Origin of the sequence: Staphylococcus sp. HMSC62A08 (genome assembly GCF_001839105.1) — a bacterium.
GTDB classification, from domain to species: Bacteria; Bacillota; Bacilli; order Staphylococcales; family Staphylococcaceae; genus Staphylococcus; species Staphylococcus caprae.
The window spans coordinates 433,730-491,400 of the sequence record NZ_KV840039.1; the positions used below are offsets into that span (position 1 = coordinate 433,730).

At 33.1% G+C, this 57,671-nt stretch carries 59 protein-coding genes and 2 pseudogenes (1 of these 61 cut by a window edge); 19 read left to right on the forward strand and 42 right to left on the reverse strand.

The genetic code is table 11. The annotated features are described in order from the left end of the window. The 4 genes from HMPREF3264_RS07970 to HMPREF3264_RS07980 all read left to right on the forward strand — a co-directional run. Positions 1–224: LPXTG cell wall anchor domain-containing protein (locus tag HMPREF3264_RS07970; RefSeq protein WP_141764481.1), on the forward strand; the 224-nt coding region annotated here is incomplete at its 5' end. A gap of 178 nt (positions 225–402) precedes the next feature. Continuing rightward, positions 403–1,710, forward strand: coding sequence for an NEAT domain-containing protein (locus HMPREF3264_RS07975; RefSeq protein ID WP_256323970.1), 1,308 nt, complete (start codon positions 403–405; stop codon positions 1,708–1,710). A gap of 92 nt (positions 1,711–1,802) precedes the next feature. Then, on the forward strand, positions 1,803–1,871 hold the full coding sequence (locus HMPREF3264_RS12965; RefSeq protein WP_256323984.1) for a hypothetical protein: 69 nt from the start codon (positions 1,803–1,805) through the stop codon (positions 1,869–1,871). A gap of 182 nt (positions 1,872–2,053) precedes the next feature. After that, positions 2,054–5,341: an NEAT domain-containing protein gene (locus HMPREF3264_RS07980; protein WP_070872886.1), complete on the forward strand. Its 3,288-nt coding sequence runs from the start codon at positions 2,054–2,056 to the stop codon at positions 5,339–5,341. Positions 5,342–5,485: 144 nt separating this feature from the next. On the opposite strand, the gene rpmF is transcribed toward HMPREF3264_RS07980, so the two are convergent. Further along, entirely contained in the window at positions 5,486–5,659 is a 174-nt protein-coding gene (gene rpmF / locus HMPREF3264_RS07985; RefSeq protein ID WP_002442221.1) for a 50S ribosomal protein L32, read from the reverse strand. Positions 5,660–5,735: 76 nt separating this feature from the next. After that, the gene (locus HMPREF3264_RS07990; protein ID WP_070872888.1) at positions 5,736–6,293 is read right to left on the reverse strand and encodes a YceD family protein; all 558 of its coding nucleotides are present in this window, start codon (positions 6,291–6,293) and stop codon (positions 5,736–5,738) included. 126 nt (positions 6,294–6,419) lie between these two features. On the opposite strand from HMPREF3264_RS07990, the gene HMPREF3264_RS07995 reads away from it, so the two are divergent. Then, entirely contained in the window at positions 6,420–7,553 is a 1,134-nt protein-coding gene (locus tag HMPREF3264_RS07995) for a nucleotidyltransferase (RefSeq protein ID WP_070872891.1), read from the forward strand. A gap of 77 nt (positions 7,554–7,630) precedes the next feature. On the opposite strand, the gene coaD is transcribed toward HMPREF3264_RS07995, so the two are convergent. Next, complete coding sequence (gene coaD, locus HMPREF3264_RS08000; protein WP_037541352.1) at positions 7,631–8,116, reverse strand: pantetheine-phosphate adenylyltransferase; 486 nt, start codon at positions 8,114–8,116, stop codon at positions 7,631–7,633. 1 nt (position 8,117) lies between these two features. After that, positions 8,118–8,660, reverse strand: a complete 543-nt coding sequence (gene rsmD / locus HMPREF3264_RS08005) for a 16S rRNA (guanine(966)-N(2))-methyltransferase RsmD (RefSeq protein WP_070872893.1) — start codon at positions 8,658–8,660, stop codon at positions 8,118–8,120. Positions 8,661–8,728: 68 nt separating this feature from the next. On the opposite strand from rsmD, the gene HMPREF3264_RS08010 reads away from it, so the two are divergent. Continuing rightward, entirely contained in the window at positions 8,729–9,118 is a 390-nt protein-coding gene (locus tag HMPREF3264_RS08010) for a DUF7147 family protein (RefSeq protein WP_002442215.1), read from the forward strand. Positions 9,119–9,129: 11 nt separating this feature from the next. Here HMPREF3264_RS08010 and HMPREF3264_RS08015 read toward each other — a convergent pair whose 3' ends face one another. Next, a complete protein-coding gene (locus HMPREF3264_RS08015) occupies positions 9,130–9,381 on the reverse strand; it encodes a DUF2129 domain-containing protein (protein ID WP_002442214.1) in 252 nt (83 codons plus the stop codon). A gap of 219 nt (positions 9,382–9,600) precedes the next feature. On the opposite strand from HMPREF3264_RS08015, the gene HMPREF3264_RS08020 reads away from it, so the two are divergent. Then, complete coding sequence (locus tag HMPREF3264_RS08020; protein WP_002442213.1) at positions 9,601–10,527, forward strand: glycerophosphodiester phosphodiesterase family protein; 927 nt, start codon at positions 9,601–9,603, stop codon at positions 10,525–10,527. Positions 10,528–10,841: 314 nt separating this feature from the next. Here the strand turns inward: HMPREF3264_RS08020 and HMPREF3264_RS08025 are convergent, their stop codons facing one another. The 6 genes and pseudogenes from HMPREF3264_RS08025 to HMPREF3264_RS08050 form a co-directional block, all read right to left on the reverse strand. Beyond that, positions 10,842–11,270, reverse strand: coding sequence for a DUF1433 domain-containing protein (locus HMPREF3264_RS08025; protein ID WP_037541351.1), 429 nt, complete (start codon positions 11,268–11,270; stop codon positions 10,842–10,844). Positions 11,271–11,335: 65 nt separating this feature from the next. After that, on the reverse strand, positions 11,336–11,773 hold the full coding sequence (locus HMPREF3264_RS08030; protein WP_002442210.1) for a DUF1433 domain-containing protein: 438 nt from the start codon (positions 11,771–11,773) through the stop codon (positions 11,336–11,338). A 65-nt stretch (positions 11,774–11,838) separates the two neighbouring features. After that, positions 11,839–12,275, reverse strand: a pseudogene (locus HMPREF3264_RS08035) (DUF1433 domain-containing protein). Positions 12,276–12,571: 296 nt separating this feature from the next. Next, on the reverse strand, positions 12,572–13,009 hold the full coding sequence (locus tag HMPREF3264_RS08040) for a DUF1433 domain-containing protein (RefSeq protein ID WP_070872894.1): 438 nt from the start codon (positions 13,007–13,009) through the stop codon (positions 12,572–12,574). Positions 13,010–13,076: 67 nt separating this feature from the next. Next, positions 13,077–13,505: a DUF1433 domain-containing protein gene (locus tag HMPREF3264_RS08045; protein WP_037541350.1), complete on the reverse strand. Its 429-nt coding sequence runs from the start codon at positions 13,503–13,505 to the stop codon at positions 13,077–13,079. A gap of 69 nt (positions 13,506–13,574) precedes the next feature. Beyond that, positions 13,575–14,015, reverse strand: a complete 441-nt coding sequence (locus HMPREF3264_RS08050) for a DUF1433 domain-containing protein (RefSeq protein WP_083327799.1) — start codon at positions 14,013–14,015, stop codon at positions 13,575–13,577. Positions 14,016–14,055: 40 nt separating this feature from the next. On the opposite strand from HMPREF3264_RS08050, the gene HMPREF3264_RS08055 reads away from it, so the two are divergent. Both HMPREF3264_RS08055 and HMPREF3264_RS08060 read left to right on the forward strand, forming a co-directional pair. Next, positions 14,056–15,591: a hypothetical protein gene (locus tag HMPREF3264_RS08055; protein ID WP_070872898.1), complete on the forward strand. Its 1,536-nt coding sequence runs from the start codon at positions 14,056–14,058 to the stop codon at positions 15,589–15,591. Between the two features lie 13 nt (positions 15,592–15,604). After that, positions 15,605–15,904: a hypothetical protein gene (locus HMPREF3264_RS08060; RefSeq protein ID WP_070872900.1), complete on the forward strand. Its 300-nt coding sequence runs from the start codon at positions 15,605–15,607 to the stop codon at positions 15,902–15,904. Between the two features lie 171 nt (positions 15,905–16,075). On the opposite strand, the gene HMPREF3264_RS08065 is transcribed toward HMPREF3264_RS08060, so the two are convergent. From HMPREF3264_RS08065 to cyoE, 4 genes are all read right to left on the reverse strand, one after another. After that, entirely contained in the window at positions 16,076–16,510 is a 435-nt protein-coding gene (locus HMPREF3264_RS08065) for a YlbF/YmcA family competence regulator (RefSeq protein WP_070872902.1), read from the reverse strand. An 18-nt stretch (positions 16,511–16,528) separates the two neighbouring features. Next, a complete protein-coding gene (locus tag HMPREF3264_RS08070) occupies positions 16,529–17,572 on the reverse strand; it encodes a CAP-associated domain-containing protein (RefSeq protein ID WP_002442198.1) in 1,044 nt (347 codons plus the stop codon). Between the two features lie 190 nt (positions 17,573–17,762). After that, positions 17,763–18,224: a DUF420 domain-containing protein gene (locus tag HMPREF3264_RS08075; protein WP_070831816.1), complete on the reverse strand. Its 462-nt coding sequence runs from the start codon at positions 18,222–18,224 to the stop codon at positions 17,763–17,765. A 25-nt stretch (positions 18,225–18,249) separates the two neighbouring features. After that, positions 18,250–19,161, reverse strand: coding sequence for a heme o synthase (cyoE, locus tag HMPREF3264_RS08080; RefSeq protein WP_037541341.1), 912 nt, complete (start codon positions 19,159–19,161; stop codon positions 18,250–18,252). Between the two features lie 333 nt (positions 19,162–19,494). Between cyoE and HMPREF3264_RS08085 the strand changes: the two genes are divergently transcribed. Beyond that, complete coding sequence (locus HMPREF3264_RS08085) at positions 19,495–20,403, forward strand: COX15/CtaA family protein (protein ID WP_070872905.1); 909 nt, start codon at positions 19,495–19,497, stop codon at positions 20,401–20,403. Between the two features lie 207 nt (positions 20,404–20,610). Here HMPREF3264_RS08085 and HMPREF3264_RS08090 read toward each other — a convergent pair whose 3' ends face one another. The 3 genes from HMPREF3264_RS08090 to HMPREF3264_RS08100 form a co-directional block, all read right to left on the reverse strand. Further along, positions 20,611–24,060: a pyruvate carboxylase gene (locus HMPREF3264_RS08090; protein ID WP_070872908.1), complete on the reverse strand. Its 3,450-nt coding sequence runs from the start codon at positions 24,058–24,060 to the stop codon at positions 20,611–20,613. Between the two features lie 388 nt (positions 24,061–24,448). Beyond that, positions 24,449–25,672, reverse strand: coding sequence for a cell division peptidoglycan polymerase FtsW (ftsW, locus tag HMPREF3264_RS08095; protein WP_002442184.1), 1,224 nt, complete (start codon positions 25,670–25,672; stop codon positions 24,449–24,451). A 329-nt stretch (positions 25,673–26,001) separates the two neighbouring features. After that, positions 26,002–26,277: an Fpa/YlaN family protein gene (locus tag HMPREF3264_RS08100; RefSeq protein WP_002435383.1), complete on the reverse strand. Its 276-nt coding sequence runs from the start codon at positions 26,275–26,277 to the stop codon at positions 26,002–26,004. Between the two features lie 144 nt (positions 26,278–26,421). Here HMPREF3264_RS08100 and HMPREF3264_RS08105 point away from each other — a divergent pair, with 144 nt between their 5' ends. Beyond that, positions 26,422–26,904 (forward strand): hypothetical protein, encoded by a 483-nt coding sequence (locus HMPREF3264_RS08105; RefSeq protein ID WP_070872910.1) that lies wholly within the window; start codon positions 26,422–26,424, stop codon positions 26,902–26,904. A gap of 1 nt (position 26,905) precedes the next feature. Then, entirely contained in the window at positions 26,906–27,118 is a 213-nt protein-coding gene (locus tag HMPREF3264_RS08110) for a YlaI family protein (protein ID WP_002442179.1), read from the forward strand. A 58-nt stretch (positions 27,119–27,176) separates the two neighbouring features. On the opposite strand, the gene typA is transcribed toward HMPREF3264_RS08110, so the two are convergent. Continuing rightward, entirely contained in the window at positions 27,177–29,024 is a 1,848-nt protein-coding gene (gene typA, locus HMPREF3264_RS08115) for a translational GTPase TypA (protein WP_037541334.1), read from the reverse strand. Between the two features lie 99 nt (positions 29,025–29,123). Here typA and HMPREF3264_RS08120 point away from each other — a divergent pair, with 99 nt between their 5' ends. Continuing rightward, positions 29,124–29,315 (forward strand): DUF5325 family protein, encoded by a 192-nt coding sequence (locus HMPREF3264_RS08120; RefSeq protein ID WP_002442175.1) that lies wholly within the window; start codon positions 29,124–29,126, stop codon positions 29,313–29,315. A 174-nt stretch (positions 29,316–29,489) separates the two neighbouring features. Here HMPREF3264_RS08120 and HMPREF3264_RS08125 read toward each other — a convergent pair whose 3' ends face one another. Beyond that, complete coding sequence (locus HMPREF3264_RS08125) at positions 29,490–30,311, reverse strand: inositol monophosphatase family protein (protein WP_002442173.1); 822 nt, start codon at positions 30,309–30,311, stop codon at positions 29,490–29,492. A 176-nt stretch (positions 30,312–30,487) separates the two neighbouring features. Between HMPREF3264_RS08125 and HMPREF3264_RS08130 the strand changes: the two genes are divergently transcribed. Further along, the gene (locus HMPREF3264_RS08130; protein ID WP_070872913.1) at positions 30,488–31,099 is read left to right on the forward strand and encodes a YktB family protein; all 612 of its coding nucleotides are present in this window, start codon (positions 30,488–30,490) and stop codon (positions 31,097–31,099) included. A 139-nt stretch (positions 31,100–31,238) separates the two neighbouring features. After that, entirely contained in the window at positions 31,239–32,585 is a 1,347-nt protein-coding gene (locus HMPREF3264_RS08135) for an Nramp family divalent metal transporter (protein WP_070872915.1), read from the forward strand. A gap of 40 nt (positions 32,586–32,625) precedes the next feature. On the opposite strand, the gene HMPREF3264_RS08140 is transcribed toward HMPREF3264_RS08135, so the two are convergent. The 13 genes and pseudogenes from HMPREF3264_RS08140 to HMPREF3264_RS08200 all read right to left on the reverse strand — a co-directional run bounded on the left by HMPREF3264_RS08140 (position 32,626) and on the right by HMPREF3264_RS08200 (position 45,319). Continuing rightward, positions 32,626–33,171, reverse strand: a complete 546-nt coding sequence (locus HMPREF3264_RS08140; RefSeq protein ID WP_070831841.1) for a DUF4064 domain-containing protein — start codon at positions 33,169–33,171, stop codon at positions 32,626–32,628. A gap of 127 nt (positions 33,172–33,298) precedes the next feature. After that, positions 33,299–34,531: a lipoteichoic acid stability factor AuxB gene (auxB, locus tag HMPREF3264_RS08145; protein WP_070872917.1), complete on the reverse strand. Its 1,233-nt coding sequence runs from the start codon at positions 34,529–34,531 to the stop codon at positions 33,299–33,301. Between the two features lie 75 nt (positions 34,532–34,606). Beyond that, positions 34,607–35,680, reverse strand: a pseudogene (locus HMPREF3264_RS08150) (PotD/PotF family extracellular solute-binding protein). Further along, positions 35,677–36,489 (reverse strand): ABC transporter permease, encoded by an 813-nt coding sequence (locus HMPREF3264_RS08155; protein WP_070872919.1) that lies wholly within the window; start codon positions 36,487–36,489, stop codon positions 35,677–35,679. Before HMPREF3264_RS08155 ends, HMPREF3264_RS08150 begins: the two are co-directional and overlap by 4 nt. Positions 36,490–36,494: 5 nt before the next feature. Beyond that, positions 36,495–37,298, reverse strand: coding sequence for an ABC transporter permease (locus HMPREF3264_RS08160; protein ID WP_070831850.1), 804 nt, complete (start codon positions 37,296–37,298; stop codon positions 36,495–36,497). Continuing rightward, complete coding sequence (locus HMPREF3264_RS08165) at positions 37,291–38,385, reverse strand: ABC transporter ATP-binding protein (RefSeq protein WP_002442155.1); 1,095 nt, start codon at positions 38,383–38,385, stop codon at positions 37,291–37,293. The genes HMPREF3264_RS08160 and HMPREF3264_RS08165 overlap by 8 nt, the downstream gene beginning before the upstream one ends. Positions 38,386–38,397: 12 nt before the next feature. Continuing rightward, entirely contained in the window at positions 38,398–38,937 is a 540-nt protein-coding gene (locus HMPREF3264_RS08170) for a helix-turn-helix domain-containing protein (RefSeq protein WP_002442153.1), read from the reverse strand. A 167-nt stretch (positions 38,938–39,104) separates the two neighbouring features. Continuing rightward, the gene (locus HMPREF3264_RS08175) at positions 39,105–39,380 is read right to left on the reverse strand and encodes a UPF0223 family protein (protein WP_070831853.1); all 276 of its coding nucleotides are present in this window, start codon (positions 39,378–39,380) and stop codon (positions 39,105–39,107) included. Between the two features lie 151 nt (positions 39,381–39,531). Next, positions 39,532–40,938 (reverse strand): dihydrolipoyl dehydrogenase, encoded by a 1,407-nt coding sequence (gene lpdA, locus HMPREF3264_RS08180; protein WP_002442150.1) that lies wholly within the window; start codon positions 40,936–40,938, stop codon positions 39,532–39,534. 4 nt (positions 40,939–40,942) lie between these two features. Continuing rightward, positions 40,943–42,274 (reverse strand): dihydrolipoamide acetyltransferase family protein, encoded by a 1,332-nt coding sequence (locus HMPREF3264_RS08185; protein WP_002442149.1) that lies wholly within the window; start codon positions 42,272–42,274, stop codon positions 40,943–40,945. Positions 42,275–42,427: 153 nt separating this feature from the next. Further along, entirely contained in the window at positions 42,428–43,405 is a 978-nt protein-coding gene (locus HMPREF3264_RS08190; RefSeq protein WP_070872922.1) for an alpha-ketoacid dehydrogenase subunit beta, read from the reverse strand. Positions 43,406–43,408: 3 nt separating this feature from the next. Then, complete coding sequence (pdhA, locus tag HMPREF3264_RS08195; protein ID WP_002442145.1) at positions 43,409–44,521, reverse strand: pyruvate dehydrogenase (acetyl-transferring) E1 component subunit alpha; 1,113 nt, start codon at positions 44,519–44,521, stop codon at positions 43,409–43,411. Between the two features lie 171 nt (positions 44,522–44,692). Next, a complete protein-coding gene (locus tag HMPREF3264_RS08200) occupies positions 44,693–45,319 on the reverse strand; it encodes a YkyA family protein (RefSeq protein ID WP_002442144.1) in 627 nt (208 codons plus the stop codon). Positions 45,320–45,540: 221 nt separating this feature from the next. Here HMPREF3264_RS08200 and def point away from each other — a divergent pair, with 221 nt between their 5' ends. From def to rnjA, 3 genes are all read left to right on the forward strand, one after another. Next, a complete protein-coding gene (gene def / locus HMPREF3264_RS08205; protein WP_002442143.1) occupies positions 45,541–46,092 on the forward strand; it encodes a peptide deformylase in 552 nt (183 codons plus the stop codon). Between the two features lie 505 nt (positions 46,093–46,597). Continuing rightward, positions 46,598–46,816: a DNA-dependent RNA polymerase subunit epsilon gene (locus tag HMPREF3264_RS08210; RefSeq protein ID WP_002442142.1), complete on the forward strand. Its 219-nt coding sequence runs from the start codon at positions 46,598–46,600 to the stop codon at positions 46,814–46,816. Next, positions 46,816–48,549: a ribonuclease J1 gene (rnjA, locus tag HMPREF3264_RS08215; protein WP_002442141.1), complete on the forward strand. Its 1,734-nt coding sequence runs from the start codon at positions 46,816–46,818 to the stop codon at positions 48,547–48,549. The genes HMPREF3264_RS08210 and rnjA overlap by 1 nt, the downstream gene beginning before the upstream one ends. A 141-nt stretch (positions 48,550–48,690) precedes the next feature. On the opposite strand, the gene HMPREF3264_RS08220 is transcribed toward rnjA, so the two are convergent. From HMPREF3264_RS08220 to HMPREF3264_RS08235, 4 genes are all read right to left on the reverse strand, one after another. Next, on the reverse strand, positions 48,691–49,302 hold the full coding sequence (locus HMPREF3264_RS08220; protein WP_070872924.1) for a thioredoxin domain-containing protein: 612 nt from the start codon (positions 49,300–49,302) through the stop codon (positions 48,691–48,693). Positions 49,303–49,603: 301 nt separating this feature from the next. Next, positions 49,604–50,263, reverse strand: coding sequence for a potassium channel family protein (locus tag HMPREF3264_RS08225; protein WP_002442139.1), 660 nt, complete (start codon positions 50,261–50,263; stop codon positions 49,604–49,606). A gap of 85 nt (positions 50,264–50,348) precedes the next feature. After that, positions 50,349–51,365, reverse strand: a complete 1,017-nt coding sequence (locus tag HMPREF3264_RS08230) for a cytochrome d ubiquinol oxidase subunit II (protein WP_002442138.1) — start codon at positions 51,363–51,365, stop codon at positions 50,349–50,351. After that, positions 51,362–52,717, reverse strand: a complete 1,356-nt coding sequence (locus tag HMPREF3264_RS08235; RefSeq protein ID WP_070872926.1) for a cytochrome ubiquinol oxidase subunit I — start codon at positions 52,715–52,717, stop codon at positions 51,362–51,364. Before HMPREF3264_RS08235 ends, HMPREF3264_RS08230 begins: the two co-directional genes overlap by 4 nt. A gap of 201 nt (positions 52,718–52,918) precedes the next feature. On the opposite strand from HMPREF3264_RS08235, the gene HMPREF3264_RS08240 reads away from it, so the two are divergent. After that, complete coding sequence (locus HMPREF3264_RS08240) at positions 52,919–53,155, forward strand: glutaredoxin family protein (RefSeq protein WP_070831865.1); 237 nt, start codon at positions 52,919–52,921, stop codon at positions 53,153–53,155. Between the two features lie 227 nt (positions 53,156–53,382). Here the strand turns inward: HMPREF3264_RS08240 and ptsP are convergent, their stop codons facing one another. The 5 genes from ptsP to auxA all read right to left on the reverse strand — a co-directional run. Then, positions 53,383–55,101 (reverse strand): phosphoenolpyruvate--protein phosphotransferase, encoded by a 1,719-nt coding sequence (gene ptsP, locus HMPREF3264_RS08245; RefSeq protein ID WP_002442135.1) that lies wholly within the window; start codon positions 55,099–55,101, stop codon positions 53,383–53,385. A gap of 2 nt (positions 55,102–55,103) precedes the next feature. Further along, positions 55,104–55,370 (reverse strand): phosphocarrier protein HPr, encoded by a 267-nt coding sequence (locus HMPREF3264_RS08250; protein ID WP_002435387.1) that lies wholly within the window; start codon positions 55,368–55,370, stop codon positions 55,104–55,106. Positions 55,371–55,527: 157 nt separating this feature from the next. Next, complete coding sequence (locus tag HMPREF3264_RS08255) at positions 55,528–56,067, reverse strand: hypothetical protein (protein ID WP_037541314.1); 540 nt, start codon at positions 56,065–56,067, stop codon at positions 55,528–55,530. Between the two features lie 58 nt (positions 56,068–56,125). Beyond that, positions 56,126–57,298, reverse strand: a complete 1,173-nt coding sequence (locus HMPREF3264_RS08260; protein ID WP_070873273.1) for a class I SAM-dependent rRNA methyltransferase — start codon at positions 57,296–57,298, stop codon at positions 56,126–56,128. A 166-nt stretch (positions 57,299–57,464) separates the two neighbouring features. Continuing rightward, a protein-coding gene (auxA, locus tag HMPREF3264_RS08265) for a lipoteichoic acid stability factor AuxA (RefSeq protein WP_070831868.1) crosses the window boundary here: on the reverse strand, positions 57,465–57,671 show its 3' portion. It continues 1,089 nt past the right edge of the window; the window shows 207 of its 1,296 coding nt (coding positions 1,090–1,296); the start codon falls outside the window, past its right edge — the gene reads right to left on this strand; it ends in the stop codon at positions 57,465–57,467.

Below are 57,671 nucleotides of genomic sequence, written 5' to 3' on the forward strand. Positions count from 1 at the left end.
CTAACAACGGTCAAAACGGCCCTAACAACGACCAAGATGGTAAACATCACGTAACAACTGAGGGAGATCACAAAACAACTACTACAAATATTAAAAAAGAAAAAACTGAATTACCTGATACTGGTGTAAGTAGTGAAGCTGCTTATACTACAACTGTATTCGGTACAATCTCTTTAGCATCTGCACTACTTCTATTCAGAAGACAAAGAAAATCATCTAAATAGTTAGATAATCATAGAGACGAGTTAATCATTTGAAAGATTAGCTCGTCTTTTTATTTGGCGTAATATAATAATAAAATAATATAAAAACTATTCACTTAATTTTCAGTTAGTGTATAATATCTATGTATTAATTGATAAATGCTATCAATTGAAAAATTACATAGGAGTTGTTAACAACATGAAAAAACAGCATAGGAAAAATACTTTTATTTTTAAGAATAACTTTTCAATTAGAAAACTTAAATTTGGTGTAGCTTCAATCACTTTAGGTTCAGCACTTATTATCGGTGCTCATCAAGAAGCTAAAGCCGATGAAAATTCAGGAAACCAAAATGATAATGTATCTACAAATCAAAATGTTCAAAATAAAGATCAATCAACTCAACAAGTACAAAACCAACCTAAAAATACATCAGCTACACAAAATTCAAATACTCAAAATACTCAACCTACTACTGTTCAAGACCAAAACGCTCAAGCTAACAATAAAAAAAGCGATTCTTCACAATCAGCTGAGCTTTCAGAATTATTAAATTTCCAAGTTCAGAAAGATAAAACGAATGAAGTTTCTCACATGGATCAATACGTTCAACATCCTGGTAAAGTAATTAAGAAAAATGATAAATACTATTTCCAAATTACGCTAGAGAATGCTTCTTGGTGGAAGAGTTTTCAATTTTTTGATGAAAGTGAGACAGAATTACCTACTACAGTGGTAGATGATAATACTGAAAAAGACACTAAAACAGTTAACATAGAAGTAACTCCTGGTATGAATAATATTATTAGTAAAGTACATATTGTAATACCTGCATTAAAATATGATCACGAATATACAACACATATTGAATTAGAAAGTGTTATTCCTACAATTGAGGATCCAGAACCAACAACTCCTCAAGAGCAGCCTAAACAAAATGACACTACCCAAGATCAACAACCTGCTACTGATAAAACTGAAAGCTCTACTCCTGAAAAACCATCAACTTCAGTGAGCAATACTGAGACTCAAAAACAAGATACTAAAGTTGACGCACAGTCTAAGCAAGATGAAACATCTAAAAATCAACAACCTGCTACTGATAAGACTCAAAGCTCTACTTCTGAGAAACCATCAACTTCAGTGAACCAAAGGCACAAAAACAAGATGATAAAGCTGAAACACCGTCTGAAACAGGTAAAAAAGAAGACAATAAAGTTGAAAAACCTACAACAACTCAAACTGACATTACTTCTAAACAAAACAAAACGACTACTAACCCTTCTGAAAAGGATAGAAAGGGCAAAAAAGATAAGAAAGATAAAAAAGAAAAACAACCTAATAAAGATGGTAAAAAACCTGATAAAGATGAGACAAAAGATAAAGACTCTGGTAAAGGAAGTAAGAATGGTAAAGGTGACGACAAAGACCGTAAAGGTGTTAAGAAAGAGAAAGGTAATGATAAAGACTATAAAAATAATCAAGTTTCAAAAACAGACACTGTAAAAGATTCTAAAGTTAATAAAAATGATAGTGATTCAAAATCTACAAATGAATTACCTCAAACTGGTTCTCATAAAGAATCTAATAACGGCGTAATATTTAGTCTAATTGCACTATTCTCATCATTATTCTTTATTAAAAGAAAAAGTAATAAAAATATTTAATATTATTTAGACCACTATAACAAGTACATCATTAAGCGATGTACTTGTTTTTTAATTGTACAAATAAAAATATAAAATATTTTAAAAATACTATTCAATTTAAAAATAAATAGTGTATAATAATCCTAAGCTAATTGATAAGGTTTATCATTTAGAAATCTATCTTAGGAGTTGTTAACAACATGAACAAACATCAGAAGAATCATACACTAAGGTATGCCAATTACTTTTCCATTCGTAAATTAACAGTTGGCGTAGCTTCAATCACATTAGGAACTGCCCTCTTCCTAAGTTCAAGTCACGATGCACAAGCAGCAGAAAATTCATCTACTCAATCAGATACTAAGACAACAACTACTACTGGTCAAAACAGCGATGGTACATCCCCTACTGGAACAGCTACAACGACTGGTACGTCTAATCATAAAAACCAAGCAGATTCATCGCAAAACCAAAACAACATTCAACCATCGACTCGTTCTAAAAATGATACTCATAACCAAACAAGTAGCACCTCTAATACAAACCAAAATTCTAAAAGTACTTTCCATCCGGCTGATAATTTAAAAGAAGCAATTAAAAATCCAGATGTAGCAAATCAACCCCATGACGAAGGACCTAGACGCCCTGTAGAATTTCAAACATTAGATGATAAAGGCCAAAGCGTCTTCTATCTGGAAGCAAGCATAAAAAACCCTGCTGATGCCATCTTTACTAAAGATGGTGCGAAAGTAGAACTTGAAGTACAAACTGCAGATTCGTTTGAGAAATTTGAAGTTTTTAACGGTAATACAAAATTACCAGTTGATCTTGTTTCTTTTGATCCAGAAAAAGACTACGCTTACGTCAGATTTCCTGTCCCTAATGGCACTAAAGAGCTTCGCGTAGCAGCAAGCGTTTTATGGGGAGGAACTAACCATGATAATTACGATGCAAGAATGATTTTTAAACAACCTATTGAAAATGATACAAGCCAGTTTCAAACACAACAGCAATACGATACTGAAAAACTATTAGAACCTTATCGAAAAGCTAAAACGCTAGAAAGACAAGTGTATGAATTAGAAAAAATTCAAGACAAACTTCCTGATAATTTAAAACAAGAGTACAAAGATAAACTGACTAAAGCCAAAAGTGATTTAGCGCAAGAGGTTGCTTCTGCTAAACCAGAATTTGAAAATGTTGAACCTACTCCTAAGACTTTAACCGAAGAAAAAAATGCAGATTTCGTTGTACTTGAAAGCACTGAAGATAGTCCATCAGTTATGGATGGTTTCGTTCAACATCCATTTAAAACAGCGGTTATTGATGGTAAAAAATATGTAGTAATGCAAACTAAAAATGATTCGTATTGGAAAGATTTAAAAGTTGAAGGCAAACGAGTACAAACAATTTCTCGTGATAAGGCTAAAGATACACGTACAATGGTTTTCCCATATGTAGATGGTAAAGATATCTATAACGCAATTGTAAAAGTTGTAGTTCAGAATATTGGTTATGATGGACAATACCACGTAAGAATTCAAAATAATGAATTTGCTAAAAAACGTATTGAAAGCGATTCAACAGACAATACATCTACTTCTAAAAAAGCTGATTCAAGCTCTACACCAACAAACAATTCAAGTTCACAAACAACAACGAAACCTAACAGCCAATCAGACAAAAAGATTACCGCAAAGGACTATCAAGCTACAACTTACAAAAATCTTTACGACGATGTAGTCTACGATAAAAATAATTTACATAAAGAACTTCCACTCTTTGTAAGTGGTCACTTTAGAAATGCGATGAATAATGAAGAAACTTCTCTTTATGAGGGTGCGCTGAATCCTAACGTTAAAATTGAAAAAGTAAATGATTTATATAAATACACTGTACGCTTACACCCTGGAATAGCAGATGTGGGTGGCGAATTTTATGACTTTGACCTTTTCAAAATGGAATACAAAGACCAACCATTAGAATTAAGAACAATCAATGACAAGAATAGAATTAAAGAATTCTCTGTAACTTCAAAAGATTTATTAGAAAAAATCCAACTTACTGGTACGACTAAATATCCGGAAAATGTTAATAATCCAAGCAAAGGTCGAGACCAAGCACATGACGTAACACTTCAATTGTATTATGACAGTGCTCGAAAATTTAATGATGCGCTATGGAACGACCCTAAAGAAGTACCATCAAAGCCAGCTAAACCGGCTAAAGCTACATCTTCTACAACACAAACAAAACCAGCAAATCAAACAACAGCATCGACTCAATCATCTGTAGCAGATCATGAAGTCGAAGCAAACAAAGTTCCTAATGCATATCCAGTTACAATTCAAGGTGAATTAAAATATCAAAAAGATAATTCTCAAACTTCTACTTATGCTAATTTGTTTGAAAAAGACGTCAAAGTTGAAAAAGATGGAGACAAGTTCAAATATACTTTTAAAGTAAAAGAAGCAAACGGTAACACACTTATCACAAAGAGAACGAAGTATCAATTCTCTAAAATTACTCACAACGGTGAAAATGTACTATTAACTGAACAAGCTGATAAAGTGAAAGAAGCAGTTTTAACTACGGATAAATTATTAGATAAAATTCAACTTAAAACAACTGTAGTTTCTAGATATGACAAAGCTGGTAATGAAGTAGATACTACCCTTGATCTCGACTTCCCTATTGTGGAAAAACCGCAGACCGATACTACTAACAATGCAACTACAAATACAACTGAAGTCACTCCAGTCAAAACAGAGTTTGAAAATGCAACACCAACGCCTACAGTATTAAAAGATGAAAAAGCCGTTGATTTCTCTGTTCTAAAGAGCTTAAAAGATCAACCGTCAGTAATGGAGAATTATATTCAAAAACCTTTCAAAGTAGCCGTTGATGAAAAAGGTAATCAACTTGTTGTTCTTACATTAAACAATGATTCTTATTGGAAAGAATTTAAAGTTGAAGGTACACGTGTAACAACAATTGCTAAAGATAAAGAACATGATACACGTACTATCACGTTCCCTTACGTAGAAGGTAAGAAAGTCTATCAGGCGTTTGTAAGCGTTGAAGTACCTAAAATCGGTTATAAAGGAAATTACAAAATTAGAATTGTAAATAATGATCCGAAGAAAGAGCCTGAGAAAGTACCTGAAAGAATCCCGAATAAAGAACCTGAGACACCACACATGAAGGATCCGAATAAGACACCAACTACACCAACTCACAAAAAGGAAACAATCAAAATCACTAAAAAAGACAAGACAAAAGTAAAAGGTAAAAATACTAATAATGATGACACGTCTATCACTAAAAATAAAAAGCATGAAACTAAACATCAATCTGATAAATCTAAAACGTTACCTAATACTGGTGCTGATACAACTACACCAACAATTTGGGCAAGTGTATTATCATTCTTCGCAGGTGTATTACTGTTAAAACGTCAAACACGTAAAAGTAATAAAAAACACTAATTTCATAAAGCATTCATCATAACTTGATGATGCACAATGACCTACAGTTACCTCTATCTAAAGCTGTAGGTCATTCTTATAAATGGACATAAAAAATCCAACAACCTCATACAGATTGTTGGATAAAAATAAATAAATTCTATATTATTTAGAAACGATTTCTTCACCATTGTAAGAACCACAGTTTTTACATACACGGTGAGATAATTTGTATTCGCCACAGCTTGGGCATTCAGTCATACCAGGTACTGAAATTTTGAAATGCGTACGGCGTTTATTTTTTCTAGTTTTAGACGTTCTTCTTTTTGGTACTGCCATGATTAATCCTCCTTAGAATAGACACTTAATTCAAAATGTCAGTTCAATTAATACTATTATATCATTAATTAAACTGCTATTGCTCTTTATCGTATAATTGTTGTAATTTCTGAAGCCTTGGATCAACTTGCTTACTTTCAGAATCATCATTATCTTGTTCTTGTTGAACTTCAATCAATTGATCTTCATCAATGACTTCCCAACCATTACCTTCTGTTAGCATTTGATTGCTATTTTCAGAGAAGGCGCGCATAGGCTTTTCAATAATTACAAGTTCTTCAGCAATGTCTTTAATATTAATCATACCGTCAGAAACAAGATGATAATGTTCATCTTCTTGATCTTCACTATCGATATAATCATTATAGCCCTCTAAGTCAAAAACTTCTGAAGTTGTTACATCTAACGGCACTTCAACTGGTACGAGTGTACGTGCACAAGGCATCGTATATGTTCCAGTCACATGCATATCAGCAATGACTTCATTGGATTTCACTGTTAATTGGCCTTCAACATTTATTTCTGATAGATCAATTAAATCTAATGATTCTTTCAAATGATCAAAATGAGCCGTTTGGTTAAACTCAAATGGCTTACCTTGATACTTTCTTAACTGTGTTATTGACCATTTCATATGGCTTCACCTCTAACAAGCACAAAATTTATTTTAACTTTCCCAACAAAAGTTGTCAAGATTTTTTCTTAACATATATAGTTCTGTTACAATACTAATGATGAATACTGAAAGGACGAATTGCAAATGAAAAGTGTTGGCCTCATTACTGAATATAATCCTTTTCATAATGGGCATTTATATCATGCTCAACAATCTAAACAACGTTCTAATTCAAATGTAACAATTGCGTTGATGAGTGGCAACTTTGTTATGCGTGGTGAACCTGCCATCTACAATAAATTCACTAGAACTGAAATGGCGCTCACAGGCGTTGATTTAGTGGTTGAACTTCCGCTTCTCGCTAGCCTATCTTCGAGTGATACTTTTGCGGAAATGGCTGTGAAAGTGGCGCAATACCTTGATATCGATACCATTTCTTTTGGAAGTGAAAGTGCAGATTTGAATGACCTTCAACAACTTGCAAATCAAATTTCTACTTTAGAAAGTCATCCTGATTTTAAAAGTAAACTTAAAGAAGGCAAGAGTTATCCTCGTATATTAAGTGAACTCACGGATAGCCATGAACTCTTACAATCCCCTAACAACTTGCTAGGAATGAGTTACCTTAAAGCAATCAATCAATTCGCGCCTCAAATAGAAGCGATGACAATTAAACGAGAAGGTTCACATCATCACCATTCAGAAATAACGCATCATCAATTTGCGAGTGGTACATCGATACGTCAGTCTCTGCTACAGGGAAATCATCATTGGCGAAACGTTGTTCCACAAGTAGCTCATAATTTATATAAAGCACCACATGTCTCAGCAGAAGATACATTTCCATTCATTAAATATCAATTAACCGTTCAACATCAAGAAGATTTGAAATCCATATATAATATAAATGAAGGATTTGAAAATCGATTGAAATCAATGATTCAACAGAGTCATTCATTTAAAGCGTTTATGCAGAATCTTAAAACTAAACGTTACACTTATACACATATTCAGCGCATTCTTATGACCATATTATTGAATATAAAGTCTCAAGATGTACATAAAGATATACATGCTGTAAGAATATTAGGAATGAACGACATAGGTAGAAATTATTTAAAACATTTAAAAAATAAATTTCCTGAACATCAATATATTACCAATATTAACCAAAAAAATGCCCACTATTTCCAAAATGAAATTAAAGCAACACACGTGTATAATTTAATGAGTCATCAAACACAAACCGATTTCAATACACCCATCATACGTAAATAAAACCATTTCAACCCGAACCATACAGCAATTTCAATAGTTATTGATTGCAAATCTGGTACACGTTGAAATGGTTATTTTTAAACATCAAACTTATCTTTTAACGCCTTCTCTACATGTGGTGGCACGAAAGCTGAAATATCCGCTTTATACGCTGCTACTTCTTTAACAATGCTTGAACTAATAAACGAATATTTAGTACTCGTCATCATATACATCGTTTCAATGTCACTATTCAGTTTTTTATTCATCGACGTCAATCGTAACTCGTATTCAAAATCACTGACCGCTCTAAGACCTCTAATAATTGTCTTAGCTCCAACTTGATCACAGAAATCGACGAGTAATCCATTGAAATGATGAACTTCAACATTCGATAAATGTTGGACTGAATCTTTGATTAAATCTATTCGTTCTTCTGAATCAAATGTTCCACCTTTGCTGCTATTCTTTAACACACAAACATGAATCTCATCAAAGCGATCGGCACTTCGTTCTATAATGTCTAAATGACCGTATGTAATCGGATCGAAACTACCGGGAATAACTGCTCTTGTCTTACTCATATTATTCTCCTTTTTCAAGTAACAAAGTATCTGTTAAACCATAATGATAACGCTTAATCACTTGGAATGGCTCATATTGAATATCCTCATGATTACTAAACTCACAAACGATAATACCATTTTCTTTTAATAAATTAAACTCCGAAATTCTCTCAATCGCCTCATCTATAAGTCCCTTTTTGTAAGGTGGATCTAAGAAGATGATATCAAATTGTATCTCACGTTTAGCGAGTGCTTTAAGCGCTCTATCAGCATTGTTCTTATAAACTTCAGCTTGTGACATGAGATCTAATTGGTTTAAATTCGCCTTTATCACTTTGACTGCTTTAAAGTTTTGATCTACGAAAATGACTTTCTCCATACCACGCGACAATGCTTCTATACCAAGGGCACCGCTTCCTGCAAACAAGTCTAACCCCAAACCTGAAACCTCATGCAAACTATTAAAGATGCCCTCTTTTACTTTATCCATAGTTGGACGGGTATTACGCCCTTCAAGACTTTCTAAAGCTTTACTTTTATGTTTTCCTGCTATTACACGCATTTGCTCACACTTCCATTTCAATAGGTTATTTAATATAATTTGTTGTAACAAAGGAGAATGATAATCTTATGAAACAATCTTTTATCAAAATCGGAGAAGGTTTAACAGACTTGTTCGAATTCACTACGCTTATCGAGTATAATCATCCCCGAATTAATCGCATCATTTACTTTCATTCACCACAATCTGAGAAACAATTATCCTCAGTAGCAATGGTTATGAATCCAACATCTGGCAATCATTTTCAAGCGATGTACATCATGGTTAATGCCCTTAACTATCCTTATCCAGATGGTAACAAGAAATTCGACATCATCAATACAGAAGCTGAAAAGTACGATATCCCAGTCGTCGGCATTGATGTACAACCGCCCGAGACCTATCCTGATTTAGATTTATACTTTAACTATCTTATCAGTGTCTTACGTCTCCAACGCTGGATTCCACCTCTACAATAAACGATATTTTCTTAAAGCATTTCATGTTTTTCTTTCTCATACGTTTTCTTTAGAAATTTATAAGGTGATCCGTCGATAGCGCGAACGTATTTAAGTTGCATTAATTTATGAACAATACTATCAGCATCTGCTTCATCAACATACATGACGACATATTTTCTTTGTTTATTTGAATGAACTATATGTCCATATTTTCTAATTTGACGTTCATGCTTAATATGTTTTAAATAAATAATTAAACTTACTCTAGGAATTAAATTCATATCTCGCTCACTCCATTATTTATACATTTGTAATCATATCACGTCTGTGTGCGTATTGAAATCACTATGACACTTCTCTGAGTGCTGTTTATTTATACTCTTTATAATTTTATTTTTGGAAAATGAATATCCTCATCAACGATGACACGATATCGATATGATTTAATATTAAGATAATATTTGTTAAGCTAATTCTATTAAAAACGAGGAGGCTCACATATGAGTAACACTAAAAAATGGTTGATTAATGGTACCATAGCTACAGCTGGGATACTTGGCAGCTTATTCTACTTCAATAAGAATAAATCACCAAAAGAAGTTAAAACAATCCCTGAATTCTTCTCTGGTCAAGCACCCTACTTATTTGCGCATAGAGGTGGCATGGCTGTTCGACCTGAACAAACACAATTAGCATTTGACAATGCTGTGGAACACGGATTAGATGGATTTGAAACGGATGTACGTTTAACTCAAGACGGTAAATTAATCGTCTTTCATGACGCACTTGTCGACCGTACGACCAATGGTTCAGGTAAAGTGAGCGAACACACATTAGAAGAATTGAAACAATTAGATGCAGGGTATCATTTTACAGATATTAATGGGGATACACCATATCGTAACCACCCTCATGCTAAAATTCTTTCATTTGAAGAACTACTTCAAATGTATCCAAATATGTATATCAATGTAGATTTAAAAGACGCTCCAAATACGTACGAAGGACGTCTCGCTCCTGAAATCATGTACAACAATATTGTTAAACACCAAGCTCAAGACCGTGTGCTAGTCACAAGTTTCCATAAAACTCAAATCCAACGTTTTGTCGAATACAGTAAAGGAGAAATAGCAGTCGGTGCAAGCCAAGCTGAAGTTGCTGAAGGCTTCATTAAATTTAATTGCATGCTTGGAAACACATTTACTCCACAAGCGGATACGTTTCAAATGCCAACAGAATTTAAAGGCATTCCATTGACCTCTAAACGCTTTATCGATTGGCTAAATCTTAATAATATCGTACCAGGTTTCTATGGTATTAATAGTATTGATTTAATGACAGACTTGTATCATAAAGGCGTTCATACCATAGTCACTGACCGCCCTGACCTAGCAAAGCAATTTAAAGAAACCTTACTTAATAATTAAAACTGTATGAGGCAGGAACGGAAATATAATTTTGCAAAATTATATTTATTGTCTCACACCCAACTTGCATTGTTTACGGAACTTCTTAAAAAAGAAATTCTCTATGTTGGAGCCCAAGATGGCTACGATTGAAAGAACATTATATATGCGCACTTTCAATTCAACCATCTACAGCCAATTTGTTAAAAAGTACTGAGATAATCAATGATGCCTCAAATTTTGATCGATATAATTGGGATATGAAATAAAATGATGTGCACTCCTAAATCTCTTTAGAAGTGCACATCATTTTTGTTTTATATTTTAATGTACGGTTAAAACCAGAAAAATGCCGGAGGGTCTGCTTCATATTTCGATTTATCTAGATGTTCTTTTTTGATTATTTCATCAGGTGTCCAACTATCTTTAGGGTCTTCCTGATTAAAAATTTTCCCTAAAGTTTTAGGATTGTAGCTTATATTTCCAGTATATTGATTATTATCATCTATATATATGGGAGCCTTAAAATTATAATCTTTCTTACCATTGACATAACCATCTATAAAGTAGTCTCCCATTGGATTTTTCTCAACTTTAGTTATTTTCATAGCAGTATATTTTTTTAGGTTATATTTAAAATATAAATCAATTCTACTTTTTTGAGTTTCGATATAATGATTCTTTTTACTTACATGGGAAATATATCCTACAGCTATTAATATTGTCATAATTAAGATTATGAACAACAGTGTTTTCTTTCGCATTAATAATCTCTCTTTTCTATTTTAAGTTGACTAATATAGAAATCAAAGCTATAAAATTATATTAATTAAAACCAGAAAAATGCCGGAGGATCTGCTTCGTATTTTGATTTATCTAGATGTTCTTTCTTGATAATCTCATCAATATTTATCGAATCGCCTGTCTCTTCATTTTTTAATAACTTCCCAAAAGTCTTAGGATTATAGATTAAATCACCTATAAATTGAAGATTATCTACAGTAGATATTTGAGCTTTGAAATGATATTTTTTATTTTTATTAATATAACCACTTACAAAGTAAGCTCCCGTCGGATTCTTTCTAAATGAAGTTACATGCATAGAGTTATAATTTTTTAGATTATATTTGAAATATAAATTTAGGCGTTCCTCTTGAGTTTCTATGTAATTTTCTTTCTTATTTTTATGTAGAGTATATCCTATAGTTAAACAAATGATTGCAGCTATAACGATGAGAAGGATTATTTTATTTTTACTATTTTTCATTGATAACCTCTCTTTTTAATATATTTTCAGGATATTATATCTCAGGAAAATAACAAAAATGATAATCAAAAAATAAAAAACAATGGTGGATATGCTTCATATTTTGATTTATCTAAATGCTCTTTTTGATTATCTCATCAGGTTTCCACTGATTTTTAGATTCATTTTCTTTAAATAGCTTTTTTAAAGTTTTACCATTATAACTAATTCTTCCATTAAATTGAAAATTACTATCATAAGAAACAGTTGCGCTAAAATTGTAATCTTTATCATGATTAACATAACCATAGAAAAAGTATCCTCCCATTGGATTTTTTTCAACTTTAACAATCTTCATAGAGTCATACTTTTTTAGGTTATATTTAAAATATAGGTCTATTCTTTTTTCTTGGGTTTCTATAAAATTATCTTTCTTATTTTTATGCAAAATATATCCTATAGTTAAACAAATGAGTACAGTTAAAACTGAGCAAAGGAGTATTTTCTTTTTTTTATTTTTCATAAATAACTTCCTTTTGTAGATTTTCTAATTAGAATATAAAGATTTTGAAAGTAGAAAAATACATTACCGATAATCAGTAAACAATTATAGATATACTTCAAATTACAATCTAACTAAATCAATCAAACTCCCTATATGTTTATAAAAGTTACTCCAAACCTCAAATCTATTAAATTTTAAAATATTAAACAAATTAAAAATGTTTCCATATTATTAATTTATAATAAATTAATATGCACCACTAAAGTTGGATTTTTATATAACTTTGTGTGTGCACATCAGTTCTTATAATATTTCTAAAACCATATAAATAATGGTGGATTAGCTTCGTACTTTGTTTTATCTAAATGTTCTTTTTTGATTATTTCGTCAGGTTTCCACTTATTCTTTGGTTCTTCCTCTTTAAATAACTTTCCCAAAGTTTTGGGATTATAGTTTATCATTCCATTATATTGATTATTATCTTCAATAGACAAGAAAGCTTTAAAATCATAATCTTTCTTACCATTGACATAACCATCTATAAAGTAGTCTCCCATTGGATTTTTCTCAACTTTAGTTATTTTCATAGCAGTATATTTTTTTAGGTTATATTTAAAATATAAATCAATTCTACTTTTTTGAGTTTCGATATAATGATTCTTTTTATTCACATGTGAAATATATCCTATACCTGTAATTAATAATACAATCACAAATATAATTATAGGAATAAGTATTTTCTTATTTTTCATCAATAATCTATCCTTTTGTCATTTTTAACGATAGCATAGCTATTAGAAATCATCATAAAATGTATGTCTAAAACCAGACCAACATTGGTGGATTAGCTTCGTACTTTGTTTTATCTAAATGTTCTTTTTTGATTATTTCGCCAGGTTTCCACTTATTCTTTGGTTCATCCTCTTTAAATAACTTCCCCAAAGTAGCTTGAGGATACCTTATGATTCCATTAAACTGAAAGTTATGCTCATAAAAGCAATATGCAGTAAAATAATAATCTTTATCATTATTAATGTAACCTTTTATTAAATAATCTCCCATTGGATTTTTTTGAACTTTAGTTATTTTCATAGAACCATATTTTCTTAAGTTATATTTAAAATATAAATCGAGTCTACTTTTCTGAACTTCTATAAAGTGATTCTTTTTACTTACATGGGCAATATATCCTACAGCCATTAATATTGTTATAATTAAGATTATGCACATCAGTACTTTCTTTCTCATTAATAATCTCTCTTTTCTATTTTAAGTTGAATAATATAGAAATTAAGCAAAGCTACAAAATTATATTAATTAAAACCAGAAAAATGCCGGAGGATCTGCTTCGTATTTTGTCTTATCTAAATCATGTTTTTTTATAATGTCACTTGGATTTAACATGTTTTTAGGATTATCCTTCTTAAATAATTTTCCTAGTGTTTTAGGATTGTACCCAACATCCCCATTAAATTGATAATTATTCGTACCTGTTATTAAAGCATGAAAATAAAACTTCTTATTATTATTTATATAACCCTTAACAAAATACCCTCCCATTGGATCTTTTTTAAAACTAGTAGTTTTCATGGACTTATAATTATTAATATTGTATTTGAAATATAAATCTATTCTTCTTTCTTGAGTTTCCATATAGTTAATCTTATTTTTATGAGATAAGTATCCACATATCAAAATAAATGTTAGTATAGTAATTAATATAATTAAAATTATTTTTAGTTTCTTTGTTTTTTTCATAGTGTACCTCATTTCACTTTTAATTAAGGAGTTATTAATTATGAGACTTTTAGATGACGATTCTAAATCTATTTCACATTTATCGTATCAATCACTAAATTTAAATAGTTATTACAATATTAATGGAAAAAAAATGAAAGTAATTGAAAAACGTGATGACACTCAAAATGGATTACGTGCTTATGCTTTTGCTCCAGTAAAAAATGGTAAACCTGATAAAAAGCATATTATTATGGGATATGCTGGCACAGATCCTTTCAGTATTCATGATATATTTACAGATGCTCAACTTCGATTTTATAATAACACAAAAAAACCTAAAATTAATAATTATTATAAAAATTTAAATCATACTACAATCAATAAAAGCTATAATGACTTTTCTGATGATAATGATATTGTTAATAGTACCTATAATGTGACTAAAGAAGCTTTTAAAAATAGTTTTAGTTTGCAAAATACTTTAAATTCACCGAATTTATTAAAACGTAAGTTTCCAATTACAAATGCTTATGATTCTTCAAAAATGGTACCTACTCAAATGGCAGAGAGCGTTGCTTTTACTAAAGCGATAAAAGAGAAATATCCTAATAGTCACATTTACGGTGCTGCACATAGTTTAGGATCAGTACATGCTCAAATGAATACAGTATTTGGCAATATAGAAGGAGCCACTACGTTTGGTGCTCCAAATGTAAATGAAACGTTTTCTAAGAATTATCAAAATAAAATTGATTCCCGTCAATTTGAACAAACCGTGAGAAATATAGGACATCCAGATGACATGATTAATAATTTGACATTTGGAAAGGACCGAATTGGTTCAAATATTGTCGCCTTTCCTCATATTAATAAAGGATTATTTATACCATTTTTAGATCAACATTCTATTGCTAATTATGATGATTTTGTTAAAGGTGGTAACATTCATGAAATGTCAAAATCTGAGTTAGCTCAATACAGAAAAGCACAAAAATTAAGTTTATCGTATAAAACGTTTGGCATACCCATGAGTTACAATGATTATATCCAAATTATGAATAAGAAAGTTAAAGATGACAAAGACTCTACTACTAAGAGTAAAAATAAATCGAAAAGTTCCTTTTCTAAAAGCGTCAATCCCTTTTCTGATAGTATGGTTAGGATTGGACTCGGCGGTATCGGTGGTAATGGTAAAAAAATAAAAATCCACTCTGATAAGGTTAAGAATATTGCTAATCAACTTAGAGAAAAAATCAATATATATGATAAGTTACTAAGTAAATTAGAAGAATATCAAAGAGATACAGCACGTGAAGCACGGCAAATTTTAAATAGGTATGAAAGGGAATTATTAGCAGGTTCTCATGAATTTATTAGTCCTAGTGAGTTAGAAGATTATATGGAGATGCTCGCTAAAGGCGGTTCTGCTGCGAACTTAAGATTTTATGATAATGGATTAATGGAAGATGTGATGCAAGACATCAAACAAAATCAAAAAAGCTTAATGCAATTCGCTGAAAAACTCGATGAAGCTGCAGATCAATTTGAAGATAAAGATAAAGAAGAGAGTGATATATTCGGTTTATTTAGTTAAAGGAGATGAAAAAATGAGTTCTGATAAATCTAAAAAAATGTTCAAAGAAAAAGAAAGACTTAGAGAATTAAAGGAAAGAATGCGTGCCGAAACACAAGATATGGTACTTGATGCTAAGTCACGCATCAAAAGAGAAGAAAGGCTTATTGATGAAATGCTTCATGAGATTAATCAAGCAGGTCAAGGTATTGAAGAAGCTTTTGAGGGTGAAGCTAGCGAAGCTGCAATTAAAAGTATTGATAAAATCAAACAAAATAATAAGACGTTGGACACAAACTTTCACTCGCTTTTGAACACATTTGAAATCGATTAATCGCTCTTACTAAATAAATATGCATCTCCTGTTCTATTGTCTGTCATTCATATCATTTACCTCTAACTCCAATAATAAAAATCACTTTCGATGGGGGCTTCATTTGTCTACCATCGGAAGTGTTTTTATAGTTAAATTAAGTTTTTATATCATCTCATCTGTTTTCAACCATTATAATGAACAGTTACATGAACCACCTGTTGCGCATCCGTTATGTCCTGTTTGGAAGAATGGGTTGCCTGCTTCAATTTTCACATTCTCAGAAACTGCAAATGCTATTTTTGTCACTACTTCATCGATTAGGTTTTGGAGTGCGACTTCCTTTGTTTTGTACTCCATGACAACTGGAAGCATTTCATATGCACGTTTGCGTTGACGTGTTTCCATCATAATTCGTTTATAGTCAGGGTGATATTTGCCAAATCTCATAACATCATCGTATTGATCTTTCGACTTTAAGAATGCTTGATATAGTAAATGTGCTTCGTCATCATTTTCCAAATGATCTTTAGCATGTTGATACGATTGATACACCTCTGATTGAACAATCATATCAGAGAGATTTTCTATTTCATCTAAAATTGATAACGTTTCTTCAGTAATCATGTTTTCACCCTTTCGATTTTATTTTTCCAAGAATATTAATGAATAATAATCTTTCATCACTTCGCCACCCATTTCATCATATTTATTATTTAACATACGAGAGCGATGAATGTCAGAGTTCATCCAACTATGGATTAATGTTGGTACATCGTCAAAGTCATATCCGACGTTCTGACTTGTAGATTTATATGTCACATTGTTTTCGTCTAATTGTTGCGTAAGAGCATTCTCAGTAAATTCAACACTATCAGAACCATTGTCTGTGGCTTCATATAGATTAATAGAGGCGATATGTGCAATATCATTATTTGTTTTAAGAGGTTTTAGACCTTTAAGATGTCTCATCTCATTTGTCACTTCGTATAATGTAATCAGCTGATTGGGATTTTGTTCATAAGGAATAGACGCTTGGTCATTTGAACTACTATTTTCTTGCTTATTAATTTTATAGGGTTGAAGTGCTGTTAGTGTATCTGCATCTATAAAGCGTACAGCTAAAATTTTATTTGTTTCTTGATCTGAATACACTTGGGCGTAAATGTTACCGTATTTAATTAATGTTTGTGTCTTCATATCTTCATCGGACATTTCGAATCGATATGTTTTACCCTTTGATTGAATTGTTGGTTCAGGATTAATACTTGTATTTTCAAAAAGATGAGAGGCACTTTCACCAATCTTTAATGGATTCACTTTAACGTTGTCCCCTGTGGCGTACACTGACGTAATGATATCTTTTTTAGTGCTCACAATATAATATTGGTCACTTTTTTTAAATATGTAATTCTTATAGCCATTTTTAAAAGGATATGTTCGATCAGCTTGTCCATAGTGTTTCGTCATAAAGTCAATATTCTTACCTATCCATGTTCCAACACCTTGTTTGGGTTTAGGATTTTCAGTATGATTGTTGGACTTCTCAAATTGCTCAGTATGATTACTTTTATTTCCTTTATTCGGGTTCTCTAAGACATCAAATTTGAGACGTGGTGAGTAAAATAAATAAATTAAAAAAGTAATTAAAAAAATGACGCCTACTACTTTGATAACTAACTTTTTCATTTCTCACCCACCTCTAAAGAATTATATTTATTGTACAAAAATATTCTGCTATTTATCAAGACAAGTGGTCATACTTGTCAGACTATTTCATTTTAGTCACGTTAATTTGGTTTAATTTTAATAAAAAAACTGATAAAACCTCATATGAAGTCTCATCAGTATTGTGAAATAGATTGAACTTGTTTATGAACTACAGTCCTAATGTTGCTTTAATTAACGATGTTGTTTCTCCACCTGGATAAAGTACATATAAAAGAATGTAAACAGCTACGCCTGTAATCGCAGTGAAGAACCAAATAATTGAAGCAATAGGTCCAATCTTTCTATGAATATTGAATTTATCTTTAAATGCTAAAATAATTTGAAATAATCCTAGCACGCCACCAATCGTAGCTAAATTAATATGGAACACTAAAAAGATAGTGTAGTAAATCTTCACTGAGTCTGGTCCACCGAAAGCGGTATTTCCAATGAAAATTGTTCTACTTGCATAAATAATAAAGAAAGTTAATGCAAAAATTGCTGCCCATAACATGACTTTTTTATGTTTATCAATTTGACGTTTCCAGATTAATCTCCAACCGATAGCGACTAATATCGCACTAATGACAATACATGAAGTACTGATCGTGGGTAAAATGGGTACGCTCATAAGTTTCATCCTTACTTAAGTAATTTTATATCATTTTTATTAATGAAACGACAACAACGAGTACGAAAAATACGACTAAGTAGTTCAATGAATAGATGAACATTTTTGTCGCCCATTTCGTTTGGTCTGAATCCTTTTTGAAGGTTGTAAATCCTAAAGCTAACCATCCTAGGTTGAGTAATGTAGCAATGACTACAAAAGTGACACCTAAGTTTGATAATAAGAATGGTAACGGCAATAAGAATATTAACCAAATAAACATGCTTATTCTCGTACGTTTGAAGCCTTTAACGGATGGTAACATTGGAATATTCGCTAATGAATATTCGTCACTTCGTTTAATGGCTAATGCGTAAAAGTGAACCGGTTGCCAACAAAATACGACTAAGAATAGTGCAATGGCAGCCAAGCTCATTTGACCATCTATTGCCACCCAACCAATTAATGGCGGTACAGCACCTGGAAAGCTTCCTACAACGGTATTCCAAGTTGTGTGTCGTTTAGACCAAATGGAGTAATAAGAAACATATCCTACGATACCAATTAAACCTAAAACACCTGATGGCACATTTAATAAGAATAGACAAGCTTCACCTATTAACATCATCCCGAAGCTTAAAATTAATAAGTTTCTGTCTGAGATTCTATCGTTTACAGTTGGTCTACCTTGTTTACTAGGCATGATGCTATCAATATCTTGATCGTAATAGTTGTTTAACGCACATGCGCCCCCCATGATTAGGGTAGACCCAACAATCATCATCAATATTTGAGGAATAGACGATAGGAAGGAATGGTTTGTCATTACAACTGCAAGCCAAGCGCCTGCAAATGCAGGAATTAAGTTACCTTGAACGAGACCCATCTTAATAATTTGTTGTAATTCTTTGAAGGTTACACGGCCCGTATCCTGTGACAAAGTTTGATCTTTGTTCATAGTTCCCCTCCTTGAATTTTTCATATAGTACAATGATATAGCAATTTTTATTAAAAGACTAGGTTTTATAAAATTAAATTGTGACACTTTAGCGACATTATAAATCGTCGATTTTGTGACACAATTAAAAATGGTATTCTTGTTATAATAGGTTAAAAGTAAAAATATGTACATTAATCTAAAGTACTGAATCATCAAGTGTCATCACAAGTGTCTCATGAAGTAGTTTAAGGCTTAACTTTGAAGTTAAACTCATCGTTTAATTGATAATAAAGCTGGATTCTACATATCATTTAAAAGTGAGTACTTTAGTTAATGATGGGGTGTTTATCATTGTTTAGAAAGCAAAACCTTAAATGGTTAGGTGTTTTAGCTACGATTATTATGACCTTTGTTCAATTAGGTGGCGCCCTCGTAACTAAAACAGGATCAGAAGATGGCTGTGGTTCATCATGGCCATTATGTAATGGTGCACTTCTTCCTCAGAACTTACCAATTCATACGATTATTGAGCTAAGTCATAGAGCAGTATCAGGGCTCTCTCTTATCATCGTCCTTTGGTTAGTAATTACAGCATGGAAGAATATTGGGTATATTAAAGAAATAAAACCACTTTCAATCATCAGTGTTGCTTTCTTACTTATCCAAGCACTTATTGGAGCTGCCGCCGTGATATGGCAACAAAATGCATATGTCCTAGCATTACATTTCGGTATTTCTTTAATTAGTTTTTCATCTGTATTTGTAATGACTTTAATTATATTCTCTGTCGACCAGAAATATGAAGCTGATGAATTATTTATTAAAAAGCCACTTCGTACGTTGACATGGTTAATGGCGATTATTGTCTATCTTACAATTTATACGGGTGCGTTGGTAAGACATACGAAATCAAGTCTTGCTTACGGTGCTTGGCCTGTACCTTTCAATGATATTGTGCCTCATAACGCACATGACTGGGTACAATTTGCACATAGAGGTATGGCGTTTATTACTTTCATGTGGATTATGTTCACATTTATTCACGCGATTAAGAATTATTCAGATAATCGTACTGTAAGATATGGCTATACAGCAGCGTTTATTTTAGTTATTTTACAAGTCATTACTGGTGCATTATCAGTGATTACGAATGTTAATTTAATCGTTGCATTATTCCATGCATTGTTTATTACATTCTTATTTGGTATGATCGCTTACTTCATCTTGTTGATGTTAAGAACAACTCGCAGTATGAAGTAGTCTCATTAATCGAACAAACACACACTAAAGTTTATAAGCTATTACACATCATAAATACGCGCCCTTCAAGGTATACTCACGTAAATTATCCTTGAAGGGCGCGTATTTATCTATGCTGAAGTACCAAACCGCTATCGTTGGCGAATACAGAAGCCCGCCCAATTGTGTAAACTGACGTATTGTCACACAATTGGGCGGGCGGGCATGTTATGATAGCTTTTCTATTTCAACGAGTAAATCGCCTGTCGCAATCGCATCGCCACTAACTACATTCACTTGTTTAATTACACCATCAAAAGGCGCTTGTATAGTAGTTTCCATCTTCATCGCTTCAGTAATTAGCAATGGTTGATTAGCTTTAACTTCATCGCCTACAGATACTTTCACTTCTGTTACTGAACCAGGCATTTGTGCCCCAATATGACTAGGATTCGTTTTATCAGCTTTTGGTTTTACATTCGCATTCGTCTTTACATTTTCATCTTTGATATAAATACGACGTGCTTGACCATTCATTGCGTAATAAATAGTACGATTACCATTTTCATCAGGTTCACTAATCGTTTCAAGTTTAATAATTAAACGTTTACCAGTATCAATTTCAATTTCTACTGTTTCACCGTTACGCATACCAAATAAGAATGTTGGTGTATCTAATAACGATAAATCACCATATTGAGCTTTCGTTTGAATATATTGCTCATAAACTTTTGGATATAAGACATAGCTAATCACATCTTGCTCAGTCACTTCGTCATGTTGTTTCTCGGCTAACGCTTCACGAATTGCTTCAAAGTCCACAGGCTCTAAATATTCTCCTGGCCTTTCAGTAAGTGGAACTTGTCCTTTAAGAATGACATCTTGTAACTTTTGATTAAATCCGTTTACCGGTTGACCAATTTCTCCTTTAAAGAATGAGACTACCGATTCAGGGAAATCAAGTTTATGACCTTCGCTAAGTACTGAAGATTCATCCAAATCATTCTGTACCATGTAAAGCGCCATATCTCCGACCACTTTAGATGATGGTGTCACCTTGACAATATCTCCAAATAAGAAATTCACTCTACGATACATATCTTTAACTTCATCGAAACGCTCTCCTAAGCCTAAACTTTTAGCTTGTTGACTTAAATTTGAATACTGTCCGCCTGGCATTTCATGTTGGTAAATTTCAGTATTAGGTGATTTTATGTCACTTTCAAAGTCCGTATAATATGGACGAACTGTTGCCCAATAATGGCTCAGTTCTTCTAATCCTTCAATGTCTGTTCTTAAATTACGAGGGAACCCATTCAATGCGTAGTAAAGTGAGTTTGCACTAGGTTGACTAGTTAACCCACTCATAGACGCCACAGCTGTATCAATAATATCAACACCTGCATCAATCGCTTGTTTATAAGTGAGTAAGCCATTTCCACTCGTATCATGTGTATGCAGATGAATTGGTAGATCGACTGCTGATCGTAATTCTCCAATTAATTCATTCGCTGCTTTTGGTTTCAGTAGACCTGCCATATCTTTAATTGCTAAAATATGGAATCCTTCTCTCTCGAGTTCTTTAGCCATATTCACATAATAATCTAATGTATAAATATTAGAACGTTCAACATTTAAAATATCTCCAGTATAACAAATTGCACCTTCGGAAATTTTACCTGCTTCTTGAACGGCTTCATTTGCGACTTTCATTTGATCTACCCAGTTTAATGAATCAAATATACGGAATACATCTACGCCTGCTTTAGCACTTTCCTCTACAAACTTTTTAATGACGTTATCAGGATAATTTTTATATCCTACTGCATTGGATGCACGTAAAAGCATTTGGAATAATACATTTGGGATTGCTTTACGTAGACGTTCAAGACGTTCCCATGGATTTTCCTTTAAGAAATTATAAGCAACGTCAAATGTTGCACCGCCCCACATCTCTAAAGAAAAGCTATCTTTAAATACTTCAGCCGTTTTAGAAGCGATATTCATCATATCTTTCGTTCTTACACGTGTAGCTAGTAAAGATTGATGCGCATCTCTAAAAGTTGTATCCGTAATTAATACATCTTCTTGTGCTCTAACCCAATCTGCTACGCCTTTAGGCCCTTGTTCATCTAGAATTTGTTTCGTACCAGATAAATGATTGATACGCTCTTGAGACACTTTAGGTATAGAAGTAGATTCATAATCTGGTTTAAGACGTTGCGCTACATTAGGGAAACCGTTAATCGTCACATTTCCAATATATTCAAGAGTCTTCGTACCTCTATCAAGCGTCGGGGCAATATCAAATAATTCTGGTGTTTCTTCTATAAATTTAGTTGTATAATCGCCACTTCTGAATTTATCGTTACGCATCACATTGATTAAGAAAGGTATGTTCGTTTTCACACCACGGATACGCATTTCACGTAATGAACGTTCCATCTTCTCTTCGGCTTGCTTAAATGAAAATGCATGCGTAGAGAGTTTAACAAGTAATGAATCGTAATAAGGAGAGATTTCAGCACCTTGGAAACCATCACCAGCATCTAATCTTACACCAAAACCACCACTTGAACGATAAGCGATAATCGTACCTGAATCAGGCATGAAATCATTGGTTGGGTCTTCAGTTGTAATACGACATTGAATTGCATACCCAAGTGTTTGGATATCTTGTTGTTGTGGCATTGCTATTCTCTCACCAAATAACGATTCGCCATCAGCGACTAAGATTTGTGTTTTAACAATGTCAATTCCCGTAATCATTTCAGTAATAGTATGTTCAACTTGAACACGTGGATTCACCTCTATGAAGAAGAATTCATCGCCTGAAACTAAAAATTCAACTGTCCCAGCATTGACATATTTAATATTTTCCATGAGTTGAATTGCCGCTTCACAAATACGTTCTCTCAAACTTTCCGATAAACCAACTGAAGGAGCGACTTCTACAACTTTCTGATGACGTCGTTGTACCGAACAATCTCTTTCATATAAATGTATGATGTTACCTTGTTCGTCACCAATTACTTGCACTTCAATATGTTTTGGATTATCAATGTATCTCTCAATATAAACTTCGCTATTACCGAAAGACTTTTCAGCTTCTGACTTAGCACGGTGAAAGGCATCTTCAAGTTCACTCTCTTCACGAACAATACGCATCCCTTTACCACCGCCACCACTTGTAGCTTTAATCATCAGTGGAAAACCAGCTTCAAGAGCAAATTGCTGTGCCGCTTCAAAGCTTTCAATTGGCCCATCAGTACCTGGAATCACAGGTAAATTGGCGCGAATTGCCGTTGTTCTTGCCTTAACTTTATCTCCAAACATATCTAAATGTTCTAAATGAGGACCGATAAACTTAATACCTTCTTCTGCACAACGACGCGCAAATTGTTCATTCTCACTTAGAAAACCATACCCAGGGTGAATCGCATCGACACCTGCACGTTTTGCTACCTCGATAATTCGTTCAATATTTAAATAACTTTCAGCAGGACCTAAATCACTACCAACGAGATAGGACTCATCTGCCTTATATCTATGTAATGAACTTTTATCTTCATTAGAATATATTGCTACTGTACTGATATTTAATTCTGCTGCTGCTCTAAAAATCCTAATGGCAATTTCACCACGGTTAGCAACAAGTAACTTCTTTATATGTTTCAAAAGCTGAGACACCCCTCGTAATATTTTGAATTTTCTAACTAATTAGATAATAAAATTTTATCTTAAATGCTTGAATAATTCTATAGTAATTTACAAAGTTAAAAACAATTTATCGTTTTGTAACATTTTGTTGAATCAGAAATTTTCTCACAACTTCAAAATGAAATAACGATCATGTTTATGATTTAACTTCAATAAAACTTATTACTATTGATAACTTAATATTATCATCTATATTTCTCATATGCTAGTTTGACATCTTTCCTTTACAGAATTTTAAAATTCTCACCAGTCTAATTTAGTTTATAGACAAAAAAGACAACCTATAGAGAAGTGATTCCTACATAGTAAGGACATACAACTTCAACAGATTGTCTCTCTTTTATATTCAATTATAACGGCGTTTGATATCGATTTTACGTTGTTTAAGACGTTTATCATCTTGTTTGATTTGTTTAGCGGTAATTAATAAAAGTCCCATCGCAATACTTAAACTAATCATGGCTGAACCACCAAAACTAATAAATGGTAACGGGACACCTGTTAACGGAATCGTCGCAGAAATACCACCAATGTTTACAAATGTCTGACTTCCAATATAACTTGCGATACCGACACATACTAACTTATAGAAATGTGAAGGTGTTTTATTCGCTAATTGGAACGCACGATATACAATGAAATATTCTAAAATAATAACGATTAATCCACCTACAAGACCTAATTCCTCACAGATAACTGCGAAAATAAAATCGGTATGTGGTTCAGGGAGATACCCTAGTTTCATTATACTGTTGCCAAGTCCACGTCCGAATAAGCCTCCATTACCTATTGCCATTAAAGAGTTGGAAATATGATAACCCGTACCAGATTCCTGACCAAATGGATTAGTTAACGTGCTAAAACGCGCCTCTAAGTAACTTGGAACCATGTGTAAAATCAACATAAAGGTGGCGATGATAACAAAGCCTATAAATACTAATATTCCCCATTTCAACATGTTCTGTACACCGATGCCAGAATAGAAAATGATAGAGAAAAATATAATCAGTATTAACATTGTTTGTCCGACGTCTTTTTGGAAAAGTACAAGTACCAGACATGTTACTACAAATAGAATTGGACCTAAGATTAACTTGATGTTTTGTCTCACTGCCGGCATTTTCTTTTCAATCATAAAAGGTATGTAAAGAATAATGGCAATTTTAAGTAACTCTGATGCTTGTAGGTTCATAAATCCTAAATTAATCCAACTTTTAGAACCATTGATATTTTTACCAATAACTAATGTTAAAAGTAAAAGTAGGAATATACCAATCATCATTCCCTTTTGAACATTAGGTTTCTTCAGGATTTTCACATTCATGATGAATGCCATAAAGAATACGATGGCGAAACTCATAATGACGTACAGTAGCTGTCTATTATAAAAGTACGTTCCAGAAACGGCTACACCACCGGTTAAGGTACCTTTAGTCGCAGCGACCATACTTGCACTATAAACCATTACTAATCCAATCAAACAAAGGACTACATATGTAACCAACAATGGATAATCGATAAATTTAGAAGTTTTTCCAATATACCGCATTATATTTTTAAAATTATTCATATACTAGATCATCCAATTCTAAATTTTTAAAGTTAATCACTTCGTTGACTTAGTAAATTTATCTTCACTTTTTAAAAAGCTGTCTTACCTATTATATACTTGAATCCTTAGAATTAACAAATATTATTAGGTTAAGTGCGCATTTATTTTAAAAACAATTAAACAAAAATGACTGAGTAAGATATCGAATTAGATACCATCTCAGTCACTGATACGATAACGTATATGTACAATGGATGTTTATACGTGGTCGCGATTATATATTGAATCAACGCAATTATTTCGACACTTTAAATAAGTGCGTTATGTTATCTATGATAAATAAAACATTAAACGTTTGTGAAAGCTTCATGTAATTTAGAAAGTTCTTTTTCCAGTCTTAACATTAATTGCTTACCATCTTCTTTATCAACTAAACCAAGTTGAACAGCAAAATCAACCTCTTTTTGAAGGCCAAACATTTGTGTATCTAGCACTTCTTCATAAAGCGGACAAGAAGGTAAAGTTAAGTTATCCATTTGAACTTTAATAAGATGTAAAATTCTATCCGCATCTTTATTCAACTGGTCATATGCCGCATTATTTAATTTCGATTGGTTAGCCATGACATATTCCCCCTATCATTTCAATTAATATCTTCACATTAGAAGTTTATCTTAATAGATATTAAAAAGCAAGTGAATTTGAATTAAGTCGGTATGAATTTATGTTAAAATAATTGAAGATAAAAAATTAGGGAGTGGGCATATATGATTCAAATTAAAGGCGCAGTCAAGTTCCCTATCTCATTAGATAGTACAACTTGGATTTTTGATGACAGAAAGGTAAGTATCGACGATTTAGAACGTGGGGTATTCGACGGTACTCGTCCAGTTAAGTTTGAAGATAACACTGAATGGAATCGAGCAATTCTAGAAGGACAAACAAATCCGCCTACGCTTGATTCTGAAATTAAATATAAAAAACGTTCAGTTCTAGAAGGTACTTTTGTGATTAATATGACTCCATTTTTCAAAAATGCTGAACCACATCAACAAGCAAAAGCGATTAAATTATATAATGAAGAGCATTCTATTGAAGTACCAATGGATTTATTACCTTATTTATTCTTCCAATTCGCAAAAGATGGCAAACGTTTATACAGCGATAACGCAGTAGATAGCTTTGTTTACATTCCTGAAGAAGGGTATACATATGAATTTAAATATGTAACTCATATTGAGGTGATTTAATGTGTTAGAAGTTCAATGTATCATTTGTGAAACTAAAGTATTCATAGATGAGAATACTTTGGAAGCTAAACGTCTAAGAAATAACCCTATTCGCACTTTTATGTGTGATGATTGTAAGAGTCGTTTAGACACGCCTAAGCAACGCCAACCACAAGTGATCAATGAGAATCCTCAAAAGCAAGATAGTCACTCACAAAATAATAATGAATCGTAACTAATAAAAAGGTGCGACTCAAGTCATTTTAAAGCTTGAGTCGCACCTTTTCTATATCTTATTGATCTTCTTGCATCATTTGTTTAACACGTTTTGCTTCTTTTTCACGTGCAGATTTATTTAAGATTTTCTTTCTTAATCTAATACTTTCTGGTGTTACCTCTACTAACTCATCGTCATTGATAAATTGTAGCGCTTCTTCTAGCGTTAAAATTCTAGGACGATTCATTGTTTGTGTTTGGTCTTTCGTTGCTGAACGTACGTTAGTTTGATGTTTCGCTTTAGTGATATTAACTGTTAAGTCATTTTCACGATTATGCTCACCAACAATCATACCTTCATAAACTTCTGTACCTGGTTCCATAAAGTTTACACCACGGTCTTCTAAGTTAATAATTGCATATGATGTTGCTTGTCCTTGGTCCATTGAAATCAAGGCACCATTACGACGTCCACCAATTTGAGCTTTAACACGAGGTCTGAACTCTTCGAAAGTATGGTTGATAATACCATAACCACGTGTCATAGACATGAATTCAGTTGTATAACCAATCATACCACGCGCTGGAACCATGAAGATTAAACGAGTTAGACCATTATCTGTTGTCAACATGTCTAACATTTCACCTTTACGTGCACCTAATGATTCGATGACTGCACCGGCATTTTCTGAAGGAACCTCACATTGTACACGTTCAAATGGTTCACTTAATACGCCATCAATTTCTCGTAAGATAACTTGAGGTTTAGAAACTTGTAATTCGAAACCTTCACGTCTCATGTTTTCAATTAAGATTGATAAATGTAATTCACCACGTCCAGCTACAACCCATGCATCTGGTTGGTCTGTTGGTGTAACCTTTAATGAAACGTCTGTTTCAAGTTGTTGTTCTAATCTTTCTTGAATTTGGCGTGCAGTAACGTAGTCACCTTCACGACCAGCGAATGGTGAGTTATTAACCCGGAAAGTCATTTCAAGTGTTGGTTCATCAATACGTAATACAGGTAACGCTTCTTGATGATCATGTGGTGTAACTGTTTCACCCACGTTAATGTCTTCCATTCCTGATACAGCAATCAAGTCACCTGCTTGTGCTTCTTCAATTTCTTCACGTTTTAATCCGAAATAACCAAAGATTTTAGTTACACGGAAGTTCTTAATAGACCCATCTAATTTAATTAATGAGACATTATCACCAACACGCATTTTACCTCTGAATACACGGCCAATACCAATACGGCCAACGTAGTCATTATAGTCTAATAATGCAACTTGGAATTGTAATGGCTCATCATGATTGTCAACAGGTGCAGGTACGTAATCAATAATTGTTTCATAAAGAGATTGCATGTTTTCATCTTGTTTATCTGACTCAAGACTTGCTGTACCATTTACTGCTGATGCATAAACAACTGGGAAGTCTAATTGTTCATCATTTGCTTCTAATTCGATAAATAAGTCTAATACTTCATCTACTACACCTTCTGGTCGTGCAGCAGGTTTATCAATTTTATTTACAACTACTACAGGTTTTAAGTTTTGCTCTAATGCTTTTTTAAGCACAAAGCGTGTTTGAGGCATTGTACCTTCATAAGCATCGACAACAAGCACAACACCGTCTACCATTTTCATGATACGTTCAACTTCCCCACCGAAATCGGCGTGTCCAGGTGTATCTAATATATTAATACGTGTGCCCTTATAATCAATCGCCGTATTTTTAGCAAGAATCGTAATACCACGTTCTCTTTCTAAATCGTTTGAATCCATTGCACGTTCGTCGACATGTTCATTCTCTCTGAAAATACCAGACTGTTTAAGCAACTCATCTACTAAAGTTGTTTTACCATGGTCAACGTGCGCAATAATCGCTATATTACGAACATCTTCTCTTAAATTAGTCATTTTATAAATTTCCTTTCTTGAGTAAACTCCCACTTTTAATTACAACTGTTTTATTATATCATATATTAGTGAAAAGATAAGTAAAAGGTGGGGTATGGGATGCAACAAAAAAAATCAAAAGGCATCTTCTGGGTGTTCTCTATTTTAGCAGTCGTTTTCTTAACTTTATTTAGCTTTGCAGTAGGCGCTGCAAATGTTCCAATGATGATTTTAACATTTATACTACTCATTGCAACATTTGGCGTTGGCTTCACAGTTAAAAAGAAATACCGTGAAAATAATTGGCTATAAAGAAATCATCTGATTAATTTATTTTGAATCATGTTACAAACTGGCTAGACCATTAATATAAGCATAATAGCTCCTAAAATGAAGGATAGTCACTTTCATTTTAGGAGCTCATTTTATTTCAAGATTTCATTTATCATTTTCAAAACAAAACGTTGTGTCTTGTCGTCTTTTCCATTATTTTCTACCAAATCGCTTTTCATGATGCGACGCGATGGTCTCTTTAAACTCACTTAAATATTGATTTAATATTTGGTCATGTAATTGTTTATTTGCCATTACTATAGAATTAGGTCGATTCATTTCCAATGGGTCACCTAATAAGTTTGTACCTATTCCTCCAACTTCATTCAAAATCATCAAACCACCGGCATAGTCCCATGGTTGCAATCTTGGAGTGAGATATGCAGCGAGTTGTCCTTTAGCCACACTTATAATTTCGAGTGCAGCACTTCCATAAGCACGTGCACTTCTTGCATCATTTACAATTGGCATAAATATCTTGCCCATAATCGGTTTGGTTAACCAATTAGGATTGATTCCAATGATACTTGTTTTAAGTTCAGTATCTTCTAGAGGCTTAAGTAGATGAGTATTTTCATAGGCACCTTCTCCAACCTTTGTATGATACAGAACATCCTTCATGACATCGTAAACAAAACCAGCATAAGGTTCCCCATTATAATAAATCCCAATTGAAATAGCGAAATTTTCTTGTTGATGTACAAAGTTAAGCGTTCCATCAATTGGATCAATGACCCAAATGACACCATTCGTATCCGTTAATTCATGTCCATGCCCTTCTTCCCCTATCACACGGTGGTCTGGATAATTATGGTGTATTGTTTCATAAAGGAAATTTTCAGTAGCTTTATCTACATTTGTAACTAAATCATTAGGATTAGACTTCGTTTCAATATCCAAGTCTTCTTTCATCCAATGTCTTACTTTATTCCCAGCCTCTAATATTATACCTTTAGCAAAATCGTATAGTGCCATCGTATCATCTCCTATTACTTAACATTATACATGATGTTTTCTCGAAAATTATATTAATACATATTGATATACCTTAATTGTAAAATTTGAAACCCTCATAAGTAAGGTTCTAACTTTAGATAATAGGTAAATACTTATGCTACAATAACGGTAATCAATACATGAGGAGGCATAAAATGACTAAATATACATTTGCGCCAAAAGATTTTAAAGCATTTGATGTTGATGGTTTAGAGAATAGAATGGAAGCACTGAATGAGCATGTTAGACCACAGTTAAATCAATTAGGAGACTATTTCGCTGATTATTTCAGTTCACAAACAGGTGAAGAGTTCTATCCTCACGTAGCGAAACATGCACGTCGAAGCGTGAACCCACCTGTAGATACTTGGGTCGCATTCGCACCTAATAAACGTGGTTATAAGATGTTACCTCATTTCCAAATTGGATTATTTAGAGATCAACTATTTATTATGTTCGGTGTCATGCATGAGGCTAAAAATAAAGCCGAACAAATGAAAATCTTTAAAAAGCATTTTGATAAAATCAAAGCATTACCTAACGACTATAGCTTATGTTTAGATCACATGAAACCAGAAAAAACACTTATTAAAGAGATGAGTGAAGATGATCTTAAAAAAGCAATTGATCGCGCGATTAACGTGAAAAAAGGTGAATTTTTCGTAGCACGAGCAATTGAACCTTCTGATAAAAGATTGAAAAGCGACAAAGCTTTCTTACAATTCGTAGAAGAAACATTTGATCAGTTCTTAAAATTTTATCAATAAAATAATTTTGATTTATAAAGTTTGAGTAGTATTTAATACAATGCTATTCAAGCTTTTTTAATGTGATGCAACATTTTTAGGTTGACCTAACTTTTTGTTTAGGTTAATATATTTTCATAAGATTTTAGAGGTGAGTTTATTGAGTATAAAAGACAACAATTATGAACAACATCAAAGCTTAGATGAAATCAATAATACTATTCATTTTGATCATAAAGGTAGTGCAAGTCAGAAATTTCTAGCATTTCTCGGACCTGGATTATTAGTAGCTGTGGGTTACATGGATCCAGGAAACTGGATTACATCTATGCAAGGTGGCGCGCAATACGGTTATACCTTGCTATTCGTGATTTTAATCTCAAGTTTGGCAGCGATGTTATTACAAAGTATGACGGTAAGATTAGGAATAGCAACTGGTAAAGACCTTGCACAAATGACACGTCATTTTTTAAGTAAACCCATTGCGATAGTTTTCTGGATTATTGCAGAGTTAGCAATCATTGCCACTGATATCGCCGAAGTGATTGGGAGTGCGATTGCTTTAGATTTAATTTTCGGCATTCCACTAATCGTTGGTGCATTAATCACAGTATTCGATGTATTTCTATTACTATTTATTATGCGTTTTGGTTTCAGAAAGATCGAAGCCATTGTAGGTACTTTAATATTTACAGTTCTGGCAATATTCGTGTTTGAAGTGTTTATTTCTTCACCACATTTAACTGATATTCTAAATGGATTTGTTCCACATAAAGAAATTGTGACAAACCAAGGCATACTATATATCGCTTTAGGTATTATTGGGGCTACAATCATGCCACATAATTTATATTTACATTCATCTATCGTGCAATCACGTAAGTATAATCGTCATGATAATCAAGAAAAAGCACAAGCTATTAAGTACGCAACAATTGATTCAAATCTTCAATTATCTATTGCATTTGTAGTCAATTGTTTATTACTAACACTAGGTGCTGCCCTCTTTTTCGGAACTAAAACTAACGATTTAGGTGGATTCTATGATTTATATCATGCGTTGAAAACTGAACCGGCATTAGGTGCAGCAATGGGTGGTGTGATGAGCACACTATTTGCAGTTGCCCTATTAGCATCAGGACAGAACTCAACGATTACTGGAACGTTAGCAGGACAAATCGTTATGGAAGGATTCTTAAGATTATCCATTCCTAACTGGATGCGTCGTCTAATCACACGTTCGCTTGCAGTCATACCAGTTATTATTTGTTTAATCATTTTCAGAGGTAATGCTGAAAAAATAGAACAATTACTAGTGTTTTCACAAGTATTCTTAAGTATAGCGTTACCTTTTTCATTAATACCGCTTCAATTGGCTACAAGTAATAAGAAATTAATGGGACCATTTATTAATAAGATGTGGGTTAACATTATTTCATGGACGCTGATTGTAATACTAAGTGGATTAAATATCTATTTAATTATTCAAACGTTTCAAGAGTTATAAAAAAAGATGGCATACGCCATCTTTTTTTATGTCCAATCAACTAATATATATAAGGGTCATCTTTTTTACGATCCTTAAGTTCTTTTTCTGGGTCCCACTCATCTTGGCGAGTATGATTCTGGTTTAAATTATCATTGTTTGCTAGATTACGACGCTCATTTGAATTCTGCGTACCATTCGTATTGTTAAAGTAACTTTGATGACGACTATCTTTTTTAGAAAATAGCAATACAGCTACAATAATCCATAAAATCATAGCAATAAGATTCATAGTAACAATTCCTGTAATCGCTGCTGCTATAAATAAACAACCTGCTAAATTTTTACGTCCTTTGATAATTAACGCCCCTACAACACCAAGCAAAGTAGAAAAGGCTAAAAAGCCAATTGAAATAATCATAGATGCAAATAAAATATCAGGAGTAACATTTTGTTCGCTTCCATAGAATTGTTTGAGTATATCGTTATATTGTTGTTGATTCTCACTACTTTTCATAACAATGAGTGACATCCCTGTTAATAATAAGTACATGATACTTAGCCCATTCGCTACCCATGCTAAAATGATTTCTGTTTTTCTGTTCATAATTCTATGCACCACCTCAAATAATCTTCTTATCTTAATCATACTAAAATTTAAGTTGTATCGCGAATGCATACAAAAAAGGCTGGGGTAATAAATTGATTATGCCCCAGCCTAACAATGATTAATATTATTTATTTTCACTATTGTCATCTTGTTCAGTTGTGTTCTCTTTTGTACCTTCATCATCATGATTACCATGGAACATTTGACGTCGCTCTTCATAATTCATTCGACGTTGATTAACAGCACTTGGTTGATTTTTTCTTTTTTCTTTCATGCGTTTATTATAAGCTTTTTTCTTTTCTTTTTTCTTCGCACGAATTTCAGCTTTTTCTCTCTTCCGCTGTGCCTTAAGTTCTTTAGGATCAACTTGAGGTTCTATTGGTTCCTGATAATTATTGTAGCCATCGTCATAGCCATAACTATAATCATCATTATCCTGATAGTTATTCTCTTGCATTTGATCTTCGCGATTCGCTTTTTTAGATTTCTTGTTATATTTTGCCTGTCTAGACATCACTTCAGGTTCTTCCTCAGTATTCTGACTAGAAGCATATTCACTTTCTACAGCACGTTTAGGAAATTGTGAATATTTATCATCTGTTTCCTCATACTGTTCTCTATTAGCGTAGTCATGATCTAAATGATTATCATATGGCTGTTCATATTGTTGCGCTTCAAATGCTTCTTTTTGTCGACGTTCTTTTCTAAGTTGTCTTCTTGTATTTCTATTTTCCTTTTCGTCTCGTGGTTGTTCATATTCATCGTAATAACCTTGATGATAGTCCTCTTCATAATAATCATCTCGAGGTCTAGAATGAGGTTCGTGATGATCATAATATTCACGTTCATCATAGTATGGTTGACCATAATCATCGTTATAATATGCGGGCACTGTCTCAACTTTATTCCTTCTAGCAAACATCATAATTGCGATGATAAAGAATAAAATTGGAATAATTAAAGTGACCACTAAAAATACTAAAGGAATCGTAACTACTGCTGCCAATAGAAATAAGAAACCTGAAAGAATTCTAATATTCATTGATATTAATGCTAAAAAAGAAATTAATAGACAAACGATAAAGTAAACAATAATCGCCCATACACCATTTTGTAACCAAATGACAAATTGAGTTGTACTTAAATCATTGTTTCCTAAAATTTGTTGTATCAGTTCATTGTTATTTAATGAACTTTCTAAATTAGCTATTGACGTATCATTACTAAATGATACGAGTGCAATAAACATAGTTATAATCGTCAATATGAGTAAGAATACCCAACTAAACCAACCTAAAACTTTTTCAGTTAGCCGACTGACTGGACGCTTAATTTGTGTGTATTGCTCTCCTGACATCCGCTACAACTCCTTACTTTACTATCAAATCATTATATAGGATAAACGAATAAATAACTACCATTTATCTCTACATTATTTCAGAGACATTTTGAAATTTAAAAAACTTTCATTATAATCTCCAAGCGTTTTTTGTCCTAAATCTTTATATACCTCTAAGCGATTCTGTTCTTTCTTTGTAGGATAAAATCTATCATCATCTCTAACATCTTTAGGCAATTGATTTCTTGCTGCTTTGTTAGGTGTTGCATAGCCTACCCATTCCGTATTCTGTTTATTATTTTTCGCATCTAATAAGAAGTTCATAAATTTATATGCACCTTCTTTATTTTGTGCTGTTTTAGGGATAACCATGTTATCAAACCAAAGATTAGAACCTTCTTTAGGTATCACGTAATCAAATTTGTCATTATCTTGTACTAAAGGTGCTGCTACGCCACTCCAAACAACGGCAATATTACCTTCGTTTTGTTGAAGCATCATCGTAATTTCATCACCTACGACACCTCGCACTTGTGGCGCTAATTTTTTTAAATCTTTTTCCGCTTCTTTAATATGGGAAGGGTTGTTATCATTTAAACTATATCCTAGTTTATTCAGACCCATGCCCATGATTTCCCTAGCACCGTCCACTAATAAAATATCATTTTTATATTTAGATTGATACAAATCACTCCAACTATTAAAGTTTGCGTGAGGATATTTTTCCTTATTATATAGGATACCCACTGTACCAAAGAAATATGGTAAAGAATATTTATTATGTGGATCATATGACATATTCGTATAATCTGAATCAAGATTTTTCATATTAGGAATTTTTTTATGATCCAAGGGTACTAACAAATTTGAACGTTTTAATTTTTGGACCGTATACTCACTTGGGAATGCGACGTCATAATGTGTACCACCATTACGAATCTTAGTTTTTATTGCTTCATTTTAATCAAATGTTTCATAAACCACTTGTATACCAGTCTCTTTTTCAAACTTTTTAATTAAACTAGGATCGATATATTCACCCCAATTATAAACATAAATCTTTTCATGTGTTGGGGTGTTCTCCTTTGATTTAAACCAATGACTTACAACTAAACATAATACGCCAATGACTATTGCAGAAATGATGAGTTGTAAAAATCGTTTCATTCATTTACACCCCGCTTCACCATCTTTTGTCGTTTAACGAAGTGTTGAATAGCATAATATCCTATTATACCTATTAATATAGCTACAAATAAAATTGTAGAAATAGCGTTTATCTCCATACTTATACCTTTTCTAGCCATCGCGTAAACTTCTACAGATAAAACACTAAAGCCATTTCCTGTTACGAAAAAGCTTACTGTAAAGTCATCTAATGAATAAGTTAATGCCATGAAAAATCCACCAATAATGGAAGGCATAATATTAGGGATAATAACACTACTTAACAATTGCGATTCATTAGCACCTAAATCTCTAGCAGCATTCAGCATATTATCGTTCATCTCGTATAGTTGCGGTAGCACGATAATCACCACGATCGGGATACAAAATGCTATATGTGATGCTAAAACTGTAGAAAATCCTAAACCTAAGCCTGTAAAATGTCCAATTGCTGTAAACATAATTAAAAATGAAGCACCAATAACAACATCTGATGACACCATCAGTACATTATTCAAAGTCAGTAAAGTAACTTTAAATTTCTTGTTACGTAAATAGTATAAAGCAATCGCACCAAAGGTACCGATGACTGTTGAGATTGAGGCAGCTAACAATGCAATGGCAATCGTATTAAATATCACAGACATTAATCGGTCATCTTGGAAAAGCGTTTGATAATGTGCTAACGTGAAATGCTCAAAATGAATCATATTTCCAGCTGAATTAAAAGAATATACCATTAAAAATAGAATAGGTATATATAAGATTGCGATAAGTATTCCTATGTACAACTTTCCATACCACTTCACGTCATTCACCCCTTCCCATTCGATGATTTAGATTTCGTTACAATTAATATGAACGCCATAAATATAATTAAGAACAATGCAATGGTTGAACCCATGCCATAATTTTGAATCGTTAAGAATTGTTCTTCAATTGAAGTTCCTATATTAATAACTTTATTACCAGCAATCAGTCGAGTAATCATAAACAGCGACAATGCAGGGATAAATGTAACTTGAATACCTGTCATGACACCTTCTTTTGTTAAAGGCATAATGACCTTTCTAAAGGTTGTCATTGGGCTAGCACCTAAATCACTCGACGCTTGCAATAAATGATTAGGGATTGCTTTCATACTATTAAAAATAGGTAGTATCATAAATGGAATATAAATATAACTTGCAACAAGTAGAAACGCACCACTTGTAAACAGCATATTGAATACTGGCAAGTGAAAGATGTGAAGTGTTTGATTTATAATACCATCATGACTTAATAATCCTATAAATGCATAGGTCTTCAGCAGTAAATTAATCCATGTAGGAATAATCATTATCATCAATAAAATATTTTGATACTTAGAATGCGTGATAAAATATGCCGCTGGATAACTAACGACTAAAGTAATCAATGTAATGAGAATTGCATACCATATTGAATCTATGAACATTTTGAAATATCGCATCGTGAAAATTTGTTCATAGTTGGTAAAGCTAAAATGGCCATGCACATCCATAAATGAAAAATATACAAGTAAAATGACTGGAATGATGATAAATATTACCATCCACAATAAATAAGGAATAATTAATAATTTATTGATATTACGCATTATCTACATCCTCATAACTCTCAATTCGTTTATCAAACTCTTCCTCAGTCTCACCTGGCACCATAATGTGAATCGCTTCAGGTTCAAAGAATAGGCCTACTTCACTGCCAACTTCAGCTTTCTTAGTCGATTGAATCACCCACTCGTATCCTTTTCTATCGATACAACAAATTTCGTAATGTACACCTCTAAATAACATAGAATCCACTCTTGCTTTGAAAAGCCCCTGCTCCTTATCAATGAGTGAAATGTCTTCAGGACGTATTACGACTTCAACTTTTTTATTTTCTGGGATACCCATATCTACACATTCAAAATCTTGACCATAAATATTTACGACAAAATCTTCAACCATGCGCCCTTCAACAATATTAGATTCACCAATAAAATCAGCAACAAAACGATTGACTGGCTCATCATAAATATCAATAGGTGTCCCGAATTGTTGAATTTTACCGTCTTTCATCACAAATATATAATCACTTAGTGCTAATGCTTCCTCTTGATCGTGGGTAACAAATATAAAGGTAATACCTAAACGAGATTGAAGTTCTCTCAATTCATATTGCATTTCTGTACGTAATTTCAAATCCAATGCAGATAAAGATTCGTCAAGTAACAAAATTTCAGGTTCATTGACAATGGCACGCGCAATCGCTACACGTTGTTTTTGACCACCACTCATACCCTCTATTTGTCTTTGTTCATATCCAGATAACTTAACTAATTTTAATGCTTCAGTCACCTTTTTATCTATTTCCGATTTGCTTTGTTTTTTTAATTTTAAACCATAAGCAATATTGTCATAAACGTTAAGATGTGGAAATAGTGCATAATCCTGGAACACTGTATTCACTTTACGTTTGTTCGGCGGTAATTTCCCTATAGGTTTATTCTGATAAATAACTTCACCACTATCAGGATATTCGAATCCAGCGATTAACTTTAATATCGTTGTCTTACCACAGCCTGAAGGCCCTAATAATGTATAAAAATGCCCTGACTCAATATCTATATCTATTTCGTCTAAAATTTGTACACCGTCATAACCTTTACTCACAGATTTAAATGAAAGTAATGGATTCATGAACATTCCTCCCTATAAATATGAAGCTGTGGCAACTATTAAAATCTTCACTTCTTCATTTGTGTCATTAAATAAGCGATGTTTATCTTTAGCTTTAAAATAAAGAACATCCCGAGTGGTAGCTTGATATGTTTGATTACCTAATAATAAAGACACTTCACCTTCTAAACAATAAATAAATGTGTCTGAATCAGATGGTTTGAAATTCTTATAGGATGCGCCTGGTCGTAATGTAAGAATGAGTGGCTCCATTTCAAATTCATTAGAATCTGTAACAAGCCAGTTCAGTATGTATCCGCGATCATATTCATCATATGTGACTTGATCTGCTTTTTTATATAAAACTTTCTCGTTAGTACTTTCTTTAAAAAAGTCACTTGCCGAAGTACCTAATACTTCCAATATACTTAAAAAGGTTTCCATACTTGGAGACGCATGTTGACTTTCAATCTGTGAAATATACCCTTTCGATAAATCTGTACGTTCTGCAAGTTCTTCCTGAGTTAAGTTTTTAATACGTCTTAAGTTGCGCAATTTACTTCCTATATCCATCATTTAACCACCTAAAAAAAGCTATATTAAGTTTACTAATATCAAACATTTTGTTTAATGCTTTATAAAAGTAACAGAATATAGCTTTGTAAGCAATAGTTTTATGAGATAGTTTCAAATAAATGAATATGTCATTATTTTATGTTTTAGATCGATAACGACGTATTTTAAACTTCTTTACCAAATATTTGCTGTTCAGGATGTTTATTAACCTCTTGAACAACTTTATAACTATTGTATCCACTTTTATTTTCAAATTCTTTAAAGATTTGTTTTTCTTCAGCTTTACCTGGCACAATTTCTTTAAATTGTTTATAAGCATGCTTGACCTCTTCACCTTTGACAGAGGATTCATAATAATTTTCAATTTTATTAAAAAAATGAATGACTTTCATCATTTCTTCATTTGTCCAATCTAAATCTAGAGGATATTGATATTCCATTTAATTCTAGCCTCCTAATGTTAATAATATATTTTTAGTGTATCGGAGCTATTTTCATAAAACAACTAGTTTGAATAAGTGCATAAAAAAACTGAGACCCGTGAATAACGAGTCTCAGCTATATATAATGATTAATCCTTAACTATTTTAATTACATAGTATGGATTGGATATCCAATTGCTTTTTCAGCAGCTTCCATTGACATTTCACCTAAAGTTGGATGAGCATGAACAGTTAATGCGATATCTTCAGCATTCATACCTGATTCAATTGCTAAACCTAATTCAGAGATAATATCAGAAGCACCAGTACCAACAACTTGCGCACCGATAATTGTATCGTCTTCTTTAAGTGTGATGAGTTTAACGAAACCGTTAGTGTCATCTAATGATAACGCACGTCCGTTAGCTGCGTATGGGAATTTAGAAGCTTTGATTGATAAACCTTCTTCTTTAGCTTGTGCTTCAGTGTATCCTACTTGAGCTAATTCTGGCTCAGTGAAGCATACTGCAGGCATACCAATGTAATCAACTTCTGCTGCTTGACCATCAATGGCTTCAGCAGCAACTTTAGCTTCATAACTTGCTTTATGTGCAAGTGGTAAACCAGGTACGATATCACCAATTGCAAAGATATTTTCAATAGAAGTACGGCTTTGTTTATCTACTTCTAATAAGCCACGATCAGCGAATTTAAGACCTAATTCTTCTAAACCTAATTCATCAGTGTTTGGACGACGTCCAACTGTTACTAATACGTAATCAGCTTCGATTGTTTGTTCTTCGCCCTTAGCTTCATAAGTAACTTTAACACCGTTTTCAGTTTCTTCAGCAGATTTAGCCATCGCTTCAGTGACAATTTCGATACCTTTTTCTTTCATGCCTTTTTTAACTGGTTGTGTCATTTGTTTTTCAAATCCGCCTAAGATGTCTTTCGCACCTTCAAGGATTGTTACTTCTGAACCGAAGTTTGCAAATGCTGTACCTAATTCAGAACCGATATATCCGCCACCGACAACAACAAGTTTACCAGGAACTTCTTGTAAGTTTAATGCGCCAGTTGAGTCAATAACGCGTTCACCGAATTCAAAGTTAGGAATTTCAATTGGTCTAGAACCAGTTGCAATAATTGCATGTTTGAAATTGTAAGTTTGAGCACTCTTTTCGTCCATTACACGAAGACTATTATTGTCTACAAAGTAAGCTTCACCTTTAACGATTTCAACTTTGTTACCTTTTAATAATCCTTCAACACCGCCAGTTAATTTATTAACTACTGATGATTTGAATTCTTGGACTTTTTCATAGTTTAAAGAAACGCTTTCAGCAATAACCCCTAAGTTTTCTGAATGTTGCGCTTCAACAAAACGATGAGAAGCATGTAGTAATGCTTTAGAAGGAATACAACCAACGTTTAAGCACACGCCACCTAAATTACCTTTCTCAACGATTGTTACTTTTTGTCCTAATTGTGCTGCGCGGATTGCTGCAACATATCCACCAGGACCTGCTCCGATTACAATAGTATCTGTTTCAATTGGGAAATCTCCAACTACCATGTTTTTACCCCTCCATTAATAATAGTTCTGGATTATTTAATAAACGTTTAATGTGATTCATAGCATTTTGTCCAGTCGCACCATCAATTTGTCTATGGTCAAAGCTTAATGATAATGCAAGTACTGGAGCTGCTATAATTTCTCCATCCTTAACAATAGGTTTTTGAGCAATTCGGCCAATTCCTAAGATGGCTACTTCTGGGTGATTGATAACTGGAGTGAACCATTGTCCACCAGCTGAACCGATATTACTAATTGTACAAGTTGCACCTTTCATTTCTTCAGAAGTCAATTTACCATCACGTGCTTTAACAGCAAGTTCATTGATTTCATCTGAAATTTCAAAGATTGATTTACGGTCAGCATGTTTCACTACAGGTACTAATAAGCCTCTGTCAGTGTCAGCTGCGATACCGATATTCCAATAGTGTTTGTGTACAACTTCACCAGCTTCTTCATTAAATGAAGTGTTAAGTGCTGGATATTTTTTAAGTGCTGAAACTAATGCTTTTACAACATATGGTAAGAACGTTAGTTTCGTACCTTGTTCAGCTGCAATTTCTTTAAATTTCTTACGGTGATCCCATAACGCTTGCACATCAATTTCATCCATTAAAGTAACATGAGGTGCTGTATGTTTAGAGTTAACCATTGCTTTAGCGATTGCTTTACGCATAGCAGGAATCTTCTCAGTAGTTTCTGGGAAGTCACCTTCAGGTAATGATTGACTAGTTGAAGCACTCGTTTCTTCGCTACCTGTTGATGCAGCTGATGAAGCAGCACTTTCGTTAGAAGCTGAATCTGCGCTTCCTCCGTTTAAGTATGCATCTACGTCTTCTTTAGTAATACGTCCGTTTTTACCTGAGCCCGTAACAGCTTTGATATTTACACCGTTTTCACGTGCGTATTTACGTACAGAAGGCATAGCTTTAACAGTTTTGTTCTCATCAACTTCTGCTTCTTGACTTGAAGATGTTGAAGTTTCTTGAGATTGTGATGAAGTTGTTTCTTCTTTAGCAGGTGCTTCTTCTTGTTGTTCTTCTTGTTTAGAAGAAGAATCATCACTATGACTACCTTTAAATTGCATTTCTTCAGCATCAGGAGCATCAATTTTTACAATAACGTCACCAACTACTGCAACAGTTCCTTCATCTACTAAAACTTCTTCTACAGTTCCGCTAACTGGTGAAGGTATTTCTACTACGGATTTATCGTTTTGTACTTCTGCTAAGACATCATCTTCTTCGATGGTATCTCCAGCTTTAACAAACCACTTAACAATTTCACCTTCGTGGATACCTTCCCCAATATCGGGTAATCTAAATTCAAATGCCACGTTCTTGTCCTCCTAAGATTTTTACTTGATCAAAATCATTTCAAAAATTTATATACTAAAGTTGCAAGTTAAGGAAGCCCTTACAACTTAGTTTACACTTATTCATTACTCAATGCTATAGATAGCTAAATAATTCGTAGAAACTAAATAAAATTAGAATTCTAATGTCGCTTTAGCTTGCTCGATAATGTCATTTTTATTAGGTAACCATACATTTTCAGCTTGAGTAAATGGATACACTGTATCAGCTGCAGCAACACGAGCAATAGGTGCTTCTAATGAAAGGATTGCACGTTCTGCTAATTCAGCAGCTACTTGAGCACCAACACCAGCTTGACGTTGTGCTTCTTGAACGACAACCGCACGACCTGTTTTCTCTACTGAAGCTACTAAAGTTTCAATATCAATAGGTTGAACTGTGCGTAAGTCAATCACTTCAACAGAATGTCCGTCTTTTTCAAGTTCTTCTGCTGCTTTTAATGATTCTTGTACCATAGCGCCATATGCGATAAGTGAAATATCGTTACCTTCTTTTTTGACATTAGCTTTACCAATATCAATTGTATATTCTTCTTCAGGTACTTCTTCACGGAATGAACGATATAATTTCATGTGTTCTAAGTATACGACAGGGTCATTACTTTGAATCGCTGAAATTAATAAGCCTTTCGCATCATATGGACCTGATGGAATAACAACTTTTAACCCAGGAGATTGAGCTAAAATACCTTCTAAGTTATCTGCGTGTAATTCTGGAGTATGTACTCCCCCACCAAATGGTGCGCGAACAGTTACAGGTGCAGGTTTAGAACCACCTGAACGGAAACGTGTACGAGCGATTTGACCAGCAACTTCGTCAAATACTTCAAATACGAATCCTAAGAATTGGATTTCCATAACTGGTCGATATCCTGTTACAGCTAAACCTAAAGCTAAACCACCAATACCTGATTCAGCTAAAGGCGTATCGAATACTCGATCTTCACCAAATTCTTTTTGTAATCCTTCAGTAACACGGAATACACCGCCGTTAACACCAACGTCTTCACCAAAGACTAATACGTCTTCGTCTCTTTTAAGTTCACTTTTAAGCGCGTCGTTAATCGCTTGAACCATTGTCATTTGTGCCATGGCTTACTTCGACTCCTTCTCTTTGTAAATTTCATATTGTTCTGATAAATTTTGAGGCATATCTTCATACATAATATCCATTAGAGAAGTAACAGTTTGTTTATCTGTATTGTCGGCCTCTTTAATAGCTGCTTTAATTTCAGATTTAGCACGCTCAATGACTTCATTTTCTTTATCTTCGTTCCATAAACCTTTAGCTTCTAAATATTTTCTGAAACGAACTAATGGGTCTTTTTTCTCCCATTCTGCATCTTCATCTGAAGTTCTATAACGAGTAGGATCGTCACCAGCCATTGTATGTGGTCCATAACGATAAGTTAAAGTTTCAATGACAGTAGGTCCTTCACCTGCGACAGCACGTTCACGCGCTTCTAAAGTCGCTTGATATACTGCTAAAGCATCCATACCATCTACTTGAATACCAGGTATACCTACTGAAACTGCTTTCTGAGCTAATGTAGTAGCAGCAGTTTGTTTACTACGAGGTGTAGAAATAGCATAATTATTATTTTGTATTACAAAAATTGCAGGTGCTTTATATGCTGAAGCGAAGTTGATTCCTTCATAGAAGTCACCTTGTGATGAACCACCATCACCTGTGTAAGTAATAGCTACAGCGTTTTTACCACGTTTCTTAAGACCAAATGCTACACCAGCAGTTTGTACGTATTGAGCACCGATAATAATTTGCGGGCTTAACGCATTAACGCCTTCAGGGAATTGGTTACCTTTGAAGTGTCCTCTTGAGAATAAGAAAGCTTCTGTAAGTGGTAAACCATGCCAAATAATTTGTGGAACATCACGGTAACCAGGTAGGATGAAATCTTCTTTTTCTAACGCATACTGTGAAGCAAGTTGAGATGCTTCTTGACCAGCTGTAGGCGCGTAGAAACCTAAACGTCCTTGTCTATTTAATGAGATTGAACGTTGATCAAGGATACGTGTCCATACCATTCTTTCCATTAATTCTACTAATTGTTCATCTGTTAAATCAGGTACTAAGTCTTCATTTACGACATTACCATCCTCATCCAAAATTTGAACCATTTCAAATTTCGATTGAGTTTCATTTAATACTTTAACTGCATCGAATTGGGCTTGTAACTTAGGAGCCATTCAATTCACCATACCTTTCCCATGTAAATAGAAATTCATTTTATCCTCCCTAATTGTATCACAAATGAATTTACCTGTTAAACGATTTCATAAAGTTCTGTTTCAATACAAAAAGATACAGTTACACGGTCTGTTATAGTACTTTCCGCATAACTGTATCAATATTTTTCATTACTTCAATTGATCAACATCTTGTTTCTCTTGAGTTACCTTTCTCATCGCTTTTGAGTAGGCATTGAACTTTTTATTCATATCTTTATAAGCACGAGATAAATCTTTAGATTTACTATCTACTTCAGATTGTGTTGCACCATCTTGATTTAAGTAAGTAAACAGTTCTTTTTCTTTATTAAGTGCCTTTTTGTAAGCCTTTGCATATGCATCATGTGCTTTGTATTTTTCTTTAATAGCATCATTAAGTTGTGTAACTTCTTTTTTCTTAGTTGAATTATCAATATGATTCATATATTGATTCGCTTTTTTAAATTCTTTTTCTGATTTGCTTAAAGCTTCCTCTTCATTTTTAAATTCATTCTGACGTTTCTTAACATTGTCTACAATATCTTCAGCTGCTTGCTTTCTTGTATTTTGATCTTTGTCATTAACTTTTTTGAATAATTTTTGTTTATCTTCTTCTAATTTATTAATTTTCTTACTAGTAGAATTGACTGTTTTTTCTTGGTCAAAAGCTTTTTGAACCTGATCATCATATTTTTTTATTTCTTTTTTGTCAGTTGTACATCCAGCTAATAACACTGTTGACGTTAGGACAATTGCGACAGTTTTACCAAACTTCATTAACTGTTACCTCCTCATAGTTGTTCGCTTGTAATATTAAATAATAATTGATTATAAATCAATACAGAGGAATAAAGCTATTGATTAGTGTCTGTGATGTCTTGTATGAGTTTGATTTATTTTTCACTATTAAAATTAAATCAATACGTCATATTGAGTATCTAATAATGTACTTATAACTGTAGTATCTGATATATTATTTAATAAGGAAGGTGTATGACATGTTAACAATGAAAGATATTATAAAAGATGGTCATCCAACACTTCGTGAAAAGGCTAAAGAATTAAGTTTCCCAATTTCAGAAGAAGATAAAGAAACATTACGCTCAATGCGAGAGTTTCTAATTAATAGTCAAGATGAGGAAATCGCTAAACGTTATGGTTTACGTTCAGGTGTAGGCTTAGCTGCACCACAAATAAATGTTGCTAAACGTATGATTGCAGTTTATTTACCGGATGATGGTAATGGTAAATCATATGATTATATGCTCGTAAACCCTAAAGTAATGAGCCATAGTGTTCAGGAAGCTTACCTACCTACTGGCGAAGGTTGTCTAAGTGTAGATGAAAACATTCCAGGTTTAGTACACCGTCACAATAGAGTAACAATCAAAGCTCAAGACATTGACGGAAATGAAGTTAAACTAAGACTTAAAGGTTACCCTGCGATTGTATTCCAACATGAAATTGACCATTTAAATGGCGTCATGTTTTATGACCATATTGACGCTAACAATCCACTTAAACCTCATGAAGATGCAGTAGAGGTTTAATCCAAGTTTTTAAAATAACGACACTTCACTATGTAATGATTTAATTACATTTGGTGAAGTGTCTTTTTATGTATTTTTTAAAATTCATTACATGACACAATATACACCATTTATCACGAACGAATATTAACGATGTCTAAATTAGATTGTTTGAAAATTAAAAGATTATCCTTTAAAAGTTTGTCGACTGGATAAGATAAAACTGCTTTATTTATTCAAATACATCATGTAAAATATAACTTAACTGAAATCTTAGTAATTCAATACTAATTTCAAATAATGAACGACACTATTACCCTAGAAAGCATACTGGGCAGTGAAATTAAACGAGCGTTGAAGAAACCAAAGTTTAGATTGAGCTGGTATGTTTCTAAATTAAAAATTAGAACACTAAATTATTGAAGAAACAAATTTTAATATGGATAAAACTCTTTAATAACCCGAGTATTTCACACTAGGGTCGTAAATAAATTGTAGAATTTTAATCTAGGAGGAAATATATAAAATGGCAGTATTTAAAGTATTTTATCAACATAATAAAGACGAAGTTATCGTCCGTGAGAACACACAAACAATTTATGTTGAAGGACAAACAGAAGAACAAGTGAGACGTTATTTAAAAGACCGTAATTTCAATATTGAGTTTATTACAAAATTAGAGGGCGCACATTTAGACTATGAAAAAGAACATTCAACTCATTTTAATGTGGAGAATGCTGAATAATGAAGCAATTACATTCTAATGAAGTAGGTGTATACGCACTTGGTGGTTTAGGTGAAGTCGGAAAAAATACCTATGCAATCGAGTACAAGAATGAAATCGTTATCATCGATGCAGGTATTAAATTCCCTGACGATAACCTTTTAGGTATAGACTATGTTATTCCAGATTACACTTACTTAGAACAGAATCAAGATAAAATTGTCGGCCTGTTTATTACACATGGCCACGAAGACCATATAGGCGGTGTGCCCTTCCTATTAAAGCAAATTAATGTACCTATTTACGGTGGTCCATTAGCGTTAGGTCTCATACGTAACAAGTTAGAAGAACATCATTTACTTAGAACTACCGAACTTCATGAAATAGATGAAAATAGTGTGATTAAATCTAAACACTTTGAAATTTCATTCTATCTCACTACACATAGTATTCCAGAGGCATATGGTGTCATCGTTGATACCCCTGAAGGTAAAATCGTCCACACTGGTGACTTTAAATTCGATTTTACTCCTGTGGGTGAACCTGCGAATATCGCTAAAATGGCAAAAATTGGTGAAGAAGGCGTTCTATGTTTACTTTCTGATTCTACAAATGCACTTGTGCCTGACTTTACACTTAGCGAACGTGAAGTTGGACAAAACGTTGATAAGATCTTCAGAAATTGTAAAGGACGTATCATCTTTGCAACATTTGCTTCTAATATTTACCGTGTACAACAAGCTGTAGAAGCTGCAATTAAATATAATCGTAAAATTGTTACCTTTGGTCGTTCAATGGAAAATAATATCAAAATTGGTATGGAACTCGGTTATATTAAAGCACCACCTGAAACATTTATAGAACCAAATAAGATTAATAATATCCCTAAACATGAATTATTAATTCTTTGTACAGGTTCTCAAGGTGAACCGATGGCAGCTTTATCAAGAATTGCCAATGGTACGCATAAGCAAATTAAAATTATTCCTGAAGATACAGTCGTATTTAGTTCATCTCCTATTCCAGGTAATACGAAAAGTATTAACCGCACTATCAATGCTTTATATAAAGCAGGTGCTGATGTCATTCATAGTAAAATTTCTAACATTCACACATCAGGTCACGGTTCTCAAGGTGACCAACAGTTGATGTTACGTTTAATTCAACCTAAATACTTCTTACCTATCCATGGTGAATATCGTATGTTGAAAGCGCATGGTGAAACGGGTGTTGAATGTGGTGTTGATGAAGATAATGTATTTATTTTCGATATCGGAGATGTCTTAGCTTTAACACATGATTCTGCACGTAAAGCTGGAAGAATCCCTTCAGGAAATGTCCTTGTAGATGGTAGCGGCATTGGCGACATAGGTAATGTTGTTATTCGAGATCGTAAATTACTTTCTGAAGAAGGCTTAGTAATTGTTGTCGTAAGTATTGACTTCAATACCAATAAATTATTGTCTGGTCCAGATATCATTTCACGCGGATTTGTCTACATGCGTGAGTCAGGTCAATTAATTTATGATGCGCAACGAAAAATTAAAACAGATGTTATTTCTAAGCTGAATGGTAATAAAGATATTCAATGGCACCAAATTAAGTCTTCTATTATTGAAACACTTCAACCTTATCTATTTGAAAAGACTGCTCGTAGACCTATGATTTTACCAGTCATTATGAAAGTTAATGAAGATAAAGGTAATCATAAGCAATCAAATAGTAAAAATAATAATAAACAAGAAACTAAGTAATTGTAGAAGTTAATAAATCGGGATATATACCCAAAATAATAAGCTCTAAGTCGCTTTCTTTGATGAAAGTGTCTTAGAGCTTTTTTATATCAATTGTGGTTCCAATCTCGTCTTTTCTTTAATTTACCCTAGTTGGAACGCTTATGTTTGCTTGTTATCTAATAGTTTTTTGTACTCTTTATACTTATAGGGGTTTTTAACTTTTTCTCCATTTATATATACTAAAGGTACTTTTTTAACATCTTTCTTTTTAGCAGCTTTTTTATCATCGTTAGCCATTTTCCATGCTTTACTATCTTTATCTTTGTACATCTTCTTAACTTTATTTTTTTCATACTTATTTAAATCAAGTTTATCTATTTGTTTATCCACTGTACGTTTAGTAATCCACGTTTGATGGCTATTCTTCGGCTGCGCTTTGAAAATAAGTCGATTTAATTTTAAATATTCATCATCAGATATGAGTTTAACTGCATGCGTAGCCCTTCCAGCATTCATTGAATCCTTTCCTAGAAATCCAAGATTGACGAACTTCACTTCAGCCTTACCCTTGTTGATGTAATCTTTTTTGAGCTTAGGAACAATAGACGCTTCAATTTGTTTACAATATGCGCATTTGTAATCACCATAGATTGTCACGCATTTGGTATGATCTTGAGGCTTCTTTGTATTCCCATATTTAAAAGTGGAACAACCACATAAAAGTAAAATGATTGCTAACATTGATGTGCATTTTAAAATAAACTGATACATACCTACTCTCCTTATATACTATTTGTCATAAATAATGCTAACATCAATGTTTATATATTTTTGTTATCTTCCCTAAATGATATATTCTTTTTCTTAAGTGTTTACAAAACATTATATAATATTAAACGTTTATTAATTAGAATACTATTCAATCAAGTTTATTTATAATGAAATATAAAAATGTGGTAAACAAATTACACCAAGTTTCAACTCTTTCTCTAAATAAAAAACGCTCCCAAATATTTCTATTATTGGAGAACGTTGTCTATCTATTTAATTTGTTGACTAACTCAAATTGTGTTTATTTACTAATGTTTTTCTCGAAACGACCTAAGTCGTTATCGTGACCAATCATAATTAATATGTCACCAATCTCAATATTAATATTAGGATCTGGAGAAACAATAAATTCTTTTGCTCGTTTAATAGCAATAATATTAATCCCATATTGCGCTCGAATATCTAAATCAATGATGCTTTGACCGGCCATTTTTTCAGTAGCTTTAAGTTCTACTATAGAATGCTCATCAGCTAGCTCTAAATAGTCAAGCACGCTTGCACTCGCAACATTATGTGCAATACGTCTACCCATGTCTCGTTCTGGATGTACGACTGTATCTGCACCTATTTTATTTAAAATTTTAGCATGATAATCGTTCTGTGCTTTAGCGGTTACCTTTTTAACGCCCAGTTCTTTCAAAATAAGCGTAGTTAAAGTACTTGATTGAATATTTTCACCAATAGCTACAATAACGTGATCAAAATTTCGTATTCCTAAACTTTTCATCACTGCTTCATCTGTGGTATCAGCAACGACAGCATGTGTAGCAATATCACTATATTCATTAACACGATTCTCATCGCTATCAATCGCCATGACGTCCATATCTAAAGCATTAAGTTCTCTAACAATACTGCCACCGAAACGGCCTAGTCCTATTACGACATACTCTTTTTCCATATACGTCCTCCACTATATAAAAGAGGAAAATTTTTGATGTATGATAATAAGACCTCCATACTCTCCCTTATCCTCATAGATTATATTATTTCTTTCCTTCTACATAATCTTTGTCGAAAACAAATAATCTTAATAATAATATTAACGATGGAATTAATAAAAGTAAACCTAAAATAAAGGCAACGACTAAAGCTAATCCCATTTCAGGGTTAACATGAGTACCTGTAATTTTAACAAATGGATGCAATAGATAAGGTAATTTACTCATTCCATATCCAAAGAATGCAAAGAACATTTGTAAGATAACCATAATAAACGCTAAGCCATGGTTTTTCTTGAATATCGTTAAAGCACCTGCAATTAAGAAAAAGACAAAGCTCAATGCAAACATCCACCAATAATTGAATACAGCATTATTAAAATGATCAGCATTTTGAATTCTTAATGATAAGAAGACAAATAATGAAATAATAATCATAGGTGGGCCCCAGAATATGTGCCACTGTCTCGTTAAATCATAGGCTGGCTTATCTTGCGCTTTACTTGCATAAAATGTTAAGAAACCTGATGAAATATAAAGTACTGAGATAATTGCTAAGAACACAACCGACCACGCAAATGGGCTTAGTAGTAACTGTACCCAGTTTAAATCTATATGAGATCCATGTTCTCGTATATAGCCACCTTCTGAAATTGTTAAAGCGGTAGCTAATGACGCCGGTATAAGTAATCCTGTTAAACCATATAAGCAAATCCATGGCAATTTCGTATCTTGACCATAATTTTCAAAGGCATAAAAACTACTTCGAATTGAAATAAGGATTAAAGCAATTGAACCCGGGACAAGTAGTACCGTGCCTAAATATTTGGCAGAATCTGGGAAGAATCCAACGAATCCTACAAAGAAGAATACGAAGAAAACATTCGTAACTTCCCATACTGGGTTAAGGTAACGATGAATTAAATGATTTATTTTCTTTTCTTCACCAGTAATTTTAGAATGTAATGCGAAAAATCCTGCACCAAAATCTATTGAAGCGACGATGATGTAACAAAATAAAAATATCCATAATACTGTTATTCCGATATGGGCGTATATCATTTTGTTCCACCTCTCTTTTCAATCACTTTATCTACATCTTGATATGCAGGTTTGTTTCTATACATGCGAATTAACACATACGCTGCTGTAACCATGAGGACGAAATATAATATACCGAACAGGATTGTGACTAATGTAATACCGCCTGCTTGGGTAGCAGCTTGAGACACACGCATGTATCCTCTAATAATCCATGGTTGGCGCCCCATTTCTGTTAAGAACCAACCAAATTCTATAGCAAGTAATGACGCTGGACCAGTCAACAAGATAGCATATAATACAGCTTTGTTTGTTATAAATTTACGTAATTTCTTGAAGAATAGAATGAACATGTAAATTCCTGAAATGACAAAACAGAAGACCCCCATTGAAACCATTAAATCAAAGAAGTAATGGACAATCATAGGTGGTAAATCATGTTTAGGAAAATCATTTAAACCTTTAACTTTTGTTTTAAAACTATCATCCGCTAAGAAGCTAAGTAATCCTGGAATTTCAATTGCGCCAGAAACTTCATGCGTCTTTTCGTTTAGTACACCAAAGAATACTAAATTAGCGTGTGATTGCGTATCATAATGCCATTCATAGGCAGCTAATTTTTCAGGTTGAACTTTGTGTAAGAACTTAGCTGAAAGGTCCCCAGCCACCATAGATAATATCGTTGATAAGAAACCTACGATCATCGTCATTTTCAATGCTTTCTTATGATACTGTCTATCTTCTGAGTATCTATTTCGTAATAATTTAAATGCTGCAATAGCTGCCAATATAAATGCCATTGTCATACCAGCTGTAGCAACGACGTGAAATGCTCTTACAAGGAAGGATGAGTTAAACATCGCTTCTAGTGGTTGAACATTAACCATGCGTCCATGTTTCATTTCGAAACCAGCTGGTGTATTCATAAATGAGTTTACAGACGTTATAAAGAACGCTGAAAATGAACCACCGATAATAACTGGTAATGAAATAATAAAATGTGTCCATTTATTTTTAAATCTATCCCAAGTATAAAGATATATACTTAAGAAGATTGCTTCAAAGAAGAATGCAAAAGTTTCCATGAATAATGGTAAAGCGATGACATGTCCGCCCATTTTCATGAATGTCGGCCAAACGAGCGAAAGTTGTAACCCAATAATAGTACCTGTTACGACCCCAACGGCTACAGTGATTGTGTACCCTTTTGACCATCTTTTAGCTAATGCAATATAGTTTGCATCATTTTTTCTAATGCCAATAAATTCTGCAATCGCAAACATTAATGGCATACCCACGCCGATTGTAGCAAATATGATATGCACTGCTAGTGTCATACCAGTGAGAAATCGGCTAATTTCAACTGAATCCATATTTATCACCTTTTTTTCTAATATATTGAAAATTGGAGTCACAATGTTTAAAATTATAAATCTCTGAGAGCTTGAACTAAATTAAGTTGCTCTAAATTTGTATGTCCATTTTTTGACAGGACACATAATGTTCACATAGTTGAAATCATATATACTTTTCTGTATAGTATTTTCAGAAATAAAGACGAAAGGACGTTAAATATGACTTCTAACATCATCATTTATACTCAAGATGAATGTCCACCATGTACGTTTGTAAAAAATTACCTCTCAGAACATGGTATTGAATATACTGAAAAGAATATTAAAAACACTCAATATCGAAATGAAATGATCAATTATGACGCATTTGCAACGCCTTTTATTCTATTAAAAGGTGAACCCATGTATAGCGTAGATATGGATAAAATTAACTCCACTTTAAATATCGAAAATTAATTAAACACACAAAAATCACTCAACAAATTCAATTCTTTGATGTTGAGTGATTTATTTTGAGTACGGTTAGACATGAATTGTCTGCATGAGCGTAATCTAACATGAAAGAAGAACGCCCTATAGCTTCATTCACTTAGTCTTAGTCCTTCTCTAATACGCTTGCTCTACCCTTTTAAGAGAGAGAAAGAGAGTAAATACACTGGTGTACTTACTCTCTTGTAGTCAAATTATTTAGCTTTGTTGTTAACTAATTCCATAACTTCTTCTTGTGTTGCACATTCAATCGCGCGGTTAGCTAATTCAGCCATTTCATTCTTACTTAGACCATTAATTTGTCTTCTCGCTTTAAGAATAGACGTAGCACTCATTGAGAACTCATCTAAACCTAAACCTAATAATAATGGAATCGCTGTTTCGTCTCCGGCCATTTCACCACACATGCCAGTCCATTTACCTTCTTTATGAGAAGCTTCAATCACTTGTTTCACTAAACGTAAAATAGATGGGTTGTATGGTTGATATAAATAAGATACACGTTCTGACATACGGTCAGCAGCTAATGTATATTGTATTAAATCATTTGTACCGATACTGAAGAAGTCCACTTCTTTCGCAAATACATCTGCTAACGCTGCAGTTGCTGGAATTTCTACCATGATACCTAATTCAATATCATCAGAAATGTCATAACCTTCATTTTCAAGGTTTTTCTTTTCCTCTAAAAGAATAGCTTTAGCATCACGGAATTCTTTAATTGTAGCAACCATTGGGAACATGATATTTAATTTACCGTAAGCAGATGCACGTAATAATGCACGCAATTGCGGTCTGAAAATATCTTGTTGCGCTAAGCATAGACGGATTGCTCTATAACCTAAGAAAGGATTCATTTCTTCAGGTAAGTTTAAGTATGGAAGTTCCTTATCTCCACCGATATCTAAAGTACGAACAACAACACGTTTACCGTCCATTGTTTCTAATACTTTTTTATAAGCTTCAAATTGCTCTTCTTCGGTTGGCATTTGGTCTCTTCCCATATAAAGGAATTCTGTACGGTATAAACCGATACCTTGTGCGCCATTTTCAATGACACCTGGTAAATCGTTAGGTGTACCAATATTCGCTGCAAGCTCTGCATGTACGCCATCAACAGTTACTGTATCAGCATCACGTAGTTTTTGTAATTCCTTTTTATCTTCAAAGAAACGTTCGCGTTTATTTTGATAAGCAATTAACTCATCTTCAGTCGGATCAATAATTACGTCACCTGTAATACCATCGACAATAATCATATCACCCTGTTTAACTTGTTGCGTGATAGACTGTGTACCCACGACTGCTGCAATTTCAAGTGAACGACTCATAATTGCAGAGTGACTTGTTCTACCACCAATATTAGTTACAAAACCTTGCACAAATTCTTTATTCAATTGTGCAGTATCTGAAGGTGTTAAGTCGTTACCAATAATAACGACACTTTCATCAATCATGCTTGGATTTGGTAAATCTACGCCTAGAATATGCGCTAATACACGTTTAGAAACGTCTCTAATATCAGCAGCACGTTCTTTCATGTATTCATTATCCATAGATTCGAAAATAGTAACAAATTGAGTTGTTACATCATTTAAAGCAGTAGCTGCGTTGACTTTATCATTTTTAATTTTATCTTGGATAGGTTGAATTAACTCTGGATCATCTAAAACTAATAAATGAGCATCAAAAATAGCTGCTTTATCAGCGCCTAATTGAACTTCTGCATTGTTTCTAATCTTAGTTAATTCAACTTTAGATGCTTCGATAGCTTTATTGAATTTATTAACTTCGCCTTCTACATCAGTGACCTTTTCATTACTGTCAAAAGATAAATCAGGTTCTACTAATAAGTAAGCTTTTGCGATTGCTACGCCGTCTGACGCAGCAATCCCTTTAATTAAGTTAGACATAATTATTTAGTTAATCCTTCTTTTGATAAGACATCACTGATTGATTCAATAGCATCAGTTTCATCGCTACCGTCAGCATAAATAGTGATTTCAGCATCTTTACCTACACCTAAACTCATAACACCCATGATTGATTTTAAGTTTACTTTCTTCCCGTTATATTCTAATTGAATATCTGAATCAAATTTTGATGCAGTTTGAACTAACATTGTAGCAGGGCGAGCGTGAATCCCTGTCTCATCGATAATTACATATGATTTTTGTTCCATAATTATATTCTCCTTCGTATAGTTAGAATCTTCAATATTATTACAATCTAACATAGATTTTATACAATAACTTTACCAAAACCGGTTGCTAAATTCAATTCGTTTAAAACCGGTTTCAGTGTCATTATTTACATTTCAGTGAAAATTATATCATTTACTACAAGTTATTGATAACTTTTTCACATTTTTCTACGTGATCTTTACCAAGCTTACTCATAAAGTAGTAACTGATTGAAGCTGATACAGCTTGACCAATCACTGGGAACCATCTTGTTTGCTTGGCAGCCGCACGTTTAGCAACATCTTTGATTACAACTTTCAATAATGCTTCTGATACTTTTCTTCCTACAAATTGACTTCCTTGAATCGCAGCTGCAGACATAATTCTTTCTTTAACGTCATCTCCAAGAGAATTCACTTGTTTATGGTCTAGTCCATAGATTTTATTAACATCTTCAATAATATCTCTCATTAATTTAATATCTACACCAAAGTCTAAACCTGGAATTGGTACAACGCTCGCACCAGAAGAAAGTAAAGATTTCTTCTTAACAAGTGTCAAAGCCTTCTCACGACGTTGCTTTAATTCCTCTTGTGTCGTGGGTAAGTTACTTTTTTCTTTAATTTCTTCAATATTTAAAAGTGAATTACCTACTTTATTTGTAATATCATTAGTAAATTTACTTCTAATACCCATATTCTTACACCCTTTCATAGTTTCATCTCAATAAATCGTTATACCCATTTTAGACAAATTAATGCTTAATATTTATAAATACTGCTTTTAAATATTTTGAAGGTTTATAGTGTGGATGTGTCTTAAAGTCTTTTGGCAAGCCCATCACTTCGCTTATTTCAAATTCTACACCTGCATCAGCCAATGTCTTTTTAATCACATTTTTAAAGGATTTCAATGGAAAAGCACTTGAATTTGTACATAATAATAATGATCCTTCTGGTGCTAAAATGTTTAATGCACCTTCAATTAGTGCATCATAATCTTTTTGCACTGAAAATGTCTTTTTCTTATTTCGGGCAAAACTAGGTGGATCAATAACGATTGTTTCATACTGATGACCATGACGTGCTGCATAATTATAGAAATCAAATGTATCCATGACATAAATATATTCGGATTTAGGATCAATACCATTGAGTCCAAAATTCTCTTCAGTTAACCCTCTTGAACGATTTGCTAAGTCAACGCTAGTAGTTGATCGTGCATTTTGAGCTGCTATCACTGAAAAGGCACCCGTATAACTAAATAGATTCAATACATTTCTATCTTCAGAGAATTGATCACGTAATTTCTTTCGTACTTCCTTTTGATCTAGAAAGATACCTGTCATCAATCCATCTTCTAAATCTACATTATAAAATGTAAAGTTTTCTTCTATAATTATAGGGAATTCAGGCGCCTCACCTTCTACAAATCCACCTGTATATTCCGTATCTTTAAATCTCATTTTTTCATAAATAGATGTAAAACCAAAGACTGCCTTCACCGCTTCTAAGACATTGTATCTGAATTTATAAATACCTTTAGAATACCATTGTATTAATAAATGCCCATCATAATTATCGATAGTGAGTCCCCCTACACCATCTCCTTCAGCATTAAAAAGTCTAAATGCATTGGTACCTTCGATATTAAAATAATATTCTCTTTCTTCTAATGCCTTTTCGAATAATTTAATGAAAAAGTTAGTGTCGATAACTTCGTTCTCATCGTAACTTAATACCCAACCTAACCCTTTGTGTTGGCGTCCTACATAACCCGTAGCAATATATTGCTGTTGCGCAGTTACAATTTTGACTAAATCTCCTTCTTTTAAATGGTCGTGCGCATAAATATCATCTTCATCAATAAGTGGATAATGATTGAGATACTTTGTCTCTTTACCTTTATTTAAAGTAGCAATCTTCATCATCATTAAACCTCTCTTTCTATTTATTTCAGTTCCTATCTTTTATTTTCAAAAAATCGTAAGTTCAATTTCAAAAATCATTTTAACAAATAATAGAATCTAATAATACGTAAAAAAGCCACTGTCATTGAAATATCAATAACAATGGCTTTGATCAATCATTCACTTACGGCTTCTCACGTAATTGTAATGAATAAGCGACAATAATCGCAATTAACATGAGTAATAAAATAGGCGTAATAAAGATTGATAGTAATAAACCGTGAATCATGATGTTGATAAATTCAGTTAAGAATTTAAAGAACAATATACTACCCATAAAGAGTTGTAAATAATAAAATTTACCTCTTAGATAGTAAGTTAAAGTCGTAGC

What these genes read in the sequence shown, in the direction of transcription:
- HMPREF3264_RS08100 (WP_002435383.1), bottom strand. Translation starts at nt 26,277, where the DNA reads ATGGCTAACCAATCGAAATTAAATAATGCGGCATATGACCAGTTGAAT.
- HMPREF3264_RS08230 (WP_002442138.1), bottom strand. Translation starts at nt 51,365, where the DNA reads ATGATATACGCCCATATCGGAATAACAGTATTATGGATATTTTTATTT.
- typA (WP_037541334.1), bottom strand. Translation starts at nt 29,024, where the DNA reads ATGACTAATTTAAGAGAAGATGTTCGTAATATAGCGATTATTGCGCAC.
- HMPREF3264_RS08220 (WP_070872924.1), bottom strand. Translation starts at nt 49,302, where the DNA reads ATGTATCAGTTTATTTTAAAATGCACATCAATGTTAGCAATCATTTTA.
- HMPREF3264_RS08075 (WP_070831816.1), bottom strand. Translation starts at nt 18,224, where the DNA reads ATGAGCGTACCCATTTTACCCACGATCAGTACTTCATGTATTGTCATT.
- rpmF (WP_002442221.1), bottom strand. Translation starts at nt 5,659, where the DNA reads ATGGCAGTACCAAAAAGAAGAACGTCTAAAACTAGAAAAAATAAACGC.
- HMPREF3264_RS07990 (WP_070872888.1), bottom strand. Translation starts at nt 6,293, where the DNA reads ATGAAATGGTCAATAACACAGTTAAGAAAGTATCAAGGTAAGCCATTT.
- ptsP (WP_002442135.1), bottom strand. Translation starts at nt 55,101, where the DNA reads ATGTCTAACTTAATTAAAGGGATTGCTGCGTCAGACGGCGTAGCAATC.
- HMPREF3264_RS08250 (WP_002435387.1), bottom strand. Translation starts at nt 55,370, where the DNA reads ATGGAACAAAAATCATATGTAATTATCGATGAGACAGGGATTCACGCT.
- HMPREF3264_RS07975 (WP_256323970.1), top strand. Translation starts at nt 403, where the DNA reads ATGAAAAAACAGCATAGGAAAAATACTTTTATTTTTAAGAATAACTTT.
- def (WP_002442143.1), top strand. Translation starts at nt 45,541, where the DNA reads ATGTTAACAATGAAAGATATTATAAAAGATGGTCATCCAACACTTCGT.
- HMPREF3264_RS08025 (WP_037541351.1), bottom strand. Translation starts at nt 11,270, where the DNA reads ATGCGAAAGAAAACACTGTTGTTCATAATCTTAATTATGACAATATTA.
- HMPREF3264_RS08225 (WP_002442139.1), bottom strand. Translation starts at nt 50,263, where the DNA reads ATGGAAAAAGAGTATGTCGTAATAGGACTAGGCCGTTTCGGTGGCAGT.
- HMPREF3264_RS08010 (WP_002442215.1), top strand. Translation starts at nt 8,729, where the DNA reads ATGAAACAATCTTTTATCAAAATCGGAGAAGGTTTAACAGACTTGTTC.
- HMPREF3264_RS07995 (WP_070872891.1), top strand. Translation starts at nt 6,420, where the DNA reads ATGAAAAGTGTTGGCCTCATTACTGAATATAATCCTTTTCATAATGGG.
- HMPREF3264_RS08120 (WP_002442175.1), top strand. Translation starts at nt 29,124, where the DNA reads ATGCAACAAAAAAAATCAAAAGGCATCTTCTGGGTGTTCTCTATTTTA.
- HMPREF3264_RS08015 (WP_002442214.1), bottom strand. Translation starts at nt 9,381, where the DNA reads ATGAATTTAATTCCTAGAGTAAGTTTAATTATTTATTTAAAACATATT.
- HMPREF3264_RS08030 (WP_002442210.1), bottom strand. Translation starts at nt 11,773, where the DNA reads ATGAAAAATAGTAAAAATAAAATAATCCTTCTCATCGTTATAGCTGCA.
- coaD (WP_037541352.1), bottom strand. Translation starts at nt 8,116, where the DNA reads ATGAGTAAGACAAGAGCAGTTATTCCCGGTAGTTTCGATCCGATTACA.
- HMPREF3264_RS08125 (WP_002442173.1), bottom strand. Translation starts at nt 30,311, where the DNA reads ATGGCACTATACGATTTTGCTAAAGGTATAATATTAGAGGCTGGGAAT.
- HMPREF3264_RS07980 (WP_070872886.1), top strand. Translation starts at nt 2,054, where the DNA reads ATGAACAAACATCAGAAGAATCATACACTAAGGTATGCCAATTACTTT.
- pdhA (WP_002442145.1), bottom strand. Translation starts at nt 44,521, where the DNA reads ATGGCTCCTAAGTTACAAGCCCAATTCGATGCAGTTAAAGTATTAAAT.
- HMPREF3264_RS08140 (WP_070831841.1), bottom strand. Translation starts at nt 33,171, where the DNA reads ATGAACAGAAAAACAGAAATCATTTTAGCATGGGTAGCGAATGGGCTA.
- HMPREF3264_RS08065 (WP_070872902.1), bottom strand. Translation starts at nt 16,510, where the DNA reads ATGATTACTGAAGAAACGTTATCAATTTTAGATGAAATAGAAAATCTC.
- HMPREF3264_RS08060 (WP_070872900.1), top strand. Translation starts at nt 15,605, where the DNA reads ATGAGTTCTGATAAATCTAAAAAAATGTTCAAAGAAAAAGAAAGACTT.
- HMPREF3264_RS08130 (WP_070872913.1), top strand. Translation starts at nt 30,488, where the DNA reads ATGACTAAATATACATTTGCGCCAAAAGATTTTAAAGCATTTGATGTT.
- HMPREF3264_RS08210 (WP_002442142.1), top strand. Translation starts at nt 46,598, where the DNA reads ATGGCAGTATTTAAAGTATTTTATCAACATAATAAAGACGAAGTTATC.
- HMPREF3264_RS08020 (WP_002442213.1), top strand. Translation starts at nt 9,601, where the DNA reads ATGAGTAACACTAAAAAATGGTTGATTAATGGTACCATAGCTACAGCT.
- HMPREF3264_RS08170 (WP_002442153.1), bottom strand. Translation starts at nt 38,937, where the DNA reads ATGGATATAGGAAGTAAATTGCGCAACTTAAGACGTATTAAAAACTTA.
- auxB (WP_070872917.1), bottom strand. Translation starts at nt 34,531, where the DNA reads ATGTCAGGAGAGCAATACACACAAATTAAGCGTCCAGTCAGTCGGCTA.
- HMPREF3264_RS08045 (WP_037541350.1), bottom strand. Translation starts at nt 13,505, where the DNA reads ATGAGAAAGAAAGTACTGATGTGCATAATCTTAATTATAACAATATTA.
- rsmD (WP_070872893.1), bottom strand. Translation starts at nt 8,660, where the DNA reads ATGCGTGTAATAGCAGGAAAACATAAAAGTAAAGCTTTAGAAAGTCTT.
- HMPREF3264_RS08070 (WP_002442198.1), bottom strand. Translation starts at nt 17,572, where the DNA reads ATGAAAAAGTTAGTTATCAAAGTAGTAGGCGTCATTTTTTTAATTACT.
- HMPREF3264_RS08260 (WP_070873273.1), bottom strand. Translation starts at nt 57,298, where the DNA reads ATGAAGATTGCTACTTTAAATAAAGGTAAAGAGACAAAGTATCTCAAT.
- HMPREF3264_RS08190 (WP_070872922.1), bottom strand. Translation starts at nt 43,405, where the DNA reads ATGGCACAAATGACAATGGTTCAAGCGATTAACGACGCGCTTAAAAGT.
- ftsW (WP_002442184.1), bottom strand. Translation starts at nt 25,672, where the DNA reads ATGAATAATTTTAAAAATATAATGCGGTATATTGGAAAAACTTCTAAA.
- HMPREF3264_RS08200 (WP_002442144.1), bottom strand. Translation starts at nt 45,319, where the DNA reads ATGAAGTTTGGTAAAACTGTCGCAATTGTCCTAACGTCAACAGTGTTA.
- HMPREF3264_RS08160 (WP_070831850.1), bottom strand. Translation starts at nt 37,298, where the DNA reads ATGCGTAATATCAATAAATTATTAATTATTCCTTATTTATTGTGGATG.
- HMPREF3264_RS08175 (WP_070831853.1), bottom strand. Translation starts at nt 39,380, where the DNA reads ATGGAATATCAATATCCTCTAGATTTAGATTGGACAAATGAAGAAATG.
- HMPREF3264_RS08235 (WP_070872926.1), bottom strand. Translation starts at nt 52,717, where the DNA reads ATGGATTCAGTTGAAATTAGCCGATTTCTCACTGGTATGACACTAGCA.
- HMPREF3264_RS08040 (WP_070872894.1), bottom strand. Translation starts at nt 13,009, where the DNA reads ATGAAAAATAAGAAAATACTTATTCCTATAATTATATTTGTGATTGTA.
- lpdA (WP_002442150.1), bottom strand. Translation starts at nt 40,938, where the DNA reads ATGGTAGTTGGAGATTTCCCAATTGAAACAGATACTATTGTAATCGGA.
- HMPREF3264_RS08165 (WP_002442155.1), bottom strand. Translation starts at nt 38,385, where the DNA reads ATGAATCCATTACTTTCATTTAAATCTGTGAGTAAAGGTTATGACGGT.
- HMPREF3264_RS08105 (WP_070872910.1), top strand. Translation starts at nt 26,422, where the DNA reads ATGATTCAAATTAAAGGCGCAGTCAAGTTCCCTATCTCATTAGATAGT.
- HMPREF3264_RS08255 (WP_037541314.1), bottom strand. Translation starts at nt 56,067, where the DNA reads ATGGGTATTAGAAGTAAATTTACTAATGATATTACAAATAAAGTAGGT.
- HMPREF3264_RS08240 (WP_070831865.1), top strand. Translation starts at nt 52,919, where the DNA reads ATGACTTCTAACATCATCATTTATACTCAAGATGAATGTCCACCATGT.
- cyoE (WP_037541341.1), bottom strand. Translation starts at nt 19,161, where the DNA reads ATGAACAAAGATCAAACTTTGTCACAGGATACGGGCCGTGTAACCTTC.
- rnjA (WP_002442141.1), top strand. Translation starts at nt 46,816, where the DNA reads ATGAAGCAATTACATTCTAATGAAGTAGGTGTATACGCACTTGGTGGT.
- HMPREF3264_RS08050 (WP_083327799.1), bottom strand. Translation starts at nt 14,015, where the DNA reads ATGAAAAAAACAAAGAAACTAAAAATAATTTTAATTATATTAATTACT.
- HMPREF3264_RS08055 (WP_070872898.1), top strand. Translation starts at nt 14,056, where the DNA reads ATGAGACTTTTAGATGACGATTCTAAATCTATTTCACATTTATCGTAT.